Here is a 56114-nt window from a genome sequence, read left to right as displayed (position 1 = left end):
CGAACTCCGGCCGCGCCAGGCCGAAAATCTCCACGGCGATGCCGAATTCGAAGGTACAGAGGCCGTCGTAGGCCACAATTGCGACCAATCCAGGGGTAGGCTGCATTTGGCGGAAAATTCCCGGTGAGTGTCTTGTGCGCCACTGTAGCGGCAAGTGGCAGGCGGATAAAGTCTGGTCACACCCACTCACACCCTGGAGCACTGCCCATGACCAGCCTGGTCCGCGAAATTCCCGCCGCCCCCTCGGCCATCGCCCTGATGCACTTCAGCAACCGTCTGACTTTCGAAACCGACTGTTCCGATGTCTACGGCAGCCAACAGGCCGGCGACATCGATTTTGTCCTGGTGGACGTGCGTGGCCCGTTGGCGTTCGAGCGCGGCCATGTGCCGGGTGCGATCAATATTCCGGGGCGACTGCTGACGGCCGAAGGTCTTGCGGCTTACCCGAAAAACAGCTTGTTCGTGGTTTATTGCGCTGGTCCGCACTGTAATGGCGCGAACAAGGCCGCCGTGAAACTGGCGGCGCTGGGGTACCCGGTCAAGGAGATGATTGGCGGTGTGACGGGGTGGCTGGATGAAGGGTTTGAGTTGAGTGTGGCCGTGCCGCGGCCGGTCAATACGGCGATCGGTTGCGAATGCTGATTTTCAGCCGCCTATGATCAACTGTGGTGAGGGGATAAATCCCCTCACCACAAAGCTGAGTGCCGAAAGCTCAGCGAACCACTGATGCCGCCCACCACTCATCCAGCGTCACCTGCAGCCACTCAAGAACGGCGGCATGGGCGGCGCTGTCCTGCGGGCCCCGAGGCAACGGCGACTCGTCACCAAAATGTTGATTGAGCACCGCCACGGATTCGGCATTCCACTCTGGATGAAACTGCAATCCCACCCGCGTCGGCCCGACGCGGTACATCTGCTGCTCACATTGCTCGCTACTGGCCAACAATTGCGCCTGCGGCGGCAGGTCGATGGCGTCTTCGTGCCACTCCAGCACCTGCAATCGCTGGCCATCGCTGAAGTCCACGCAGGTCCAGCCAGTTTCACTTCGCGCCATGCGCCGTACCTTGCCGCCAAGGCTCAGGGCCAGCAATTGCGCCCCCAGGCAAATGGCGAACACGGGAGCGTCTTGTTCCAGGCTGGCGGCCAGCCATTGGCGTTCTGCTTCCAGCCATGCCGGTCCGGCGTTGGACTCGTAGGGGCCACCGAGCACAATCGCGGGCGCGGCACTGACGGGTGGCAACTGGCCAAGGTCGGCACGAAAGACGTTCAGCGTCACGCCACGGGAGGCTGCCCAGTCTGCAATGGCCCCCGGCCCTTCGGCAGGGTGATGCTGGATGAGGTTGAGTTCGGACATCACGCTACTCTTGTGTCTGCAGGTTGACGCTCAATGTGCCGCAAAATCGGACGCGTCACCAGCAAGGCTCTTTGAACCGAACGCTGCCGCAATCTTGTGCCACCGCACAAGCCGCTCTAGACTGCCGGCCTCTTCGGTTGTACCCGCCACAAGCAAACGACCGAAGGCCGCCAATCAAAGCTGCCAATAAAAGCCTCCGCACACAGGAGTTATAAATGAAGAAGCTAGTGATGTTCGGTGCCCTGGCACTGTCGATGTTGTCCCTGACCGCCGTGGCCGAAGACGCCAAGCCGATCCGCATCGGTATCGAAGCCGGTTACCCACCCTTCTCGATGAAAACCCCAGACGGCAAACTCACCGGTTTCGACGTCGATATCGGCGACGCGCTGTGCGAGCAGATGAAAGCGAAGTGCACCTGGGTCGAGCAAGAATTCGACGGCCTGATCCCGGCGCTGAAGGTCAAGAAAATCGACGCCATCCTGTCGTCTATGACCATCACTGACGATCGCAAGAAGAACGTCGATTTCACCATCAAGTACTACCACACCCCGGCGCGCTTCGTGATGAAGGAAGGCACCGACATCAAGGACCCGCTGACCGAACTCAAGGGCAAGAAAGTCGGTGTGCTGCGCGCCAGTACCCACGACCGCTTCGCCACCGAAGTGCTGGTGCCGGCCGGCATCGAGCTGGTGCGTTACGGCTCCCAACAGGAAGCCAACCTGGACATGGTCTCCGGTCGTGTCGATGCGCTGCTGGCCGACTCGGTCAACCTCGACGACGGTTTCCTGAAGACCGACGCGGGTAAAGGTTTCGCGTTCGTAGGCCCTGAGTACAACGATCCGAAATACTTCGGTGGCGGTGCCGGTATTGCCGTGCGCAAGGGCGATACCGCCCTGGCCGAGCAATTCAACAAGGCCATCACCGAAATTCGCGCCAACGGCAAGTACAAGCAAGTGCAGGACAAGTACTTCAAGTTTGACGTTTACGGCGAGCAGTAATCGAGCCGGTCAAAAGAGTGGCCCCGTTGACGCGGTGGCCACTTTTTTTATGCTTTGTTTCTATTGAATCGAGAAACCTGTGGGAGCGAGCCTGCTCGCGATAGCGATCGATCAGTCAGTGCATCAGTGCCTGACCAACCGTTATCGCGAGCAGGCTCGCTCCCACAGGTGATCTCGCCGTTTTCCAGTATTTCAGGAGTTCCCGCTATGCAACGCATCGACCATCCACTGCCCTGGAGCCACCTCGGGACCGAACGCACGCTCAGCGTGTTCCGCTATGGCGCCGGCACGCGCAAGGTCTACATCCAGGCCAGCCTGCACGCCGATGAACTGCCGGGCATGCGCACCGCCTGGGAACTGAAGAAACGCCTGGCCGAGCTGGAAAGCCAGGGGCAGTTGCAAGGCGTCATCGAACTGGTGCCGGTGGCCAACCCCATCGGGCTTGATCAGCATCTGCAAGGCAGCCACATGGGCCGTTTTGAGCTCGGCAGCGGTAAGAACTTCAACCGCGCGTTCGTCGAACTCAGCGCCCCGGTGGCGCAGTTGATCGGTGATCGCCTGGGCACCGATGCCGAGGCCAATATCGCGCTGATCCGCCAGACCATGGGCCAGGTACTCGATGGGCTGCCGGCTGCAACCTCACAACTGGAGGCGATGCATCGCTTGCTGCTGCGCCATGCCTGCGACGCGGATATCACCCTCGATCTGCATTGCGATTTTGACGCCGCCATTCACATTTACGCCTTGCCGCAACACTGGCCGCAGTGGCAATCCCTGGCTGCGCGTTTAAAGGCTGGCGTGGCGTTGCTGTGTGAAGACTCCGGTGGCAGCTCGTTCGACGAGTCTTGTTCCTCGCCGTGGTTGCGTCTGGCCCGGGCATTCCCGAACGCCGCGATCCCACCGGCTAACCTGGCGACCACCCTTGAACTGGGCAGCATGGGCGACACCCGGGTTGATCAGGCACAAGCCAATTGCGAGGCCATTCTGGGCTTTCTCGCCGAGCAGGGCTTCATCAAGGGCACCTGGCCGGCTGCGCCGGACGAATGCTGTGAGGGCATGCCGTTTGAAGGGACTCAATACCTGTTCGCCCCGCATCACGGCGTCGTCAGTTTCCTGCGCGAAGCCGGTGAATGGGTGGAGAAGGGCGATGCCCTGTTTGAAGTGGTCGACCCGCTGAACGACAAGGTCACCACCGTGAGTGCCGGAACCAGTGGCGTATTGTTCGCCATCGATCGCGGGCGTTACACGCAGCCGGGGACGTGGCAGGCGAAGGTGGCGGGGCGTGAGCCGATTCGGGCGGGCAAGCTGATCAACGACTGATCGGGAATCGTCGGTGGCTCACTGGGCCTCATCGCCAGCAAGCTGTGCTCCTACGGGATTGGTGTTGTCCTGTAGGAGCACAGCTTGCTGGCGATGACGGCAGTCGACACACCGAAAATACCTCGGCGTGCTTCTCAGTGTTAGGCTCAACCCCGAAACCTGCGCACTGTGAAGGAAGGCTTATGTTGAAGATTCTCGCTCTGCTCACGCTACTGGCATCCGCCGCTGTCCACGCTCAAACCCCACTGCAAACCGATCTGCCGCTCAAGTACCTGGAGCAGGCCAATGCCGACTCCCGCGACGAGCCCCTGGTGATTTTCCTCCACGGTTATGGCAGTAACGAGGGGGACCTGTTCGGCATCAAGGAGTTTCTGCCTGCGCAGTACAACTACCTGTCAGTGCGGGCGCCGATGGTGATGGAAGAGGGCAGCTACCAGTGGTTTCGCAAGAAGGGTGAAGGTGCCTACAACGGTGAGACCGATGACCTGAACGCCAGTGGCCAGTTGCTGCTCGATTTCATTGCACAGGCGGCGCAGAAATATCACACCGAACCTGCCAAGGTATTTCTGGTGGGGTTCAGCCAGGGCGCGATCATGTCCTACGAAGTCGCCCTGCGACATCCCGAAGCGGTGGGTGGCTTTGCAGCATTGAGCGGGCGAGTTTTGCCGGTGCTCAGGTCTGAGTTGAAACCGGATGAAAAACGCCAGTCGCTGGCGATTTTCATCGGTCATGGCACGGCGGACACGCGCCTGCCATTCAGTGACGGCACCGAGGCCAACAGCCTGCTGAAAAGCGTCTCACTCGAGCCTGAGTTTCACGCTTACCAGGGTGTCGGTCACAGCATCAGTACCGAAGAGATCCAGGACTTGAGCGCCTGGTTGCAGCGCCTCAATCCCTGAGGTTCATTTGCCGCTGACGATCTGCTTGATCAGTGTCTCGTGGGCCGCCATGTCGCCGGGGCGGGAAATGACCTGAATCACGCTCATGTGACTGCCGGAGGCCGCCATCAGCGTGGTGTTGAGGGTCATGCCGCCGCCCTGGGTGGCGGTGCTGTCGACCTGACGCACACCCAGCCCGGTACTTTTCAGGGTCAGGCTTTTTTCGCTGAGCTTGTTGTAATCCGGTAGCGCCTTGCGCTGTGCGGCGTCGAAGTCGGCCACGGTGCCATCAAGAAATGCGCCATCATTGTCCTTGACCGTGGTGCCTTCCGGCAGGCTGTTTTCAGCGGCGATCACCACGGTTTTGGTGGTTTCGTTAGCGTACATGGTGCCGCTCGCGCCGGTGGGGCTGGCCGGTAGCGGGTTGGCGACGAAGCCCTTGGGCAGGGTGAACGTGAATTTGCCGCCGAGCATCGAGACTTTCTGAACCGATGCCGTTTCCTTCGCCGTGGCCTTGGCGGCCTGTGCATTCAGCGCCCCCAACGTGGCAGCCGCCGCCAGCAGCAGGACAACGGCTTTTTTACTCAACAGTGACATGGGTGAATCTCCAGGGAAGGTCGCGCAGTGGGGGCGCGATCATCCCATGGAGGTTGGGGCGTGTTCCAGTGTGGGCTAACGGACGGTTGTTGATGCTTGGGGTCGAGGATATTCCTGCCTGGCATGCAAAACGGCGAGAATTTCAACTTGCTCTATCACTTGGTAGACCACCACATAGTTCGGGTGGACAACCATTTCCCTGGTATCGGGCAATCGGCCGGACTTGAAGCTGTAGGGCATAAAGGATAAACCTTCAGTTGCAGTCACAATCGTGCGGTGCAGCGAGGTAGCTGCAGCGGGGCTGTATTGCTCGATGTAATCGATGATTTCTGTCAGGGCGTCAAGAGCTTGAAGCTTCCACTTAACGAGCCGCACGACGAGCTTTACGCTTGTCTTCTAACATTTGCTCAACCATGGCCATGGCTTCGTCATGTGGAATACTCGGACGTGGATCATCCAGCGATGCCTGTACCCTGGCGCGGAACCAGCGATCATAGCTGGCGGCCTGCTCTTCGGTTTCAAACTCTGAAACGATGGGGGAAAGTTCGGCGCTCATGTGACCTCCAGGATCAATGCAAAGCAGTCTATTAGGAATGTGGGTCGTTGTCGTTGCTGTGTCGATGAAGTACCCCCTGTCGTAGGACGGCATTGGCTACTTCAGCCGAAGCAAATCTAAGCGCTACGCTTCTGACCGCCAACCTTAAAAAAGCGTCGGATATTTCCTCGATCCTTTTACGAAATGTCCGTTGTAGGACGCCTATTCAAAGACAAACGATGCGCTTTGCTGATACCCGAATAGCCGAAACCTGCGGCAAGGGAATTCCTCGCCACAGGGGCCGGCACAGTCAAACTTCCCGCCGCACCGGATAACGCTTGATCACCTCAGCAGGAACAAGCTGGCTGTTTACGCCTGATTTTGCGGGAACAGGTTGCGACGGGTTTCCTCGTCGAACTCAGCCTTCAGCACCAGTTTTTCCTTCAGGCCGAGTGCACGTTGGGCAGCCGGACGAGCGCTGATTTCGTCGAACAGGCGCTTGACGTTCGGGTACGCCGCCAGGCCGTTTTCACCGAGGATATACGGCGCGTAGTTGGCCCAGCCCCAGAGCGCCATGTCGGCGATGCTGTAGACGTCGCCAGCCAGGTATTGGTGTTCGGCCAGGCGCTGATCAAGCACACGGTAGTGGCGTTCGACTTCCTTGAGATAACGGTTCTTCGCATAAGGCAGGTCCTCGGGAGCGTGGTGCAGGAAGTGCACGGCCTGGCCGGAGAACGGTGACAGGCCCGTGGCGATGAACATCAGCCACGACAACAATTGGCCATGGCCGGCAGTGTTGGTGGGCAGGAAGCGCTGATGTTTTTGTGCCAAGTGCAGCAGGATGGCCTGGGAGTCGAAGACCGTGGCGTCGCCATCGATCAGCGCAGGCACCTTGGCGTTCGGGTTGATCGCCAGGAAGGCGGGTAGGTGTTGCTCACCCTTGAAGGTGTCGACACCGATCAACTCGTAGGGCGTTTGCAACTCTTCGAGCAGCAGGGCGACTTTCATTGGGTTGGGCGAAGGGTGGAAAAAGAATTTCATGGTGAAGGCCTCAGTCGGTAGTGGTGGTGAACTGAGGCTGATGTTGGGCCAAACCCATTCGATTGACGTACGGTGTTGTTGGGCTACTCGTGCGAATGAATCGAACGTGTTGCGCTGCTTGTGGCGGTGCTTCTGAGCAGGCGCTTGGTTACGCCCAGCATGGCCACCGACACGGCCACACCCAAGGCAAATGCGCTCATCCCCATGCTTGGCAGTGTTAACGCCAACACCAGACAAAACGCCGAGAACGAATACATGCCAGTGGCAGTCGCCCGCAGCAGGGCAGCGGTAAACGCCGGCCCACGGGTCTGCTGGGAAAAAACGGCCATCACGCTGCCCAGCACCGGGAACACCGCGAGCAGTCCGCTCCAGCGGTCGCCGACGGTGCTGGCGAGCAAGGTGACGGCGAGGGTCAGCAGGGCGCCGGCCACCATTCGCAGCAGCAATTTATCGGACTTGGGCGCCGGGCCGGAAACGATCGGTTGCACCGACGGAAACAGGTAGGGCGCGGCCAAAAGGGCTGTCGCGGCGGCGATCACTGAAACCGGCAGAGACGGCGGGATCAACGACAGCAGCACCGCAACCACGGCCCACACCGACAGTGAAATCGCCAGCGCCAGCGGCCATCCCGTGCGCTGGGCGACCTGCGCGTAGGTCACGCAGAAGGCGATCATCGCGAACATCGCCGACAGTGCCGCCAAGGCCGATTGCGCTGCGAACTGTTCACCCTGTTCGATGGCGAGAAAGAACAGAATCGGCCCGACCACCACCGGCAACCCCGACAACCAACCCGCCACACTCGGTCCCCAGCGTTTACCCGCCAGGGAAATCAGCAGCAGAAAGCCTGGAATCACCAGTAGTTTGAGCATCAGCACGGTTACGTCTCCAGCGTGTGTCAGTTTGCAACATTAACAGGAACATTCTGCATGTACACAAGTTATGTATACAAAATGATCCCCCTAGGAGCTGCCGCAGGCTGCGATCTTTTGACCTTGATTTTTAAAAACAAAACCAGAAGATCGCAGCCTTCGGCAGCTCCTACACGGGGTGTTACACATGCACTGAAACGTCTAAGCTGCGCCTTCCCACCTGCTGACGGACCATCACGTGAAATTCAGTTTGCCCAAAGTCGGCACCGCGCCGTTTTGCCCGCCGGAAGTGGCGGGCACTGTTGCCGTTGACCCCAGTGCATCATTTTTCAAACGTGTCTTGCGCTTTGCCGGTCCCGGCTTGTTGGTGTCCATTGGCTACATGGACCCGGGCAACTGGGCGACCGCCATCGAGGCCGGGTCGCGGTTTGGCTACAGCCTGTTGTTCGTAGTGCTGCTGGCGAGCCTGGCGGGGATGGTGGTGCAGTGCCTGTGCTCACGTCTGGGTATCGCCACCGGGCGTGACCTGGCGCAGTTGTGCCGAGAACGCTACAGCACACGGACGGCCCGTACCCAGTGGGTGCTGGCGGAAATCTCGATCATCGCCACCGACCTCGCCGAAGTGCTTGGCTGTGCCCTGGCGTTTCATTTGTTGCTGGGGTGTTCGCTGACCTTTGGTATCGCCCTGACCGCGTTCGACACCTTGCTGGTATTGGCCCTGCAAAACCGTGGCTTCCGGCGTCTGGAAGCGATCATGTTGGTGCTGGTTGGGACTATCGGTGCGTGTTTCTTCGTCGAGCTGCTGCTGATCAAACCCTACTGGCCGGACGTGGCCCAGGGCTTCAGCCCGTCATTGTCCGCCATCGCCGATGCAGCGCCTCTGTACCTGGCGATAGGTATTCTGGGCGCCACGGTAATGCCGCATAACCTGTACCTGCACACCTCGATCGTGCAAACGCGGCTTATCGGCAAGGACACGGCCAGCAAGCAGGACGCGGTCAAACTGGCACGCATCGACACCATCGGCTCCCTGGCCCTGGCGCTGCTGGTCAACGCGGCGATCCTGATCCTTGCCGCGGCGGCGTTTCACCAGAGCGGGCATACCGATGTGGTCGACATCCAGGACGCCTATCACTTGCTTGATCCACTGGTGGGTGGCGCGTTGGCCAGCGTGCTGTTTGGCGTCGCGCTGCTGGCCTCGGGGCAGAGTTCGACTTTCACCGGCACCATCGCCGGCCAGGTGATCATGGAGGGATTTCTGAATCTGCGGCTGCCGTGCTGGCAACGACGTCTGATCACCCGTGGATTAGCGCTGATTCCCGCGTTCATTGGGGTGTGGCTGATGGGCGACGATGCGGTGGGCAAGTTGTTGGTGCTGAGTCAGGTTGTGCTGAGTCTGCAGCTGCCGTTTGCGCTGTATCCGCTGATTCGCATGACCAATGATCAGACACTGATGGGGCCGTTTGTGAATCGGCTGCCGACGCGGGTGTTGGCGTGGGGACTTTTTGTAGTGATCAGCGGGGCTAACAGCTGGTTGATCCTGCAACTTTTCGGGTGAATGGGCCGGCCTCTTCGCGAGCAGGCTCGCTCCCACAGGTCGAAGTGCATGGCCCTGTGGGAGCGAGCCTGCTCGCGAAGAACGATAACGCGGTCCACCTGATAAAAACGCAGGCAAAAAAGAACCCGGTGCGACGCAAATCGCACCGGGTGTTTTTCCAGGCTGCGCGGCTCTTCGTGGGTCCCCGCGCAGTCTGTTGAACGCTTTAAGCTCGCTCGATCGCCAATGCCACGCCCTGACCACCACCGATGCACAGAGTGGCGAGGCCTTTCTTGGCATCGCGCTTGATCATTTCATGCAGCAGGGTCACCAGTACGCGGCAGCCCGAGGCACCGATGGGGTGGCCCAAGGCGATAGCGCCGCCGTTGACGTTGACCTTGTTCAAATCCCATTCCAGGTCCTTGGCCACGGCCAGCGATTGCGCGGCGAAGGCTTCGTTGGCCTCAACCAGCTCAAGCTGATCGATGGACCAGCCGGCCTTGTCCAGGCAGCGGCGGGTAGCCGACACCGGGCCGATGCCCATGATCGCCGGGTCCACGCCCGCATTGGCGTAAGCGGCGATTTTTGCCAGGACCGGCAGGCCCAGGGCCTTGGCTTTTTCCGCGCTCATCAGAATTACGGCGGCGGCACCGTCGTTCAGCGACGAAGCGTTGCCGGCAGTCACCGAACCGTCCTTTTTAAAGGCCGGCTTGAGCTTGCCCAGGGATTCGGCGGTGGTGCCGGCCCGTGGCTGTTCGTCGGTGGCGAAGGACAACGGATCGCCCTTGCGCTGCGGGATCAGGATTGGTGTGATTTCATCGACAAAACGCCCGGCTTCGATGGCCGCCGTGGCTTTCTGCTGCGAGGCGGCGGCGAAGGCGTCCTGCGCCTCGCGGCTGATGCCGTATTTATCCACCAGGTTCTCGGCGGTGATGCCCATGTGGTAATCGTTGAACGCATCCCACAGGCCATCGCTGATCATGGTGTCGACGATTTGCGCGTGGCCCATACGCAGGCCGGTGCGGGCACCGGGCATGACGTAGTTGGCCAGGCTCATGCTTTCCTGACCGCCGGCGATGATCACATCGGCATCGCCGCAGCGGATCGCCTGGGTAGCCAGGTGCAGGGCCTTGAGGCCCGAGCCGCAGACCTTGTTCAGGGTCATGGCCGGTACGGCGACGGGCAGGCCGGCTTTGATCGACGCCTGGCGTGCAGGGTTTTGCCCGGCACCGGCGGTCAACACCTGGCCCATGATCACTTCATCGACTTGCGCAGGGTCCAGGCCGGTTTGCGCCAGCAACTGACGGATCACCGCCGCGCCCAGATCCACTGCAGACACATTGGCCAGGGTACCCTGGAAGCTGCCGATCGCGGTGCGCGTGGCAGCAACAATGACGACTTCTTGCATGGAATGATTCCTCACTGGTCAGCGAACTGCATCTCCGGAACGTGCTCCGGGACGATCAGTTTACCGGCGGTCTTGGCGACGATCTCTTCGACGCTGACACCCGGTGCACGCTCTTTGAGAATGAACGCGCCGTTATCGATTTCAAGGTAAGCCAGGTCGGTCAGCACACGCTTGATGCAACCGGCGCCGGTCAGCGGCAGGCTGCACTGGGACAGGAGCTTGGACTCACCGTCCTTGGACGCGTGGGTCATGAGAACGATGATGTTGTCGGCGCCAGCCACCAGGTCCATGGCGCCGCCCATGCCCTTGACCAGCTTGCCAGGGATCATCCAGGAGGCGATGTTGCCTTGCACGTCAACTTCAAACGCGCCCAGCACAGTCAGGTCGACATGACCGCCGCGAATCATCGCGAAGGACTCGGCGGAGGAAAAGATCGAAGCGCCGATGCGCGCGGTCACGGTTTGCTTGCCGGCGTTGATCATGTCGGCATCGATGGTTTCTTCGGTCGGAAACGGACCCATGCCCAGCAGGCCGTTTTCCGATTGCAGCATGACGTCCATGCCTTCAGGGACATAGTTGGCGACCAGGGTCGGAATGCCGATACCCAGGTTCACGTAGTAGCCGTCGTGCAGTTCGCGGGCGACGCGTTGAGCCATTTGTTCGCGGGAAAGTGCCATTGTTGTTATTCCTTCATTCGGTCCGGGGGCAGGGGATCACTTGCGTACGGTGCGTTGTTCGATGCGCTTCTCGAACGTGCCGCAGATGATCCGGTCGACGTAGATGCCTGGGGTGTGGATCTGCGCCGGGTCCAGCTCGCCGGGTTCGACGATTTCTTCGACTTCGACCACGGTGATCTTGCCGGCGGTGGCGGCCAGCGGGTTGAAGTTCTGGGCGGTGTGACGGTAGATGACGTTACCGAAATGGTCGGCTTTCCAGCCTTTGACGATGGCGAAGTCGCCGGTGATGGATTCTTCCATCAGGTACTTGCGGCCATGGAACTCGCGCACTTCCTTGCCTTCGGCAACCGGGGTGCCGACGCCGGTGGCGGTGAAGAAGGCCGGGATACCGGCGCCGCCGGCGCGCATTTTCTCGGCGAGGGTGCCTTGAGGGGTCAGGATGACTTCGATCTCGCCCTTGAGAAGTTGCTCTTCGAACAGCTTGTTCTCGCCGACGTAGGAGGCCACAACCTTGCTGATCTGACGGTCTGTCAGCAATACGCCCAGGCCGAAACCGTCGACGCCACAGTTGTTGGAGACCACAGTGAGGTCGCGAGTGCCCTTGCGCTTGATCTCATTGATCAGGTTCTCCGGAATCCCGCACAGCCCGAAGCCGCCAGCGATCACGGTCATGCCGTCTTCAAGACCTGCCAGCGCTTCCTCGTAGGAACTCACGCGCTTGTCGAAACCTGCCATATGCACCTCTTTTATTCTTTGTGGGCGGCTGGCTAGCCGTATGGGGGTTGAGTGTCTCGCCGTGAAATATATTTGTTAAGTTGATTTTTAAGGTTGATTAATTGGTAATACTCAATAATGCAATGACCAATGTCGAAACCACGCCCGTAGGAGCTGCCGAAGGCTGCGATCTTTTGATCTTGTTTTTCAACGGTGTCCAAATCGCAGAAGATCAAAAGATCGCAGCCTTCGGCAGCTCCTACAGTGGGCCTTTGTGATGTCGAATCAATGTAGTTGTCTTGGGGATGTCGTGTATGACCGTCAAGCAGATCCGCGCTTTCCTCGCCGTGGCCCAAAGCCTGAGTTTCGCTGTCGCCTGCGAACGCCTGCACCTGTCGCAATCGGCCTTGAGCCTGACCATCAAGGCGCTGGAAGACGGCCTGGGCGGGCGATTGTTCACCCGTAACACGCGTAATGTGGCGCTGACCGCCGAAGGCGAAGCGCTGGTACCGCTGGCGCGCCGATTGATCGCCGACTGGGACAATGCCGAGGATGAATTGCGTCAGCGTTTCACCCTGCAACGCGGCCGCGTGACCCTGGCGGCCATGCCATCCTTTGCCGGTAACCTGCTGCCACCGATCCTCAAGACCTTCCGTGCCCGGTATCCGAACGTCAACGTCACGGTCAACGACGTGATCAACGAGCAGGTGCTGGAAATGGTCCGTGACCGTCAGGTAGAACTGGGGGTGGCGTTCGAACCCACTCAGAATTCTTCATTGCAATTCACCCCGCTGTACATCGACCGTTTCGTGGCGGTGGTGCCTCAGGATTCGCCGCTGGTCGAGCGGGATGAAATCGATTGGCAGGCGTTGCTCAAGGAACCGTTCATCACTTTGCAACGCCCGTCGACCTTGCGGGTGATGCTCGAAGAACACCTGCAGGCTCGGGGGATGAAATTGCCGGTGGAGTTTGAAAGCCATCAACTGGCGACGGTCGGGCGCATGGTCGCCAGCGGATTGGGCGTCAGTGCGGTTCCTGCATTGTGCGCCGGCCAGATGCGCGAGTTGGGCGCGCACTGCATTACCTTGCGCGACCCGGTGGTGGAACGGGCCATAGGCGTGCTGACCTTGCCGGGAGGCGAACTGTCGGCGGCGGCGCAGGCGTTGTTTGATGTACTCAAGGAAGAAAATCTCGGGAAGCGCTTGCTCCGGTGACACATCGCTGACCTGTAGGAGCTGCCGAAGGCTGCGATCTTTTGCCTTTGAAGATCAAAAGATCGCAGCCTTCGGCAGCTCCTACACGGGGGCAGGTTTCGTCAGGTGTTCAGGCGGTGGGCCAACAGCGGTAAAAGCTGCTCACACGACCCCTCGACCTTCACATCCAGCATGTCATCCGCCCGGGTCTTGCCCAGGTTGATCGCCAGCAACGGCTTGCCTTGATCCACCACCGCCCGGCACAGGCGGAACGCCGAATAGGCCATCAACGATGAGCCAATCACCAGTAAGCCCGCGGCCCTTTCCACCGCGACCATCGCTTTGGCGGCTGTCTCCTGGGCGACGTTCTCGCCAAAAAACACCACGTCCGGCTTCATCCGAATGCCTGAACAATGGGGGCAATACGGGACTTGGAAACGCGCTTCGAAAGCCGGGTCCAGCAAGGTATCACCGTCTGGCGCCTGCACCGCGTCCACGCCGGCCAAGTACGGATTTTGCGTTTCCATCAACTGCTGGATCGAATCGCGCTCGCTGCGTTTTCCACAGTCCAGGCACAGTACCCGGTGCAGGCTGCCGTGGAGTTCGATCACGTCATGGCTGCCAGCCTGGTCGTGCAAGGTGTCGACGTTCTGGGTGATCAGCCCGCTGATTAGCCGATTGCTTTGCAGGTGGGCGAGGGTGTCGTGGGCCACGTTCGGTCGCGCCTGGCGCACGCGCGGCCAGCCAAGCATCGCCCGGGCCCAGTAGCGCCGCCGGGATTCGGGCGCCGAGAGAAATTCCTGATACATCATCGGCTGCCGGCCACGCCGTACGCCCTGGTTGTCGCGATAATCCGGAATGCCCGATGGCGTACTGATACCCGCACCGGTCAGGACCACGAACGGCTCGTCGGCCATGAGCTGCTGGAGGTGGTCGAGCTGTTTATGGATCAGGCTGTCGAGCATCAAATGAACCCCGCAATACCTGTAGGAGCTGCCGAAGGCTGCGATCTTTTAAAGATCAAAAGATCGCAGCCTTCGGCAGCTCCTACAGTAAGTGGTTTGCAGGCAGTGGTCATCGTGTTTATTTACGGGCCTCCAGAATCAAGTTGAACGGCGTTTCCGTCGCCCGACGGAAGCTTGTGAAACCCGCCTCGGTGAACACTTTGCGCAACCGCGCCTCACCCGCTTGGGCGCCAAGACCCAGACCGACTTCCTGGGACAGCGAGTTGGGCGTGCAGATAAAGGTCGAGGCCGCATAGAACAACCGGCCCACCGGGTTGATGTTGTCGTCCAGGGTGTCGTTGGCGAAGGGTTCCACCAGCAACACGGTTCCATCGGGCTTCAAAGACTCGTACGCATGTTTGGCCGCGCCCACCGGGTCGCCCATGTCGTGCAGGCAATCGAAGTAGCAGATCAAGTCGTAGTCGTTGCCTGGGTAGCTTTTCGCCGTGCCCTGGAAGAACCGTGCCCGGCCGGAAACACCACCTTCTTCAGCACGTTGGGTGGCGACGGTCACGGAAGGTGCGTGGTAGTCAAAACCGACGAACCGCGACTCGGGATAGGCCTGGGCCATGATCACCGTCGAGGCACCATGGCCGCAGCCGATGTCCGCGACCTTGGCCCCGGCCTCAAGCTTGGCCACCACGCCATCGAGGGCCGGCAGCCATTCGGCGATCAGGTGCGCCTTGTAGCCGGGGCGGAAGAACCGTTCCGTGCCGCTGAACATGCACGGATGGTGATCGCCCCAGGGCAGGCCGCCATCGCCGCGCATGGCTTTGACCAGTTTGTCCTTGTCATGGAAAAGTGCCGCGACCACCCCGACACCCGCCGCGATATAGACGGGCGAGTCTTCGATGGCCAGGGCCAGGGCCTGTTCTTCCGGGAGGCGGAACTGGCCGCCGTTGTGTTCCATGTACCCCGAGGCGGCATGGGCGCTGAGCCATTCGCGCACCAGGCGGGGGTTGCAGCCGGTTTTGTCGGCGAGGGTTTCAGGGCTGATCGGCTGACTGTCGGCCATGGCCCGGTACAGGCCGAGTTCTTCGCCGAGAATCACATTGGCGAGCATCGCCGCGCCACCCATGTCATTGACCAGTTTGCCCATGAAATCGTTGAGTCTGGCCTCGTCCATCACGTGTGCTCCTTCAAGAGGATCACGGTCCAGAGGTGGTTGCCTGGGCATTCGCCGCTGGGCGGTGGTCGTGGGAATGGGCAGGACGATCTGTGCGTCCTGGGTGCATTAAGTTTAGCTTCAGACGCAAGCACTGTTGCCCGGGACGACGAAATCTACCGCCGAACCCCGTAGGAGCGAGGCTTGCCCGCGAAGGCGCAGTCTCAGAAAAATCCTTATGACTGACACACCGTCTTCGCGGGCAAGCCTCGCTCCTACAGATCGTGCGTCGGCCATACCTTGGTCTGTATTCCACTGTATCCAACCGGCCTCCCGATACAGTTCGCCAGCACTCGACGCCACCACCGAACACAGACCAGATACAAACCTGCGATGAACTGTTCAGGCCGTTCTGGCGCCGTGAACCGTGGCGGCCGGAACCCTTCTCTGGCCGTCTGTGTCTGCGGCCGTTTGCTTGCCTTCGAGGGGACCACAATGACAACGCTCGTACCTGAACCCAATCTCAACGCCACGCCAGTCAATCGCCTGCGGGTCGATCGCTACACCAGCGGCATCATCGGCCCGAGCCAGCCGATGCTCGGCCCATTGGCCGACGGTGGCACCCTGATCACCGGGACACCGCCGGGCTGCTGGGGGCCGATGATTACGCCGGCCTTCGAGGGCGGACACGAAGTGACCCAGCCGGTGGCCATCGTAGGCGCGCAAATCGGTGACGCAGTGGCGATCAAGATCAAAAGCATGCGCGTCACCTCACTGGCCACGTCGTCCGGGGTCATGAGCTTCGTCGAGGGGCGCTACAACGGCGATCCGTTTGTCGCCAAATTCTGTTCCAAGTGCGGCACCGAACACCCGGCCAGCCATGTCGAAGGCATCGGTGAGGACGCGATCCGCTGTAACCACTGCGGCGCCGAAGTCAGCGCGTTCCGCTTCAGTCACGGCTATGTGATCGTGTTCGATGCGCAGAACCAGGTCAGCCTGACGGTCAACCAGGACATCGCCAATCAACTGGCCGGTAACGCATCAGAGATGTCGGCGCTACCGGAATTCGCCGCCCAACATTCGATCCTGTCCCTGGCCCGCGCCGACATCCCCGGCGTCGCCGCGCACATGCGGCCGTTCCTCGGCAACATCGGCACGATGCCCTCGCGCGACTTGCCTGACTCGCACAACTGCGCCGATTTCGGCCAATACCTGATCAACGCCCCGCACCGTTTCGGCATGACCCGCGAAGCACTGCACGCGGCCAAGACCGATGGCCACATGGACACCAACTCGATCCGCGAAGGCTGCGTATTGATCTGCCCAGTGAAGGTGCCGGGCGCTGGGGTGTACATGGGCGACATGCATGCTCAGCAGGGCAACGGCGAGATCGCCGGTCACGCCACCGATTGCTCCGGGGAAACCGAAGTGGTGGTGCAGGTGGTGAAAAACCTGACCCTGGAAGGCCCGATCCTGCTGCAAAACCTCGACGACCTGCCGCCGATGGCACGGCCCATGAACGCCGAGCAGCGGGCCAGTGTCCGTGCATTGGGCGAGCGCTGGGGTCAGCACGAGATCGAGAAGAGCGGCCCGATCACCTTCATCGGCAGTGGTGAAAACCTCAACCTGGCGGTGGAGAATGGTTTGCAGCGCGCTGCCGACGTCACCGGCCTGCCGTATGACGAAGTGCTCAACCGCGCCACCATCACCGGTTCCATCGACATCAGCCGCCTGCCGGGCACTGTGCGCGTGACCTTCCTGTGCCCGATGAACGTACTGGACCGCATGGGCATCGGCCATCTTGTACGCGAGAAGTACGACCTCGCGTAAGCCTGTTCCACGGGTCTGTACCAGAGTGTGTACAGACCCGTTGGCGATACAAATCCTGCTGTTTTCCGTCAGCGATTAACACAGCTTCGATACATCACCGCGATTAACTGTGTGCGTGTACTGACCACTTGAGATCAACACCATGCAGACCCCCACCTCAACAGCGAAGGCCAGCGCCGGGCTCGGCTTGCGTCGCGGTTTAATGAAGGACCTCCTGGCTGCCCCGGCCGGCCATTTTGATTTTCTCGAAGTCGCGCCAGAAAACTGGATCGGCATCGGCGGCGCCCACGGTGTGGCGCTGCGTACATTGGCCGAGCGCTATCCATTGTCCTGCCACGGCTTGTCCCTGTCCCTTGGCGGACCGTCGCCGCTGGACGTCGGTTTTTTGCAAGAAGTGCGGCAGTTCCTCGATCACTACAACGTGCCGCTGTACAGCGAACACCTGAGCTATTGCAGCGATGACGGTCATCTCTACGACCTGTTGCCGTTGCCCTTTACCGAAGAGGCGGTGCATCACGTTGCCGCGCGTATCCGTCAGGCTCAAGACATTCTCGGCCGTCGCCTGGCGGTAGAAAACGTCTCCTACTACGCCGCACCACAACAGGACATGGACGAGGTGACCTTCACCAACGCCGTGCTGCGTGAAGCCGATTGCGACCTGTTGCTGGACGTCAACAACGTTTATGTCAACTCGATCAACCACGGCTTCGATCCGCGTACCTTTCTGGCCGGTATCGATGCGGATCGCGTGGTGGCGATGCACATCGCCGGGCATTTTGATGAGTCCGACACCTTGAAAATCGACACCCATGGCGCATCGGTCAAGCCGGCGGTGTGGTCGTTGCTGGCCCAGGCCTATGCCCGCTTCGGCGCGCAACCGACCTTGCTGGAGCGGGATTTCAACTTCCCGGTATTTTCCGAATTGGTCGCTGAATTGCGGACCATCCGCCGCTTGCAGACTCAGGAGGTGAACCGTGGCTACGCGCTCGCTGTTTGATCAGCAAAGCAATATGGGCCGGTACCTGCGCGATCCCGAGCATTGCGCGCCACCGCCGGAAATGGACCCGAAGCGGGCCCAGGTGTATCGCGAGCTGGTGTTTGCCAACCTGTCGACCCTGATCAGCGGGACGTTTCCGGTGCTGGTGCAGATTCTTGGCGACAAACGCTGGCGCGCACTGGTGCGCAGCTTCCTGCGTGACTACCGCGCCCACACCCCGAAATTCGGTGAAATCGCCGAGGAATTCGTCGAGTTTCTCGCCTCCGGGCCCGAGGCGCTGGCGGATGGATCGTGGCCGCCGTTCATGGTGGAACTGGCGCACTACGAATGGGTGGAGATGGCATTGCAACAATCCGAAGCCGAGCCCTTGGCCGCCGGTGATGCGGACCTGTTGCCGGATCATCCGTTGCAGGTTTCGCCTTTGGCCTGGCCGCTGGCGTATGCCTGGCCGGTGCATTTGGTGGGGCCGGATTACCAGCCGGACGAAGCGCCGGAGCAACCGACGTTGCTGCTGGTGCGTCGGGCTGAAGACTGGAGTGTGAAGTTTTCTGCGTTGAGCCCGTTGGCGTGGCGGTTGTTGCAGCGCATCGACGAGTCTCCCGAGTTGAGCGGGTGTGATCAGTTGCAAGCGTTAGCGAAGGAGGTGGGGGCAACCGGGTCGCCCGCGTTCCTTGATAACGGTCTGGCATTGTTGCAACAGATGCTTGAGGAAGGAGTTGTGGGTTTGGCGTGAGAACGCTCGTTCAAAAGATCGTCCGAACGCGGCCCGAGCCTTCGGCAGCTCCTACAGAGCAAACGCATTCCAAATGTAGGAGCTGTCGAGTGTAACGAGGCTGCGATCTTTTGACTGTTAAAAGCAAGATCAAAAGATCGCAGCCTTCGGCAGCTCCTACAGAGGAAACGTATTCCAAATGTAGGAGCTGTCGAGTGTAACGAGGCTGCGATTTTTTGACTGTTAAAAGCAAGATCAAAAGATCGCAGCCTTCGGCAGCTCCTACAGAGGAAACGCATTCCAAATGTAGGAGCTGTCGAGTGCAACGAGGCTGCGATCTTTTGACTGTTAAAAGCAAGATCAAAAGATCGCAGCCTTCGGCAGCTCCTACAGAGGAAACGTATTCCAAATGTAGGAGCTGTCGAGTGTAACGAGGCTGCGATCTTTTGACTGTTAAAAGCAAGATCGAAAGATCGCAGCCTTCGGCAGCTCCTACAGGGGGCGTTGCGGGGGTTGGCGCAATTTGAGCTCGGCGCACAACCCGCCGCCTTCACGATTGCTTAACGTCAGCGATCCGCCGAGCGCCAATGCCAGTTGTTGCGCAATCGCCAGGCCCAGGCCGGTGCCCCCGGTGCTGCGGTTGCGCGAGTTCTCCACGCGGTAGAACGGCTCCATGACCTGGGCCAGTTCCGCTTCGGCAATACCTGGGCCTCGGTCCATGACCTTCACCGACACGCTGCCATCGGCGGTCTTTTCCACCTGCAACTCGGCGGCGCCGGCAAATTTGAGGGCGTTGTCCGTCAGGTTCACCAGCACCCGGCGCAGGGCATGGGGGCGAGTGTCGATGACGCTGGCGCTTTTGCCGCTCAGTTGAACGTCCTTGCCCATGTCTTGATAGTCGAACACCAGGCTGTCGAGGAACGAGTCCAGGTCGGTGCGGCGACTTTCTTCGGTGGCGCCATGGACGCTGCGGGCATAGGCAACCCCTTCGCGCACCAGATGCTCCATCTCGCCCAGGTCGTTCCACAGCTTGTCCTTCTCCACGGAGTCGTCCATGAATTCGGCGCGCAGTTTCATCCGGGTGATCGGCGTTTGCAGATCATGGGAGATCGCCGCCAACAGTTGCATGCGCTCCTTGAGGTAGGCGGCGATGCGCGCCTGCATGGCGTTGAAGGCCTTGGCCGCATGGGCCACCTCGGTCGGGCCTTTCTCGTCCAGCAGTACCGGGTGGGCGTTGGGGTCGAGCGTATCGACGGCCTCGGCGAGACGGGTGAGGGGGCGGATGGCAATCCGAACGGCCAGCCAGGTGCAGGCGATCATCAGGGCCAGTTGCCCGAGCAATACGAAGGGCAACCAGGGTGACAGCGGCACCATCGACGGCCTTACGTCGATGGTCAAAGGACTACCGTCCGACAGTTTCAGATGCACCTGGAAGTGTTTGCTGGGGCCCGGAATGTCAGTGAAGGTCATCGGGTAATCCTTGCCGATGGCGTCCTTGATCGAAGCCATCGCGACGGGCGCATCCGGCGTGTCCATACCCATGGGGTTTCCTGGCGAGCCTTCGTCGAGCAAGTATCGGTAGTTGCGTCGGTCCAGTTGTTGCAGCCAACCGGCGCGCTCTTCGACCGGCAAGCGGTCAAGAATGGCAATGGAGGTCGAGACGTCGGTTTCCAGGTTGCCCAACATGGTGTTCTTTGCGCTTTCGTAACGCTCGTAATATTGCGCACCGAAGGACAGCGCCTGAGCGAGGATCAGGCCGATCAGGAAGATCAGCGACAGCCGTGAAGCCAGGGTGCGAGGCCAGCGCATCGAGAGGTTCATGCGGGCGCCCCCACGATTTCCACCGGCAGTGAAAACACATAGCCCTCGCTGCGCACGGTCTTAATGTAGGCCGGTTCGCGGGCGTCATCGAGTAGACGCTGACGCAGGCGACTCACCAGCAGGTCGATGGAACGGTCGAACAGGTCGGCGTCGCGGCCCTGGGTCAGGTTGAGCAATTGGTCGCGGTTGAGCACCCGTTGTGGGTGATCGAGGAGCACCCGCAACAAGCGGTATTCGGCGCCACTGAGCGCAACCATGGTGCCGTCGGCATCGAGCAGGTGTCGGGCCGAGGTGTCCAGCTTCCACCTTCCGAAGCCCAGCAGGCGACTGCTTTCGGTGACCACCAGGTTGGGTGGCAGCATCCGCGTGCGACGCAGAACGGCATTGATGCGCGCCAGCAGTTCGCGGGCGGCGAAGGGCTTGACCAAGTAATCGTCGGCACCCATTTCCAGGCCGATGATGCGGTCGGTTTCATCGTTGCGGGCGGTGAGCATCAGCACCGGAATGGCCTTGTGTTTGCCGGCGCGCAGCTCGCGGCAGAGCATCAGGCCATCGTCCCCCGGCATCATGATGTCCAGCACGATCAAATCCACAGGAGTGGATTCGAGGAAGGTGCGCATCTGCCTACCATCCGCCACGACCGTGGTGCGCAAGCCGTTCTTCTTCAGATAGTTGCCCACCAGTTCCCGGATCTCGCGGTCATCGTCAACGATAAGAATGTGATCGACGTGTTCCATGGGGGCTTGCCTCTGAAAGTGGGGGATGTCGCACAGTCTATCGAGCCTTGGACTACATGCCCGCAGGCGTTTGTATTGCAGTGTATCTGGCTTGCCTGAGGATACACACGGACAAAAAAACGCGAATTTTTCAGCGGTTTGTATCGCTCTGTATCCCGTTCCGGTTCAGATACGTACCGAATTACACGGGGCTTTTCCCGACACATACGCGATACCTCCCAAGCTTTTAATAGGCTCCATCGAGGCACACCCAAACCGCCTCGGCCCAACTTGCAATGACCTATTGAAACCCTGAGGAGATCGCCATGAACACCAAAGCCGTTGTCGCCGCTTGCCTGTTTGCCGCGCTGAACATCTGCACCCTGTCGGCCCGTGCCGAAGCCGATGTCAGCGAAAAAACCTACTCCTACGGCACGCAACTGGACATCAAGAAAGTGCTCTCGCTCAAGCAAGACCCTTCGGCTACCTGCGGAGTGATCGATGCACAGCTGACCTACCTGGATTCCCAGAGCAAAACCCAGGTCCTGGACTACCGCAAGATTGCCGACAACTGCGCCTCGGACAACTGAGTCTGCGATCACATCATCCCTTTAGAAGCGAGGAACACACCATGAACAACGTCAGCCGATTCCTGACCGCTATTGCCTTCTCCATCGCCGGTGCGGCGGCCCATGCCAACGCCGCTGTAGAACAAAACGCGTGCGGCAGCAGCACTTGCTTCCAGCTTGCACCGATGGCGAAGCAGAACGCCGATGCGTTGCTCGCTGAAAACGGCTCCAGCCATACGCCCCAGGGCAAGTGGCAGGATGAACAAACTGCTTGAACCCCGTCTCCCCTGTAGGAGCGAGCATGCTCGCGATGGTCGTACATTCGAAATCTTCGTCGACTGACACACCATCGCGAGCATGCTCGCTCCTACAGGGGGGGGTGTGAATTGCCACCCTCTTTAATCAAGGTGATCCCATGTTCCTCATCGCTTTCCTGGGCGGCATATTGACCGTTCTCAGCCCGTGCATCCTGCCGGTGGTGCCGTTCCTGTTCGCCGGTGCCGACCGCAAGCGTTCATCGATCCTGCTGACCCTGGGCGGCATGGCCCTGACCTTTGCCCTGGTCTCCAGCCTGGCCGTGGTCAGCAGCGAGTGGGTGATCCAGGCCAGCAACGCCGGTCGCCATGTGGCTCTGGTCGTGATGGTGTTGTTTGCCCTGTCGCTGATCTCTGCGCGGGTCGGTGACTGGCTGGCGCGACCGTTCGTGTTGCTGGGCAATCGCCTCGACCCCAACAGCCGCAAGGTTTCAGGTCCGCTGGGCTCGCTGATGATCGGCATCGCCACCGGCCTGCTCTGGGCACCCTGCGCCGGGCCGATCCTTGGGGTGATCCTCTCCGGTGCCATGTTGCAAGGCGCGAACGCCGGCACCAGCCTGTTGCTGGTGGCCTATGGTCTGGGCAGTGCTTTGTCCCTGGGGGTCTTGATCTTCGCCGGTCGCGGCCTGGTCAATCGCCTGAAACCGTCGATTCCGGTGACAGGCTGGTTGCGTCGGGGCGCGGGAGTCGCGGTGTTGGTCGGTGCGGCAGTCATCTCCACCGGCGCTGACAATGTACTGCTGGCCAACACCTCCTCGGAAACGGTCGGCAAGGTCGAAAAAGGCGTGCTGGAAACCGTGCCGAAAGTCGTCGACTACTTTGTCGGCAAGGCCAGGGCCGAGTCCGCGAACGCGATGCCGTCACTGGCCGGCGCCGTGGAATGGATCAACTCGCCGGCACTGACCAACGAATCGCTCAAGGGCAAAGTGGTGCTGGTGGATTTCTGGACTTTCGACTGCATCAACTGCCAGCACACCCTGCCGTACGTGAAGGACTGGGCGAAGAAATACGAGAAGGACGGATTGGTGGTGATTGGCGTGCACACCCCTGAGTACGGCTTCGAACGCATCATCGACAACGTCAAGGACAAGGTGAAGGAATACGGCATCACCTACCCGGTGGCGATCGACAACAACTACGCGATCTGGCGCAACTTCGACAACCAATACTGGCCGGCGCACTACCTGATAGACGCCAAGGGCCAGGTGCGTTTCACCCACTTCGGTGAAGGCGGTTACGGTGATCAGGAGAAAATGATCCAGCAGTTGCTGGAAGAAGCCAAGACCGCACCCGCGGCCTAAACCGCTCTGTGTAGGCGCTGCGCAGGCTGCGATCTTTTGACCTTCAAAAACAAGATCAAAAGATCGCAGCCTGCGCCAGCGCCCACACGAGGTGAGCCTCAGTGCATCGAGGCCGCCTGTATACGCCGCCACGCTGCTGGTGGTGCGCCATATTCGCGTCGAAACGCCCGGCTGAATGCCGTGTCGGTCTGATAGCCCACTTCTTCGGCAATGCGGATCAGGGAGCTGTTACTGCTGCGTAACAGGTTGGCCGCCAGCAACATGCGCCACTGGGTCAGGTACTGCATCGGCGAAACCCCCACCAACTGCTGAAAGCGTTCGGCCAATACCGATCGTGACGTGCCGGCGGTGCGCGCCAGTTCATCCAGGGTCCAGGTGTGGCAGGGTTTTTTGTGCAAGGCGTTGAGGGCGGCACCGACGATCCGGTCGCTGACGCCCGCCAGCCAACCAGTGCGGCCCTTGCCCTGTTCGTGCATGTACAGGCGCAGCACTTCGATGAACAACACCTCGGCCAATTTCGCCAACACGCCTTCGCCACCGGGTCTTGGCGAGCGGGCTTCGGCCAGGGCGTAGCGCACCGAGGATTCCAGCCAGACACCGGCAGGCGAGCCGCGCACATTGACTCGTACCACCGACGGCAAACCGGTCAGTAACATGCCGGCCAGGCGCGCATCACAAGCCAGATAACCACACACCAGCCGCGTGACCGCGCCGCCTCCGCCATAGCTCAACTGCCGTGGTCGCCGCGCCAGAACCTTGTCCAGTCGCCCACCAGTGGCCGGGGGCAATCCCGGTTGGGAACTCATGCGATGGGCATCGCCGTGGGGGAATACCACGACATCGCCAGCCGTCAGCAGCAGTGGCGGACCCTCTCCCAGTTCGATGTAACACTCGCCCTCGGTGATCAAATGAAAGATCACCACCCGCTCGGCGTTCGGTTCCAGGAATGGCGCGGCGGTGTCGGCGCTCGGCGACTGGTAGCACCAGGGCGCGGTGAACCTGGCATTGATGAAAATGGCGCCCACCAGGCGCACGACGCGAAGGGTCTGTGACAAGGCATCCATAGTGTTTTCCCGTGCGGGGAACCGTGGGTGAAGAACTGATTGTGAGCCTGTCGCCGCCAGCCATGGAATCTCCGGACGATCGGACAGGCTTGGCCGACGATCGGGCAGGACGCCGTCACGCGCCAGAGAGATAGTTTGCCCACAGGGTCACTGCCGGCCCTGTCTCCATAAAAAGAATGAGAGGTTGCCATGCCGAAGTTCGTTATTGAACGCGAGATACCAGGTGCTGGAACACTGTCAGAAAGGGATTTGAAGGCGGCGTCGCAAAAGTCCTGCAGGACCTTGCGCGAATTGCCCGAGGTGCAGTGGCTGCAGAGTTATGTCACCGGTGACAAGCTCTACTGCGTGTACATTGCCCCCAGCGAAGAGCAGATCAAGGAGCACGCCCGGCAGAGCGGTTTTCCGGCCAATCGCATCTCCCAGGTCACGTCCATCATCGATCCGACCACGGCAGAATAAGCCGGGCGGCGTTCCAAACTCCTACGGAGCGCAATTCATGAGTACACCCATTGATCTGACTGCCTTGAAAAACCGTCAAATGGCCGCCTGGGCCAGTGGCGACTACGCCGTGATCGGCACCACGTTGCAGATTGTCGGCGAGCGGCTGGCCGAAGCCTGCGACCTGCTGTGCGATGAGCAAGTGCTCGATGTCGCCGCCGGCAACGGCAATGCCACGCTGGCCGCTGCGCGCCGGGGTTGCCTGGTCACCTCCACCGATTATGTGGCCGCACTGCTTGAACGCGGAGAAGATCGGGCCAGGGCCGAACACCTCAACGTGACGTTCAAGGTCGCCGATGCCGAAGCGCTGCCCTTTGACGATGCCAGTTTCGATGCCGTGCTTTCGACCTTCGGCGTGATGTTCACGCCGGACCAGCCCAAGGCGGCCGCGGAGTTGGCGCGAGTCTGTCGGCCAGGAGGGCGGATCGGCCTGGCCAACTGGACGCCGGAAGGCTTCGTCGGCCAGATGTTCAAGACCCTGGGCAAGCACATGCCGCCACCCCCCGGCGCGCAACCGCCCTCGCAGTGGGGCACCGAAGCCTGGTTGCACACGCACTTCGACGAGCGCAACTTCCTGGTCCAGGTGGCGCGCAAGACCTTCAACTTCCGCTATCGCAACGCCGCGCATTTCATCGACACCTTCCGTCACTGGTACGGCCCGGTGCACAAGGCGTTCGCGGCATTGCCAGAGGACAGCGCCAAGGCCCTGGAAAACGACATGACCGAACTGCTCAACCGCTCGAACCGGGCAGGGGAGAAGTCGCTGGTGGTGCCGAGCGAGTACCTGGAGGTGGTCATCACAAGGCGTTAAAGCAACGATCTCCCCGTAGGAGCGAGGCTTGCCCGCGAACGCGCCGTATCAGTCGACATCAATATTGACTGACACGGCGCGTTCGCGGGCAAGCCTCGCTCCTACGAAGGGTTACGTTGGTTTATGGCCAGCTACTCATCTAATCGCTCCGTGTACACCACCCACACACTGCAAGGCATTTTGTACAGCAGGTGCTCCACTGTGCTGCCAATCAGCCGTCCCATGCCACGATGACCGAGGCGGCCCATGACGATCACGTCGACGTCATAGGCCTGGGCATAGCGGGTCAGGACTTTGGTGGGGCTGCCCATGATCATGTGTCGCTGCGGCTGTGCGATGCCGTTGCGTTCGGCCAGTTCGTTGAAGGCTTGCAGCTGTGCGTCATACAGCGTCTTGTTCTTGGTCGAGGAAAAGAACGCCGAGCCGTTATCGAAACCGAATTCGTCGGAACTGATGGATGAAAGATCGTAGGCGTAGACCGCGTCGAGTTCGGCATTGCAGGCACTGGCCAGTTTCGAGGCTTCATGCAGGATGCGGTCGTTGAAGCTTTTGTACTGGTCATCGCGGTGGAAGGGGTCCACGGCCGCAACCACTTTGCGCGGCAGGGCATTCACGGCGTGGCTGACAAAGTGCAAGGGCACCGGGCACTCACGCAACAGGTGCACATCCAGCGGGGTGAACATCAATCGCGACAGCCGCGATGGGTGATCCAGCGCCTTGATCAGCACGTCCATCGGCTGTTCCTTGAGGTGAATCAGGATTTCTTCCAGCGGGTCGTGCACCCACGCCACTTCGGTGGTGACGTGCACGCCGATCTTGCGCAGGGGCCGGGCCTGGTCTTCAAGCCATTGGCGGTGGCGATCGACGTAGCCCAGGCGCATCTGTTCCAGGGCCTGTTCATTGACCATGCCGGCCGTCGCCAGGCCTTCCAGATAATCGAACGCCACGATGTGCAACGCCGCCTCTTCAGCCTTGGCCAGCGCGGCGGCGCGATCAAAGGCCGGGCTGTGTTCCATCAGCGGCGAAGTCACCAGCATGAAGCGTGATTGCTCGGACATGACAAACCTCCCGGGGGCGTTCGGCTTGTTAAGTATTGACCAGGATTGACGGCTGTTGGGGCCGGTTATCGGAGGTGTGTGCACACAAGGCCCTGTGGGAGCGGGCTTGCTCGCGATAGCGCAGTGTCAGTCGACATGAATATTGGCAGATACGCCGTCATCGCGGGCAAGCCCGCTCCCACAGGGATTTTTGGTGTGACTTAAATGATCTTCGCGCCTCGCGCCTGCAGCAACTCACGCAATACCGACCGATGACAGTGCGCTTCTTCCTCGCAATAACAACCGATGGCCAGGGACGTCCGGTGGGAAAGGGCGGCCAGCAGGTCCAGCATCTGGCTGGCCGCCGGGTGCTTCATTTCAGCCTTGAACTTGCGCACGAACACGGCCCAGGCCTTGGCGTCGTGAGCCGCCAGTGCTTCGGCCACCAGCTCTGCGCTGGGCGACAGCAATGGCTGCCACACATCATAGAAATCCCGGGTGGCGAACTCGGCCTTGGGTACACCTCGTGGTGGGCGGCGCACGGTGCCCAGGCGCAAGCCTTCATCGGGTTGGCGCGGTGAGCCCAGGCGCACGATATGAATCGGCATGGCGTTACTTGAGCCGCGATTCGTCGAACCATTCCAGGGCCGTGCGCCAGAAGCAGATCCCCAGGAAGTACGCCGACATCAGCAGCCACAGCCCCATCACCAGCGGATTGATCACCGGGTGGTTAATCACCAGCGACAGGCTGCACAGCAGCCAGATCGCCGTCACCGCAATGTTGATCGGCATGAAGCGGCGCACGCGAAACGGGTGCAGGAATTTCATCCGGGTCAGCGTCAGCAGCGCCAGGCCGATTACCGTCAGGAAAGTGATCCATGGCGACGGCGCGATGATGTACAGGCACAGGGCAACCACGTTCCACGCGGCGGGGAAACCCTGGAAGTAGTTGTCCTTGCTTTTCATGTTGACGTTGCAGAAGCAGAACAGTGAGGACACCAGGATCAGCGATACGGTCAGCAGCAGCGTGTACTCCGGTAGCGGGATGTAGCGATAGATGAACAGCGCCGGAATGAACACATACGTCAGGTAATCGATGACCAGATCGAGGATCGAACCGTCGAAACTCGGCAGCACCGACTGCACATTGACCTTGCGCGCCAACGCGCCGTCCAGCCCGTCGACGATCAAGGCCACGCCCAGCCACAACAGGCAGGTGGTCGGCTGGTTGTCGAGCAGGGCGAGGGTGGCCAGGAACGCGGTGACCACGCCGGTGGCGGTGAAACCATGGGCGCCCCATGCTTTGAGTCTGGCGATGTGTAGGGTCGTAATCACGGGGGCGTTCTCCAGAAAGTGAAGCAAGCCAGTCATCGCCCTCGGTGTCGAAGGCGGCGGCAAACCGGGTCGGGTTGCAGGTATCGACCGGGTATCCGGGAATAAGGTTCACCACCTATGAATCTTAGCTTGACCGTAAAAAAAGGCCGTGGAATCTCCCGGACGGGCACCGGGGCGCTTCGGCCAAACGGTGGTAGCGCATTTTCCGGCGAGGACTATCGTTGTTTGACTGGATCCACCCCATCGATGAGGACCTCGTCATGAACACCAGCGATCTGCTCGAACAATTACTGCGCGGCGGCCAGGGCTCCCTGTCGCAACAGGGCGGCGGGATGTCGGCTCAAGGCGGGCTCGGCGATCTGGGCGGGTTGCTCGGTGGCCTGCTCGGTGGTGGCGGTGGTGGCGGGGCCAGCGCCGGCGCCGGGGGGATGGGCGGTCTGGGCGGGTTACTCGGCGGTTTGCTGGGTGGTGGCTCGCCGATGGGCGGTTCAGCGCCCTCGCGCTCTGGTGGCGGGGCCAACTATGCCGCGCTCGCGTCCCTGGGGATGATGGCATTTCAGGCGTATCAGTCCTGGCAACGCAACCAAGCCACGCAACAACAGGCGCCTCAACAGGCGATGCGCACGGTAGACATGCTCGCCGGCCCCGAAGTCGAAGAACATAGTCACGCGATCCTTCGCGCCTTGATTGCCGCGGCCAAGGCTGACGGCCGGTTCGATGATGCTGAAAAGCAGATGATCAATGCCGAAATCGCCCGCCACACCGATGACCCGCAGTTGCAGCAATGGCTCGATGAAGAAGTCGCCAAGCCGCTAGATGCCACCGACGTGGCGCAATCGGCCACCGACCCCGGCATGGCCGCCGAAATGTACCTGGCCAGCGTGATGCTGGTGGACGATCAGCAAGATGCCGAACGCAGCTATCTGGATGAACTGGCGGCGGCGCTGAACATCGATCCGGATTTGCAGGTGCATCTGGAGCAGCAGGCCAGGGGTGGTGCTGCCTGACCGATCTGCAGAAATTTGCCCTGTAGGAGCTGCCGCAGGCTGCGATCTTTTGATTTTTAGAAGCAAGATCAAAAGATCGCAGCCTGCGGCAGCTCCTACAGTGGACGCAGTACATCCGTGAAATCAGATCGCCTGCGCTGCGTCGGCCCGACAAGCCAGCACCCACAGGTATTCACCCGCCTGAAAACCTGTAGGAGCTGCCGAAGGCTGCGATCTCGCCGGTTCCGTGCCGATTTTTCGTGAGAGGTGGGGGCGCTCAACGGAGCCAATCAGTGGAATGTGCGCAACGTGCACGAACGCCTGGCCGACGTGAAGGACGGGCCTTGGGCGGGTATGAAGAACACTCGGCAGATGATTACTTCCGAGATGCGCAGACGGGGGGATGAAAACTAGGGCCGCATCCTTCTGTAGGAGCACGGCTTGCCGGCGATGGCGTTTTTACGAGCGCCATCGCTGGCAAGCCGTGCTCCTACGAAGAGCAAACTTATTACTTCATGAATGCCTGGAAGTCGGTCCCCAGCTTGTCGATTGCCGCCTTGAAATCCTGGGCGGTGACTTTCTGGCTGGAGTTCGACAGTTGCTTGCCAAACACCTTGCGCACCACTCTGGCTACGGTCTGGTTGCTTTTCGCGTCGATGAACTCGGCTTCGATAAACAGCTCGGTGTCCTGATCCCGGTGACCGGTGGCGGCCTGAGTCGCGCCAACGACGGCGGCAATGGGCACCACTTCATACCACTTCATGCCTTCGTTCGAGGCGCTGACCCCGGTGATGGCTGCGCGCATGACCAGGGTCTTGGCCCCAGCCGGTGCTGCGCTCGGGCTGGAAACCACCCGGTACTTCTGCCCCAGCGTAGTCTTGGCCTTGTTGGTCATGTAGTTCTGAATGTCGTTGAGCGTTTGCTTGTTGACCTGTTCATTGGGCTTGGGCGCCGGGTAGAGCTCCAGTCGGGTGAAGGCCACCGTGTCATAGGCATTGGGGTTCCACGTTGGGCTTACCCAGCGCATGGCCGTTCCGCCGCTGGGCGTGGTGACTTCCTGCAGGTTGTTGTAGTTGGACAGATAACCGGAATACTGCTCCTTCTCGATGACTTTCGAGGTACAACCACCGAGCATGAGCCCGGTCAGGGCGGCGCCGACGAGCAATTTTCGGGACAAGTTCATAGTGCTGTGTACTCCTTGGGTGAAATCGTTTTTCGTTATAGGACCATCAGAAGCGCCAAGTCATGTTGGCGGCCAGGGCTTGAATCCAGGAATTGTCGAATTGACCGGAAATTCGATTGCCCGACACGGATTTGGTCTGGTCCACCGGCATGTCGCCCATCCAGATCATGGCCCAACTGACATTGACGTCTGTTTCCTTGTTCAGAGCATAGGTGGCTCCTGTCGCAATGCGCCAGGATTCGGCCATGGGAACGATCACCGAACGCTTGCTGTCGGACACGGCACTGCTGTCGTACGCCACGCCGACGTTCCACAGCAGCTGTGGGGTGGCCTGGTATTGCGTGCCGAGTGACAGGTGCCAGGTGTCCTTGAAGCCGGCATCGATGTTGCTCGAACGGGCGTCGTTTGCCGTGGTGTCGACCTGTATGCCGATATCGCCGAATTCCGACCAGTCCTGCCAGTTGACCGAGGCGAGCAAGGCCCATTGCCGGTCCAGTTGCTGGAACAGGCTCAGGGTAACAGTTTGCGGCACGGTGATGTCGAGTTCGGTATCGGCGCCATCCAGGCGTCGAAGTACCGGGCCGTCACCCTTGATGTCCAGGCCGTCCTCGAATTTCAGATCGACTTTGCTGGTGTACGTCAGGCCAAGGCGGGTGCCGGGTTGCGGGGCATAGATCACCCCCACATTGGCGCCGAAACCCCAATCCTTGTCCTTGTATTTGAATTGGCCGTCGCTGCGGTCGGTGAGGCCCAAAGGCGAGCGGTCGATGGCGGTCTGGGCTTGCAGCATGCCGTACATGGCCCTGACGCCGATGCCCACCGACCATTGCTCGTTGAAGCGGTAAGCAACGCTTGGCACCATCGACAGACCGAGCAGGCTGGAGTTCTGCGCGAAGTAGCGTCCCGACCAGTCATTGTCGTAATTGACCGCCAGGCCGAAGTCACCGTACTGGCCGAAGCCGACGCTCCAGTGGTCGTCCAGCTCATGGCTGACGAAAAAGCTGCCGCCCGGCAACGGTTCGAGTGCGTTGCCACTGCCACTGCCCGACACGTTGGTGTCGTTATCGCGATCGAACGTGATGTCGCCGTAAAGCACCTGCAAGCCAGCGGTGATCTGTGTCCCCGGCAGATAGCTCATGCCCGCCGGATTGCTGGCAATGGTGGATGGACCCTGGGCCCGGGCGGCGGCACCGGCGTTGGCCAGGCCGACGTTGTCGGTGCCGACTTCGTAGAGCATGATGCCGCCGGCATGAGCCTGCTGGCTGCATAGGGCCAGCAATGTGACGACGGGCAGAGCAGATACTTTTGGCTGCATGGCGTCAGTACTCGAAAGCAATTCCCGACAACGCTGAATTATGTTGTCCTCGCGAAAAGAGCGTAGGTTCTTATCGCCAAAAAGCCAGTAAACACTGCGCATCCTAATGAAAAAGCCATTTGCAGGAACGATCTTGTCTGCGGGTGGCGTTCCAACGAAAAGCGTGCGGACAACGGGTGCATTCAGACCGTACTCGTTATCGTTGACCTCTATCGCGGGCAAGCCTCGCTCCTACAGGGTGTTACGTACACCGCCCTGAAGTCTTCAGGCGTCGGGTATTGCACCGATCAGCCGCTTTCTCGCTGAAACCACAATACATCCCGCTGAAAAACCGGATAATGGCGGCCACGTTTAGCTCGTTATTCTGGTAATCCCGCATGGAAATCAAGGTCAATTTTCTCGACAACCTTCGACTTGAAGCCAAGTTCGACGACTTCACGGTCATCGCCGACCAGCCAATCCGCTACAAAGGCGATGGCTCGGCGCCGGGTCCGTTCGACTACTTTCTGGCTTCGTCGGCCTTGTGTGCGGCTTACTTTGTGAAGTTGTACTGCGAAACACGCAACATCCCCACCGATAACATTCGCCTGTCGCAGAACAACATCGTCGACCCGGAAAATCGCTACAACCAGATCTTCAAGATCCAGGTCGAGTTGCCAGCGGACATTTCCGACAAGGACCGCCAGGGCATTTTGCGTTCCATCGACCGCTGCACGGTGAAGAAGGTGGTGCAAGCGGGACCTGAGTTTGTCATCGAGGAAGTGGAAAACCTCGACGCCGATGCCCAGGCATTGTTGATGCCTGCTTCTAATTCAGAGAGTGCGTCGGGCGCGAGCACCTATATCCTAGGCAAGGACCTGCCGCTGGAGCAGACCATCGCCAACATGTCGGGGATTTTGTCCGACCTGGGCATGAAGATTGAGATCGCTTCGTGGCGCAATATCGTCCCCAATGTCTGGTCGCTGCACATCCGCGATGCGCACTCGCCAATGTGTTTCACCAATGGCAAGGGGTCGACCAAGGAAAGCGCGCTGGCATCGGCCCTGGGCGAATTCATCGAGCGGCTCAACTGCAACTTCTTCTACAACGATCAGTTCTGGGGTGAAGACATCGCCAACGCGCCGTTCGTGCATTACCCGGACGAGCGCTGGTTCCAGCCGGGCCGCAAGGATGAGCTGCCGCCGGAAATCCTCGATGCGTACTGCCTGAAAATCTACAACCGCGATGGCGAACTGCGTGGCTCGCATTTGTTCGATACCAACTCCGGCAATGAAGCGCGTGGCATTTGTTCACTGCCGTACGTGCGCCAGTCCGACGGCGAAGTGGTGTATTTCCCCTCCAACCTGATCGAAAACCTGTACCTGAGCAACGGAATGAGCGCCGGCAACACCTTGGCCGAAGCCCAAGTGCAGTGCCTGTCCGAGATCTTTGAGCGCGCGGTCAAACGCGAAATCATCGAAGGCGAATTCGCACTGCCGGACGTGCCGCAGGAGGTGCTGGCGAAGTATCCGGGGATTCTGGCCGGTATCGAGGCGCTGGAAGCACAGGGCTTCCCGGTGCTGGTGAAGGATGCGTCGCTGGGCGGCGAGTTCCCGGTGATGTGCGTCACCTTGATGAACCCGCGCACCGGTGGCGTGTTCGCCTCGTTCGGCGCTCACCCAAGCTTTGAAGTGGCGCTGGAACGCAGCCTCACCGAGTTGCTCCAGGGCCGCAGCTTCGAAGGCCTGAACGATTTGCCACAGCCGACCTTTGAAGGCCACGCGGTCACCGAACCGAACAACTTCGTCGAGCACTTCATCGACTCCAGCGGTGTGGTGTCGTGGCGCTTCTTCAGTTCCAAGTCCGATTATGAATTCGTGGAGTGGGACTTCTCCGGCCAGGGCGAAAACTCCAATGCGGATGAAGCGGCGACCCTGTTCGGCATCCTCGAAGGCATGGGCAAGGAAGTCTACATGGCGGTGTATGAGCACATTGGCGCAACCGCCTGCCGCATCCTGGTGCCGGACTACTCGGAAATCTACCCGGTGGACGACCTGATCTGGGACAATACCAACAAGGCCCTGTTCTTCCGCGAAGATATCCTCAACCTGCATCGCCTGGACAACACCGAGCTCAACGCGCTGGCTGAGCGTCTGGTGGAAAGCGAGCTGGATGACTACACCGACATCACCACCCTGATCGGCATCGAATTCGACGACAACACCGCCTGGGGCCAGTTGACGATCCTGGAGTTGAAGCTGCTGATCTGGCTCGCCTTGCAGCAATACGAAGAGGCGAAAGAGGCGGTGGAAATGTTCCTGCAGTACAACGACAACACGGTCGAGCGCGGCTTGTTTTACCAGGCGGTGAACGCGGTGCTGGAGATGGAACTGGACGAGGATCTGGAGCTGGCGGACTACGAAGCCAACTTCCGCCGGATGTTCGGCAACGAACGAATGGACGCGGCGATCGGCTCGGTCAACGGCAGCGTGCGCTTCTACGGCTTGACCCCGACCAGCATGAAACTGGAAGGCCTGGACAGGCACCTGCGCCTGATCGACAGCTACAAAAAACTGCACGCAGCGCGGGCCAAAGTGGCGAATCTATCCCGGTAATGGCACACAACCCGTAGGAGCGAGCATGCTCGCGATGGACGTCAACGATAACGCGCCATGTCTGGATAAGCGCGTTGCCCCTACGTTTCTCGCGAGCCTCAGGCACCGAGGAGTGCCTGTCATACCGCGTCATCGTTCTTCGTTTTGTAGGAGCCAGGCTCGCCGGCGAACCATGCGCTGCGGTGTATCTGTCATACCGCGTTATCGTTCTTCGCTTTGTAGGAGCCAGGCTTGCCGGCGAACCATGCGCTACGGTGTATCTGTCTAACCGCGTCATCGTTCTTCGCTTTGTAGGAGCCAGGCTTGCCGGCGAACCAGGCGCTGCGGTGTTCTGTCATACCGCGTTATCGTTCTTCGCGGGCAAGCCTCGCTCCTACGGGCGAACCAGGCACCGCGGTGTATCTGTCATACCGCGTTATCGTTCTTCGCTTTGTAGGAGCCAGGCTTGCCGGCGAACCAGGCGCCGCGGTGTATCTGTCTAACCGCGTCATCGTTCTTCGCTTTGTAGGAGCCAGGCTTGCCGGCGAACCAGGCGCTGCGGTGTATCTGTCATACCGCATTAGGGGACGGGCATTGTGCACGCTAACCGCTGGAGCAGGTGGTGGCTGGCAGTCCGAGGTATCGAGCTATAGTGGACGGCGAGTTCGCCCACCGATATTGAGGTGCACATATGGCCAAGGCCGCAGATGTCGTCGTGCAATGCCTGGAAAATGAAGGTGTCGAGTATGTATTCGGCATTCCCGGTGAAGAAAACCTGGACCTGCTGGAGTCGCTGCGAAAGTCCCAGATCAAACTGGTCCTGACGCGCCACGAACAGTCCGCCGGCTTCATGGCCGCCACCTACGGACGCCTCACCGGCAAGACCGGCGTCAGCCTGTCGACCTTGGGCCCGGGCGCGACCAACCTGGTCACCGCCGGTGCCTACGCCTACTTGGGCGGCATGCCGATGCTGATGATCACCGGCCAGAAACCCATCAAGAAGTCCAAGCAGGGCCGCTTCCAGATCCTCGACGTGGTCGGCATGATGCAACCGCTGACCAAGTACACCCACCAACTCGCCTCCGCCGACAACATTCCGTCCCGTGTGCGTGAAGCCTTTCGTCTGTCGCTGGAAGAAAAGCCCGGTGCCGTGCACCTGGAGCTGCCGGAGGACATCGCCGCCGAACAAACCGACAGCATGCCCATCTCGCCGAGCCTGGTCCGGCGTCCCCTGGCCGAGCACAAGTCCATCGATGGCGCCGTCGAAAAGCTCAAGGCCGCCCGCAGCCCGATCCTGGTGATCGGCGCCGGGGCCAATCGCAAGATGACCTGCAAGGTCCTCAAGCAACTGATCGACAACACTGGCATCCCCTTTGTCACCACACAAATGGGCAAGGGCGTGGTCGACGAACGTCACCCGCGCTTCCTTGGCAACGCGGCGCTCTCTGCTGGCGACTTCGTCCATCGCGCTGTTGAAGCGGCCGACCTGATCGTCAACATCGGCCACGATGTCATCGAGAAGCCGCCGTTCTTCATGGTCCGTGGCGGCACCGAGGTGATCCACATCAACTTCCGCTCCGCCGAAGTCGACCCGGTGTATTTCCCGCAGATCGAAGTGGTGGGCGACATCGCCAACGCCGTGTGGCAGATCGGTGAAGCGCTGCCGGTCCAGCCCCATTGGGACTTCAGCCGCCTGCTGGCGATCCGCGAAGCCAATGAAGCCCAGGTGATCGAGGGCGCGGACGACAACCGTTTCCCGATCTACCCGCAGCGTTTCGTTGCCGACGTGCGTCGTGCCTTGCCATCCGAAGGCATCGTGGCCCTGGACAACGGTATCTACAATATCTGGTTCGCCCGCAACTACAAGGCCCACAAGCCCAACACCGTGCTGCTGGACAACGCCCTGGCGACCATGGGTGCCGGCCTGCCATCGGCGATGGCCTCGCACCTGGTGTACCCGGATCGTCCGGTGGTCGCGGTGTGTGGCGACGGTGGCTTCATGATGAACAGCCAGGAGTTGGAAACCGCCGTGCGCCTGAAGATGAACCTGACGGTCATCATCCTGCGCGACGACGGCTACGGCATGATCCGCTGGAAGCAGTCGAACATGGGCTTCACCGATTTCGGCCTGGACTACGGCAACCCGGATTTCGTCATGTACGCGCAGAGCTACGGCGCCAAGGGCCATCGGGTGGAAAGCGCCGAAGCCTTCCTGCCGCTGTTGCAGCGCTGCATCAGCGAGCCGGGGGTGCATGTGATCGATTGCCCGGTGGATTATTCGGAAAACGACTTCATTCTCAACAGCGAACTCAAGCGCAGAAGTGCGCTGGTCTGAGCCATCGAACGTCCTTTGGCCTAAGCGGCGGTACGGCATCGTACCGTCCGCCAGAATCTGACCCCCGTCGCATAAATTTGAAATGCGCGGCATTGCTCGACACAATCACGCCCCGATCCGGCCAGCGGTGGCGGACGTTCGTGGTGAGAAGGGGTGGCAGTTGAACGAGCAGACTTTGTCCATGCGTCTGGAACGCGTGGCGGCACATGTGCCGGCAGGCGCGCGCCTGGCCGATATCGGTTCGGATCACGGCTATCTGCCGGTGGCGTTGATGCGCCGTGGCGTCATTGCGGCAGCGGTGGCGGGGGAGGTGGCGTTGACGCCGTTTCGTTCGGCCGAGCGCACCGTGCGCGAGAACGACCTGGACCCCTGGATCACCGTGCGCCTGGCCGATGGCTTGGCAGCCATCGAACCGGTAGACGAGATCACCGCGATCAGCTTTTGCGGCATGGGCGGCGAGACGATTCGCGACATCCTCGAGCGCGATAAGGCGCGCCTGAGCGGCCAGGAACGGCTGATCCTGCAACCCAACGGCGGTGAACCGCCACTGCGCCAGTGGTTGATGGAAAACGGCTACCGGATCCTCTGCGAGGAAGTGCTGCGGGAAAACCGCTTCGACTACGAAATCATCGTCGCCGAGCGTACGGGACCTGTGACGTACACCGCCGAAGAACTCTACTTCGGCCCGCTGCAGATGCAGGTTCGCAGCCCGGCGTTCCTGGTCAAGTGGCAGCGCAAGTTGCGCCAGAAGCACAAGACCCTCAACCAGTTCGCCCGGGCGCGGCAGGGTATGCCCGAGGAGAAAGTGCAGGACGTCGCCCGGCAGGCTCAGTGGATCACCGCGTTATTGGCTCAAGCCTGATCCGGCGACGGTAACGCTCCCGGTGCACCGCCACTGACGCGATACGCCCGGTTATCGGTCCAGCAACGGCGCCAGCAGCGCGCACATGCCGCGCCAGTGCGAACCCTCCCAGTAAATCCGTTCACAGCCATCGCAGCGCAGAAAATGCGAATAGAGAACGCCCACGCGCGGTGGTACGTGCAGTCGGGCCAGTTCCGGGCTGATTTCGTGCAGCGGCAGGTTGCAATGCAGGCACAGGCTGAAGGGCCGCGCACTGCGGGCCAGGTCGAGGCGTTCGTATATTTCACGCAGTTGCAGCGACGGCTTGAGGGCATGTACGTAACAGCCGTGGCTGATGATTCGCCGCTTGAGCAGTTCGCGGTCGCGGGTCAGCACGATGCGTCCTTGGGTCGCGGCGATCTCGGCAATTTCGCCATCCTCGAAGCCATTGTCGAAGAGGGTGTCGAAGCCACTCATGCGCAACAGGCTGGCCAGACCACCCAAGTGCGCATCCGCGACGAAGCGCAGCACCCGCAAGGGTTGCGCACGTACCTTGAGCAGTGGGCTGATGTCCAGGGTTTCGAACTTGGGGTACACCGCCAGCCGATCACCGTCGAAGATCACCCGCCCGAAACCCACCGACTCGCCATTGAGCAGCACCAGCTCGACCTCCGTGTGCGGTACTCCGAGCGCCTCGATCATGTGCTTGACCGTCGCCCCTTGCGCGCACTCGCAGGTAAAAGACTGCCGCCGTCGTTCGGCCGACAGGAAATCGTTGAGCTCCTCGTAGAAGCGAAACGTTGCACGGGTCATGTTCAACAGTATGGCAGGGCGGCAGGAGGAAGGCGTCCCGAGCGGCAATCTTCTGCGGCAGGCCCCAAACGAAAGACTGTCCCTGCTGACCGACTTACCCCTTTATTGCCAGCACATTGCAGGGCACTTTGTGCAGCACGTGCTCTGTCGTACTGCCCATTAGCTTGTGCAGACCTTTTCGATGGGTATCTCCCATGATGATTACATCGGCTCGGCTATGGGCCGCGAAGTCGGACATCACGTGGGTGGGCGTCCCTTCAATGAAGTGCTGCCGTTCAGTGGGGACGCGGTAGCTGTCAGCCAACGCAATGAAGGACTTGTGCAGGGCGCGGCGTACGTCGCTGCTAAACCCCGGCATCGTCACGGCGCCTGCGCCGGCGTCCGAGAGGTGGGTCTGCGAGGGATCGAAGGCGTGCAGCAGGTGCAGCTCTGCATTGCACTGCGTGGTCATGCGTTGCGCGGCCTGGATGATGCGATCGTTGATTTCAGTGATCGGGTGATCGGGATGCGACAGATCCACGGCGGCCACGATCACCCGTGGAAGCGGACACCTGACTTCGCTGACCAAATGAACGGCCACCGGGCAGTCGCGCACCAGATGCCAATCCAGAGGCGTGGAAAACACGCGTTTGAGTGTCGATTCGTGGTGGACGTCCTTGATCACCAGGTCCGGTTGCAGGTCCTTTACGTGCTGAAGGATTTCTTGCAGTACGTCCCGCGCCAATACCACTTCGGTGGTCACCGCAACGCCGTTGCCGCGGATCAGCTGGGCTTCATCTTGCAGCCACATCTGGTTCTCTTGCTGGCAGATCTCGCGAAAGTGCTCATCCCCGCTCATCAATCCCAGGATGTCGACGTCTTCGATGAACACTGTGATATGCAGCACTGCGTCAGTGGCTTTGGCCAGTGCGACGGCCCGCTCCATTGCAGGCGTGTGACGCATGGTTGGACCGACAATCAGAAAGAGGCGTTGATATTGGCTCATGTCGCACCTCCAGCATTACAGGTTGTCCGTGGGTGTGTGCCGGCACCCTGCGGCACAGGGTGGCGTGCTTCTAGCGCCTCGACTTCCCGGGCCGACCGTACCAATATACGCCAGCATCCGGGAGCCAGGCTTGCGAACGCTCCATACCGCCACGCTATGTAATGAGTGAACGACCCATGATCCGCCAGGCCGTTGCAAACGATGAAGCCGCCGTACGCGCTTGCGCCGAGCAAGCGTATCTGCCGTATGTCCCGCTCATCGGCCGCCAGCCTGCGCCGATCCTGGCGGATTACGAGGCACAGATTGCAGCCGGTCATGTGTACCTTTGCACGGGCGAGCAAGACCAATTGCGAGGATTCATCGTCTTCTATCCGCTGGATCGGCACATGTTTCTTGAAAACGTGGCCGTATCAACAGCCGGACGCGGGCAAGGTATCGGCAAATCGCTCATTCAATTCTGCGAGGCCGAGGCGGTGCGCCTCGGGCTTGGCAGCGTTCATCTCTATACGAACGAGAAGATGGCCGACAATCTGTCGATTTATCCTCGGCTCGGTTATGTCGAAGTCGGGCGGCGTTCGCAGGACGGCTTCAATCGCGTCTACTTCGAAAAACGCCTGGCTTGAGCCTTCACTGCTTGTAGCCAATCTGCCGCAACAGGTTCTTGCGCCACTGGATGTCTTCCTCGCCCTCAATGTCATGGGCACAGAATCCGTCCACGACACCCAGGATGGCGCGCCCTTGTTCCGTCTTCGCCAAAACCACTTCGGTTGGGTTGGCGGTGGCACAAAAAATACGGCAGACCTCCGGCACCATCTTGAGGGTGTTCAATACGTTCAGCGGATAGAAACCCTCGCCCAGGAACACCATGAAGCTATGGCCGGCGGCGATGGTTTTCGCATTCTGGCGTGCCAGTTCGATCATGGCCGGATCGGTGCCAGACCATCGCACCAGGCATTTGCCGGAGGCCTCACAAAAGGCCACGCCAAACCGGATACCTGGCACGGTATTGACCAATGCTTCATGGATGTCCTCGATGGACTTGATGAAGTGCGTCTGGCCCAGAATGAAGTTCGTATCGTCCGGCTTATCGATTTTCAATGTGATGAGTTGCATCTCGAACACCTCCTTTCACGAGGGTGCACAAAGCGCCTGACAGTAGATCAAGCATAGCTACTCATTGATTTGCGTTTGACCGACCCCGTTTAAAAGCCCGATTTTCAATTCGCTTCAGGCCGGACTCGATCTGATGTGTCATGAAATGAAAAGAAAATGTCGTCGAATGAAGGGGTACCCCTGAAAACATCACGTAGAAGAGGTCGCTGGCGACATCAGGAACGAGACGATCTGCTGCCCACTGCTCAACATCTAATAAGAAGAATCAAAATATGCTCAGGAACATTAGTATCGCTTGGCGTGCGTCTATTGGTTTCAGCCTGGTTGCAGCGTTGACCGCTGGGTTGGGTTTTTTTGCGCTGTCCAAGCTGGACGACATGCGTGAAAGTACCCGGCAAATCAGTGACGATTGGTTACCCGGCGTGATGGCCCTGAGTCACGGTGCGCAAAACGTTCAACGTCTGCGCGCCCTGACCCTGCGCGTCATGATCAACCGCGACCCGCAGAGCCTTGAGCAGAACTACAACAAAATAGACGTGCTCAAGACCGAAACCCGAAAAGAAATGGAGCAGTACGAAAAAACCATTCTCGTCGATGAAGACAGGGCGTTGTTCGAGCACTTCAGGACCGCCGCAGTGGCCTACATGTCACTTCAGGCCAAAGTGATCGATTTGTCCCGAAAGGATCAACTCGAAGCCGCCCGAAACATCATTAACGGTGAGATGAACCCAAGCGCGGATGCGTTAAGCAAGACGCTCACCGACCTGGTTGACTTCAATAACCGTGGCGCCAAGGGCGCTGCCGCCAACAGCGTCGAGGTCTACAACAGTGCGCGCAGTGGCGTGATCGGCGTGCTGTTGGTGGTCGCGCTGGCGTCATGCGTGGTGGCCGTCGGCTTGATTCGCAGCATTGTCCTGCCGTTGCGCCAATCGGTTCGGTTGGCCGAAACGGTGGCAACCGGCAACCTCACCACACGCACGGTGGTAGTCGGCAACGATGAGCCGGCGCGACTGATGGCTGCCTTGGCAACCATGCAGAGCAATTTGCGCGACACCCTCACAGCCATTGCCGAATCCTCCAACCAACTGGCCTCGGCTTCCGAAGAACTGAGCGCGGTGACCGAAGATGCCAGCCGTGGGTTGCATCAGCAAAATGGCGAGATCGAGCAGGCGGCCACGGCGATCAATGAAATGACCAGTGCTGCAGAGGATGTTGCCCGCAACGCGGTCTCCACGGCCGATGCCACGCGGGCGTCGGACCTGACCGCCCAGCAAGGCCGGCAGCAGGTGCTGCGCACCGTCGACGCGATTGGCGAACTGGCCAGCGGCGTTACGGCAACGGCCGTGGAGGTGGAAAACCTGGCAGGCCGGGTGCGCGACATCAACCAGTTCGTCGATGTCATTCGCACGGTTGCCGAGCAAACCAATTTGCTGGCACTCAATGCTGCCATCGAAGCGGCCAGGGCAGGGGAGGCCGGTCGCGGTTTTGCCGTGGTCGCCGATGAAGTGCGCAGCCTTGCGCATCGTACCCAGCGTTCGACCCAGGAAATCGAGCAACTGGTCACGTCCATCGAGCAGGGGACCGTGCAGGCGGTCAGTGCGATGCAAGCAAGCAACAGCCGCGCCCACGATACGCTGGAGGTGGCCCAGGCGGCAGGACAAGCCCTCGATCAAATAACCTCCTCGTTCACGCAGATCAATGAACGCAACCTGGTGATCGCCAGCGCGGCCGAGCAGCAAGCGCAGGTCGCCCGGGAAGTGGATGGCAACCTCGTCAACATTCGCGAGCTGGCATCACAGACCGCCGCCGGCGCGACACAAACCAGCGCCGCCAGCCAGGAACTGTCGCGCCTGGCCGTTTCACTCAACGCTCTGGTGTCCAGGTTTGTGATTTAACCCCAGGCGCGTTTGCCTCGGTCGGGGATCGGATAGTGGCGAGTACCAGTACGGTGTTCGCGGCGCCCATGAATCATTGACACTCCCCTGTGGTGAGTAATGCCATTCACTTAAGGATATTTTGAGACGAGCTTTACATTGTGGCGAGGGGATTTATCCCCGTTGGACTGCGTAGCAGTCCTTCTTTTGGGGCCGCTGCGCAGCCCAGCGGGGATAAATCCCCTCGCCACAGGTGTGTATGAGGATCATAAAACACGGCTTGTGTATCGCTGTGTATCCGAACCCCCTGTACGGAGACTGGCTTACAAATGCCCCGCGATCCGGATACATCCGGGATACACGTGTGCAGTCAAATAGCCTGGCCTTAGCGAGAAAGCAAACGCCCTCGCACCACGGCTTATCGCCCTTGTGGCATGACCCAAAGCGGCCTGACCGCACACTGTATCCGGAGTAATAACCATGTCCCGTATGTCGAATAAATCCCGCATTGGCTTGATCGCAGTTGCACTGGCCGGCAGCATGAACCTCGCGTCGTCCGCCTTCGCCGCTGACGCACTGCCTCAAGGCTACCAATTGGCCGCGGCCGAAAAAACCAGTGAAGGCAAGTGTGGTGAAGGCAAGTGTGGCGCCAGCGAAGCCGGTGCCAAAGTGACCAAGGCTGGTGAAGGCAAGTGCGGTGAAGGCAAATGCGGCGACGCGTCTTTCGCCCGCACCGATGCCGACCACGACGGCCGAGTGTCCCTGAAGGAACTGCTGGCCGTGGCCCCGCAAGGCGGTGAAGAATTCAAGGCGATGGACACCAACGGCGACGGTTTCCTCTCCGAAGGTGAGGTCTACAAATTCCGCACCAACCAGTACATCACCAACGGCAAGAAAGTCCCGACCGAGCTGTTCACCAAAATGAGCAAGGCTCAGAGCTGATCGTTCTGTGTCACGCCAACCTCCCCGGATTTACATCCGGGGAGGTTTTTTATGGCGTGAGGGAATGGAGTGGATCGATCACCGAGGAGGCCGGGTGCAATCAAACAACGAAGATCGCGCGACTCCACCTCAGTCCCTTGTGGGAGCGAGCCTGCTCGCGAAGGCGGTATTCCAATCAATGAAGATGCGGCGGGTCCAATAGTCTATTCGCGAGCAGGCTCGCTCCCACATTGGGGTTTGCTCGTTCCAGAAACCGGGTACATCCCAAATGCCTCATTCAAGCCACTGCCGGCCGCGCAATCTGCTGCTGCGCCAAGCCAATGAACGCACTCATGGCCGAAGTGATCATTGAGTCGTTGCGGCGGATGAACACCGTGGACACGTTGGCGAACTCCGGTGGCAACGTGTGCCAGCGAATGCCGTGACGCACGCTGCAATTCTGCGCGATGGCCCTGGGCAGCAACGTCACGCCCATGCCCGCCGCGACGCACGAGAGGATGCCGTCGAGCGTGCCCAGTTCCATGACCTGGTTGGGCACCAGCCCCACCTGGTAGAACCAGTTTTCCAGGGTCGAGCGATAGAAGCAGCCGGTGCGGAACACCAACACCGTTTGCTGGGGCATTTTCTCCATCAGTGCCGGCAGTGACTCGAACTGGTTGCTGCTGATCAGCACCAACTCTTCGCTGAACACTTCCTGCTGGGCCAATGCCGAGTTCTGGTGAAACCCGCCCACGAAGGCGCCGTCGAGCCGATGGGATTCAACCGCCTTGATCAGCTCCACCGTCGTGCCGGTCAGCAACGACAACTGCACTTCAGGGTATCGCTCACGGTATTGGGTCAACACTTGGGGTAAACGGATGGCGGCGGTGGTTTCCATCGAGCCTAGCCGCAGCAGGCCGGTCGGGCTGCCGGTGTCCATCAAGGCGCTGCGGCTCTCGTCGGTCAGTTGCAGGATGCGTCGCGCATACCCGAGGAAGATCTCGCCCGCCGATGTCAGCACCACCCCGGACTTCTTGCGGATGAACAGCTCGCGGTTGAGTTCGGCTTCCAGCTCTTTCACACGCATGGTCACGTTGGACTGCACCGTGTTGACCTGCAACGCGGCGGCGGTGAAGCTGCCCAGCTCGGCCACGGCGCAGAAAATCTTCAGTTGGCGCATTTCCATGATCGTCTCAAGCCATCTTTAAAAGTGATTGCTGATTGGTTTAGCGATCACTTTAAAGATATTAAGCGCAATGGGTAAAGTGACCTTCGGCTGTTCCTCATTCGGCACGTTTCCCTGTAGGAGCCAGGCTTGCCGGCGAACCGGACGCTGCGGTGTATCTGTAGTAACGCGTCATCGTTCTTCGCCTGTAGGAGCCAGGCTTGCCGGCGAACCGTACGCAGCGGTGTATCTGTAGTAACGCGTCATCGTTCTTCGCCTGTAGGAGCCAGGCTTGCCGGCGAACCAGACGCTGCGGTATGTCTGTCATACCGCGTCATCGTTCTTCGCGGGCAAGCCTCGCTCCTACAGGGGGGGGCGATTTGATGTGCCAACTTATCCCGCGACGACGAAAATGATGATTGGCCCGCACACCGCGAGCAGCACGTTGGAAATTGCATAGCAAACGGTAAACCCGATTACCGGGGTGTTGCTGGCGGACTGCTCGATGATCTTGTTCATCGAGGCCGCTTCGGTTTGCGCCCCCGCCAGGCCGCCGAACAGAATCATGGGGTGCAGGCGCAGCACGTACCGGCCCACGTACAACGCCACCAGCGGCGGCAGGATGGTCACCACGGCGCCCGAGAACAGCAAGGCCAGCCCTTGTTCCTTCATGGCCGCGAACGCGGCGGGCCCCGCCAGCAGACCCACCACCGCGCCAAACGCGGTCAGGCCGAATTCGGAAAAAGCCCACTGGGCAGCGGCCGGCAGGGCGCCGATCTCCGGGTGACGGGAGTTGTACCAGCCGATCACCAGCGCGGCCACCAGCACACCGCCGCCGATCCCCAGTTCCACCGGGATCATGCCGATGTGAGTCGACAACAGACCGAGCAACGACCCCAGCACCATGCCCAATGCATGCACGGCGATGTCACTCTTGTAGTTGTGTTGGCGAATCCGCCCCAGGCGCTTGGCCAGCGCCTCGACACTGGCGGTGCGTCCCGTCACGCTGATCACGTCGCCACGGCGCAGCACGGTATTGGGCAGCAAGGGCAGGTCATAACCCTGACGGCTGATGGTGTTGAGAAAACAGCCCTGGTGCCCGGTGCTTTGCAGTCTTTCCCTGGCCTGGTGAATGGTCTTGCCGGCGAACTCCTTGGAGGTCAGCACGATGTCCGCCTGCCGGGTCGCAAAGGACAGGGCCTCGGGATGATCGATCTCCGGCCCGACCTGGTGACTGAGGGTGCCGACCGCTTCGCGCAAGGCATACACGCCGATGACGTCACCTTCCATGAGGGTCAAACCTTCATCGCGCTCAATCACCCGCCCGGCACGGACGACCCGCTCGATACTCAGGTATTCATGGGGCTTTTCCACATCGGCGATTCGCTGGCCGTTGGCCTGGCCGTTTGCCGCGACCTGATGGGCGCGCACGACAATGCGCGTGTAGGGCACGGTGATCGCATCCTCGTTTTTTGCGATCCCCAGCTCCAGTTCCAACTCCCGCGCTGATGCCTTGAGATCGATCCCGAGCAATTTCGGCGCAATGCTGCCGACGAAGACGATCAGGCCGATGGTGCCGAACAGATAGGTGATCGCGTAGGCAATCGCCATGTGGCTGTTGAGTTGAGCCTTGGCCGCGTCATCGATGGTCAATTGGTTGATGGCGCTGGTGGCCGTGCCCATGATCGCCGTATCCGTCAGGGCGCCGGCGCCGAGCCCTGCGGTGAAGCCGGCGTCGAAATGAAAGATCGCGTTCATCAGCAAAATCGAACCCAGGGCCGTCGCACACAGCACCACGGAAAGCACGACCAGTTTCAGGGTGCCGCGATTGAGGCTGCCGAAAAACTCCGGCCCGCTCTTGAAGCCGACGGCATAAATGAACAACACGAAAAACACCGACTTCAACCCCGCCGGCACCTCCAGGCCGATCTGCCCGATGAGCAGGCCCATCAACAGCGCGCCGGCCACGGAACCCAGATGAAAACTGCCAATGTTGATGCGGCCGATCAGGACACCCAGGGCAATGGCCAGGAACACGGCGATTTCCGGGTCGGAGCGCAGGGCGTGCAGGAAAAAATCGAGCATGTTGCAGTCTCCCGGCAATGGCCGTCACTTATCCATTTTTTGATAGGGGTGCGGTAAATCCGTCGTCCTTAAACATCCTTATTTCATTGTTGTGACTTCACGCAGAAAGGACAGTAAGTACAGATCGCAGCGTAGTTCAGCAGTGGATTGTTGTCAGAACGGTGCCCTTAAAGTTTGAAGTGATAACAGACTTCCCCGGTATCCAGTCTTTGCTGATCGACCTTCATGTTATCGATCAATAAAAAGAAACCACTCACCACGAGGGTTCGCTGCGCTGATCTCCCTGTGCCAGACGCCTCTGTTGCGTCGGCGATATTGGTTCAATGCAGTCACGCCAATAAACCGCTCACGTCGACTAACAGCCAAATTTGTTGCACTTGATTCTCGACAATTCTTTGCCAGCAACTACTTTTATTTTGGCTTGCATTCGCCGACGGCGGCATTGGCCTCTCGTCCACGGGGGAGTTATGCAGATGCCTTGGCAGGGATGAATTTTCGAGGAAAGCTGCATGCGACCTATTCGAGTCCGTTGTACTTCGTTGTTCTGTTTGCGCGCGTTGACCTGGTCGATGGCCCTCATGGCCGGTCACGCCACGGCGGGCGGTATTTTGATTTATGAGGTCGGTCAGGAGGGCAACGGGCTGGCCAACGCCGGCGCCGCTGCACTGGCCACCGATCCCAGTGTATTGATGAGCAACCCGGCCGGGATCACGCAACTGGCGGGGACGCAAATGAGCGTCAATGCCCAGGTGATTCTCGGCGACATCAATTTCTCTCGTGACAGCAACAACCAGTTCGATGGCAATGAAGGAGGCAACGCACTGCAATGGTTGCCCGGCTCGAGTTTTTTCATCAGCCACCAGCTAGATGATCGCTCGGCAGTCGGCTTCGGCATGTACGGCAACTTCGGGCTGGCGCTGGATTACGACGATGACTGGGCTGGACGCTACTTCACCCAAGAGGCTGCGGTTATTGGCGTGTCCTTCCAGCCGACCATTGCCCACCAATTCACCGACCAGCTGTCGGTCGGCATTGGCCCGCGCATCGTGTACGGCTACTACCGTACGGAAATGGCCATCAACAACAACCTGCTCGGTCTGACGGACCGTCCGGACGGCCAACTCGAATACAAGGACACCGACGTCGGCGCGGGGGTCAACCTCGGCCTGCTGTACAAATTTGACGAGCGCACCCAGGTGGGCCTTGCCTACACCAGCAAGGTCAAGCTGCAGTTCGAAGACAAACCTCATCTGAGCAAAATCAGCAACCCGGCCATCAATGCCGCCCTGAGCCGCCTCGATGTCGACTCCCTGGAGCTGGACATGAACGTGCCGCAGACGGTGCTGCTCAGTGTGGCTCATCAACTGGACCCGCAGTGGAAGCTGTTGGGCAGCCTTGGCTGGCAGGACTGGAGCGACTTCGGCGAAATCGGCGTGGAAGTTGACAGTAACGTTGGCGGCGTCGACCGCACCGTCAATCGACAATACAAGGACACCTGGCACGCCTCCGTCGGCGCGCAGTACCAGGCCACCCGGCAAGTGCGCTGGAGCATGGGCCTGGGTTACGACAGCTCTGCCGTGGATGACAAGGACCGTACCGTCGACAACCCCATGGGGGAGGCGTGGCGACTGGCGACGGGGGTCAATTATCAGTTGGAGGAAGGGCTGGACCTGCACATGGCCTACACCCTGGTCTGGATGGGGGATATGGATGTCGACCAGACCAAGGCACGCTCAGGCAACACGCTCTCCGGTACGTACCGCAACGCCGCATTGCACATCATTGGCGGTGGTGCCACCTGGCGCTTTTAGCGACCGCCAGGTGATCGCGCAGATGGCTGGGATGCCCGGCAAGGCTGGGCGAAGGACAGGGTCAAGTCCTTCCAGGTACTCAAGAATAAATAGCGTCATCACGTTTTTAGCTGTACTGCGAACGGCGCCGACCGGCACCGTTTTGACCTGTTGCTGTGCAACGGGTTGCGCCTTCAGTCCGTTGCGTTGCGCAGCGATCGCCTGACCTCGGCCTGGATGGCATACGCCGGCGCCTCCACCGTGTTGAAGTCTTGCGTATAGCGCTGGGCAAATCCTTCGACCCCCCATTCCTGATACTGCTGGACATGTTTGAGCTCGTGCGCCCAGAGCGCGACGTTCTGTTCTGCGCTTTGTGCGTCCCGGAAGAGGATGATGTCGATCAGGGTCACGGCGCCCACATCGGGGTTTTGCAGCATGGCCGTAGCGGCGTTGAATTGGCCGTTATCGTTGATGCAGTAGCGCGCGGCATCGAGGACTTCGGGACCGTACCAGCGCAACAATTGCTCGCGGATGTGCGGTGGAATGGGTTGGGTGTCTCCGGTGGCGGCTTCAGTGCGGGCCTGGGTCAGCCACAGCGCCAGGCCGGTTGTCGCGAACTGGTAGATGTCATCCAGTTGCTGCAGTGCCGGCAGGCAGACGCAGCCGTCCAGGCACACTTGTCTCTCGCCCGCCGGGCAGGCGTCGTTCTGGGCTTGCACTTCAAGCGTCAGGCACAGCACAGACAGCGCCAGCAGACGAGTGATGATGGACGGCATTGGGCGCTCCCTGGGCGAATGCAAGGCAATGAGGGGGTCGCCGTCGATCGACGACCCGCCTCACTTTATCCGTAAAAGCTACTGAGGATAATGATTCATCATTTGTGATCCATAAGATCATTAATCATCATTTTACATGATTAAACGGTCGGCCTACCTTGGCCCTGCCTGCCGCGATGGGCGCATCGGCCGTGAGTTCGCCATGTGCATTCAGGCGGGGGATTTAGCCTTTTTGCTCATCACCTTCAGGTGTCGTCATGTCCAACGCTTTGCTGTCCCTTTTGAACATCGAACTGCCGATCCTCCAATCACCGATGGTCGGCGTCTCTACGCCCAGGCTAGCGGCAGCGGTGTCCAATGCTGGCGGGCTCGGCTCCATCGGTATCGGGGCAAGCAACGTCGAACAGGCGCGGGCCATGCTGCGCGAGACAGCGGCACTGACGGACAAGCCTTTCAATGTGAACCTGTTCTGCCATGCGCCGGCGGTGCAGGACAGGGTGCGTGAAACTGAGTGGTTGAATGCGCTGGTACCGTTTTTCGCTGAGTTCGAGGCTGGCGTGCCGACATCGCTGCGTGAGATCTACACCTCGTTCGTCGAAGACGTCGGCATGCTGCAGATGTTGCTGGAAGAGCGACCGGCGGTGGTCAGTTTCCATTTCGGCTTGCCGCCACAACCGGCCATCGACGCACTCAAGGACGCCGGTATCGTCCTGCTGTGCTCCGTCACCTGCCTGGCCGAAGCACAGCAGGCGGAACGCGCCGGCGTGCATGCGCTGGTGGCGCAAGGTTACGAAGCCGGGGGACATCGCGGGGTGTTCGATCCGCAGCGGGACTGTGAGATGGGCACCTTGGCGCTAGTCCGTGTGCTAACCCAAGCGTGCCGGCTGCCGGTGATCGCGGCAGGCGGCATCATGGACGGCGCCGGGATCAAGGCCGTCCTGCAGCTAGGCGCCAGCGCCGCGCAGTTGGGCACGGCGTTTATCCTGTGTCCGGAATCCTCGGCGAACGCGGCTTATCGTGAAGCCCTGCAAGGCCCGCGCGCGCACCAGACCCGAGTCACCCGCGTCATCTCCGGCCGACCTGCGCGGGGCATGGTCAATCGCAACTTCACCGATCTTGAAGCCAATACCCTGGCTCTGCCGGATTACCCCATCGCCTATGACGCCAACAAAGCGCTGAACACGGCGGCAACGGCCAAGGCCAACAGCGACTTCGCCGTGCAATGGGCCGGGCAGGGCGCACCATTGGCCCGGTCCATGCCGGCGGCGGCTTTGGTGGCCCTGTTAGCCACCGAATTGAACGCCTGACACCATCCCCCGTAGGAGCAAAGCTTGCTCGCGAAGACGGCATTACATTCAGCACAGATGCCGGCTGAAGCACCGCTTTCGCGAGCAAGCTTCGCACCTACACGGTTTGCGTATTGTCTGAGACGGCGAATGCTTAAAAATCCACGGTTATCGTCAGTTTCAATGACGTATTCGCCGCGTTGCAGGCCTTCGATGCGGTTGGCATAGAACGACACAGGATTCGAGAGCGCAATAGCGACGATCTGGAGGTCATGCGGCCTGCCTGTGGAGGCAAAGGAAATATGAGAATTTCCCTACACACCGAACGACGGCGAAAAAGGTATCAGCGGAAAACAAAAATAGGTTCTGTCGGTGTATCGCAATGTATCTCGCTCGCCGGCAGCCACGTGCGCATACAAAAACGGCCGGAGGCGACACGTACGGGATACAGGGTGAGCGCGTAATGGAGCTGCCCGATCACGGCACCCGCGCTTTTTACCCCGCGCTCATTGGAGAATTGCGATGTCCCGAAATAAAAAGACTCAAGTCGCCCGCCTGCTCGGCGCCACCCTCGTCGCGGCGGCGCTGATCACTCTTGCCGGCTTGTCCCGCGCCGATGAGGCCAAGTCAGCCCCCGCCGGCCAGGCACCTGCCAAGAACTGGCAGACCGGCCTAAAACGTACCGACCTGATCAAGCGCGATCTGGATGTCGGAGGGCAGGAAGTCATTCAGGTGATCGTCGATTTCGATCCGGGTGTCGTTTCGCCAAGGCATGCCCATCCGGGCGTCGAAGTGGCTCACGTGCTCTCGGGGACTTTCGAGTACGAACTCGAAGGCCAGCCAAACGTCGTGCTCACGGCTGGCCAATCCCTGTACATCCCCGCCGGCACCCCCCATGTGGCGAAGAACATCGGCAAGGACAAGGCCTCGGAACTGGCGACCTACATCGTCAAGAAAGACACCCCACTGTTGATCCTGAAACCGTAAACACAGACCACTCCCTGTAGGAGCGAGCCTGCTCGCGATGGACGCAAGGACGCCACGGGGTATCAGATCTCCCGCGTTATCGTTGACGACCATCGCGAGCAGGCTCGCTCCTACAGAGGGTGATGGCGATCAGGCAGGCAATGCCAATCAGTCCCAATGCAACGGTAAAGGTCACGCGCATCCCTGTGCCGGCACCCAATTTCATCGTCGTCGAGACGAAGGCAAACACCGCCCCCATCGCCGAAGCCCCGGTCATCAACCCCAGGTTGCGCGACAGGTTCAGCAACCCGGACACCACGCCCTTTTGCGCCGGCAAAACGTCGGCCATCACCGCGGTGTTGTTGGCCGTTTGAAACACCGCATAACCCAGGGTGATCACAACCAGAGGGGCAAGGTAGCCGGCGATACCGAGGGTGCTCGGCAACACCGACAACAGCAGGCAGCCGAGCGCGAGGGCGATCAAGCCGGCGACGGTGGTGGTCCGGGCGCCGAAGCGGTCGACAATCCGCCCGGCTGGCACTCCACCCAGCGCAGCGACCAACGGCCCAACCGACAAAGCAAGCCCAACCTCGACCGCGTTTAACCCCAGTGCTTGCGACAGGTAAAACGGCCCGACCACCAGCGTCGTCATGATCACCGTGGTCACCAACAGGCTCATGATCAGACAGCCGCTGAGCTGCCGATCGCGCAACATCGTCAATCGAATCAATGGCGCGGCGACGCGCCGCTCTACCCACACAAACACTCCGGTACCGATACAGGCCACCAGCAGGAGGGCGAAGTTGAGCGGACCGAAATGCCCGTGCCCCAACGTCAAGGCCAGTGCGTAAGAGGCCAGCGTCAGGGCCAGCAACAGAGTGCCCAGGGGATCGAAAGCGCTCCGTAAGGGTGCTGGTTTGTGCTGATCGGCGGGTAAACAACGGTAGGAGAGCACCAAGGTCAACAAGCCCAACGGCACGGTGATCAAAAAAATCCCCCGCCAGCCAAACCCGGCAATCAGCGCGCCACCCAGCGCCGGCCCCATTGCCGTGCCGATGGCCGACATCGTGCCGAGCACTCCCATGGCGCTGCCGGTTTTCTCTTTCGCCACCGTCTCGCCCACGAACGCCAGAGTCAGCGCCATCATGATCGCCGCGCCAAGGCCTTGCAGCGCACGCGCGCCAATCAACAGATCAAGGGTCGGAGCCAGGCCGCACAAGCCCGACGCGAGGGTGAACATGGCGATCCCGGCCAGCAGCAGGCGCCGCCTCCCCATCAGGTCACCGAGGCGCCCGACGCTGACGATCAGCGTGGTGATGGCCAACAGGTAGGCGAGGACAATCCACTGCACCTGCGCAAAGGACGCATCGAACACCTGTGCCAGGGTCGGCAGAGCGACATTGGCAATGCTGGTGCCCAACGCTGACAGCAACATCGACAGCGACAGGCTGGCCAGCGCCCACCTGACCGACGGTGTCCGTTGCCCGGTTACTGTCACGACCGTGGTGGAATCCATGCTGCACCTCTTTTCTGACCACTCCCGATTGGAGCTACCGCCAATCTACGTCTGCGCCTAACATGGCGGAAGGCGCACGGGTTGCACTTAATACATGCAACAAACGCCATGTCAGCCAATTGCGAGGCGATGTATGTCCACACCCGATTTCAACTTGTTGATCACACTGGATGTCTTACTGAGCGAGGGCAGTGTGGCGCAGGCCGCCAAACGCTTGCGCCTGAGCCCGTCCGCCATGAGTCGGGCATTAGCGCGCCTGCGCGAAACCACCGGTGATCCGCTGTTGGTCAGGGCAGGGCGTGGCCTGGTGCCCACACCGCGGGCATTGGCGCTGCGTGAGCGGGTTAGCCATTTGGTACAGGAGGCTGAAGCGGTGCTGCGCCCGGCCGAACAACCGGATCTCCAGCATCTGGTGCGCACCTTCACCCTGCGCACCAGCGAAGGTTTTGTCGAAAACTTCGGTGCCGCGTTGATCGCCCGCATCGCCGATCAGGCACCGGGCGTACGTTTGCGCTTCGTGCACAAACCCGACAAGGACAGCGCTTCACTGCGCGATGGCTCGGTCGACTTGGAAACCGGCGTCGTTGGCAAGGTTGCGAGCCCGGAACTGCGCACCCAGGGTTTGTTTCGTGATCGTTTTATCGGCGTGGTACGGGTCGGCCATCCACTGGGGGACGGCGAAATCACACCTGCACGCTATGCGGCAGGCAATCACATCAGCGTGTCCCGGCGCGGGTTGGACAAGGGGCCGATTGACGAAACCCTGGAACCCCTCGGTTTGCAACGCCGGATCGTGACCATCGTCGCCGGCTTCTCCACGGCATTGGCCCTGGCCCGTTCCAGCGACCTGATCGCCAGCGTCCCGGAGCGTCATACCGCCAATTTGCGCACCGGCATGCACAGTTTCGCGCTGCCGCTGGTACTGCCAGAATTCACCGTCGCCATGCTCTGGCATCCGCGACTGGATGCCGACCCGGTGCACCGCTGGTTGCGAGGCTGTGTTCGAGAGATCTGTGGGTAAATCGAAAACCCTTCGATAACTTGCATATCTATCCAGTTTTGTATATTTGATATTGAATTAATGGCTGTTAAGTTGATGTAACTGTTGTAACTCTTTGATGGGTAAATTGGAATATAAAGCGGCTGTTTTGATATAAAAGCATTTTGAACTTTGCTCTCGATATGATGTATGCAATGTCCAAGGTCTGTAGTTCTTATAGGCTTGTGGTTATTTGGCGATGTTAAAAAGCGATGGATGGTACAAGTCAATTTGTCATCGTGTTGGCTTTTAGTTAGGTTGCTAAAATTTTATGTTATTGAAATAAAAGGTTTTTTAATCTTCTGTTTCGTCGTCTTGGATCGGGGCACTCTGTTGCGCGAGGGTGACGTGATTTCAGTCATCTGATTGTCCAAAAATAACTTCACCATTCGCCCCACCCTTTCCTGATGGGGTGCTAGTGTTTGTAGTCTTCTATTAATCGCACCTGTCTTTATATAAGAGGACGTGCGTCATGCCGATTTCAAATCCTCGGATCGCGATTCTCGGTAATAGAGTGCCAAGCCTGAATCTTCCCGAGATCGCACACTTTTCCGATCTTGGCAGCCTGTTGGCTGTCAGCGCTTTCGATGTCCTGCTGCTGGACATGCCCGGCACACATGCCGGTAAAGTCCTGCGAAAATTGCGCTCCATCCCTCCTTATCGTTACACCCTCATTTATTGCTGCCGTGATCAGGATGGCGAGTGCGAAGCGCTGGGGGATGGCGAGTGCCCGGCGGACTCCAACCAGATAAAAACCAACTGGCGTGGTTGGCTGGAGCGCTTCAGGTTGATCAATCAGGGGGCGGCGCCCGAACGCTTTGAAAGCCGGGTGCTGGCCTGGCTGTGGTTGCGCGATGACGCTCGCATCTTTGCCCTGCGAGACCCGCAAGTCCCTCAGCATTACCGCTACCCGTTGCTGGATGTCATGGCCGACAACGAGCAGGTCAATCCTTTCGTCTGGCTCAGTCTGATGGCGCAACAGGATTGGCTGGAGGAGGGGATTCTGGTCGATCGGGTCCGGCTCTGTTCCGAGTGTGGCTCCGGACGGCTCAATTACATCGACGTGTGCGCCGAATGCCAGGCCCTGGACATTGCGCGGCAACCTTCCTTGCACTGTTTCACCTGTGGGCACGTCGGCCCTCAGGAATCCTTCCTCAAGGACGGCGTGCTGCTGTGCCCCAACTGCCTGAACCGCCTGCGCCACATCGGCAGCGACTACGACCGCCCGATGGAGAACTATCGCTGCCGGTCATGCCAGGCGTTTTTTGTCGATGCCGAAGTGCAGGCACGGTGCCTGGACTGCGGGCTGGCGCACACACCGGACCAGTTGCGGGTCCGGGAGATCCGGGATTTCCGCCTGAGCGAGGCCGGTCGTTTCCGCTGCCGCCAGGAATTCAGCGACCGTTCGGCGCAGCACTTCGGGCGTCTGAATCTATTGGGCGGCAAGGACTTCTACGACCTGCTGAGCTGGCAGATCCAACTGGTGCGACGTTACCCCGAGCCGGCCTTCTCGTTGATCGGCCTGCGCTTCGTCAACCTGGCCGGAACCCTGTCGCGCCTGGGAGAGCAACGCGGCCACGCGTTCATCGACAGCGTGACGGATCGGCTGAAAGAAACCGTCAGGGACACCGATCGCTGCTCGCGAAGTACCGAAGAGTTCTTCTGGATCATGCTGCCCCATACCGATGCCAAGGGCCTGGACACCGTCAAGCAGCGCCTGGGCAAGGTCGCGGAGCTGTTTTCCGCGCCGGAAACCAGCGACATTTCCTTGCGCGTGATCAGCATCACCGCGCCCCATGATCTGCTCGACCAGGAAGATGGTGAACTGCTCCTGGCCCGCCTGGCCGGGGAGTTGGGGTGACGCCATGAGCCCATTGCTGGAGCAACTCTACAACCTGATCGTCTCGCTCATGGGGCCCGATGGGCTGAGTCGGCTGTTCTACATGCTCTTTCCGTTGTTCCTGATTTTTGAATTGCCGTTGATGGTCCTGGTGATACTCGGGGTGCTGCGCTGGTTCACGCGGCGGCGCAGCCGGGTACCGAAGATCAGCGTTTATCGCCCTCGGGTCTCTTGCATCATCACCTGCTACAGCGAAGGGATGGACGTGCAGACCACACTGTTAAGCCTGTGTGAGCAGACGTACCAAGGCCACATCGAGATGATTCCGGTGGTGGACGGCGCCACGATGAATCAGGCAACACTCAGCGCCGTGCGCAGTTTCAACGTTGACCCGCAGTTGTACCCCAGGCGCCATTTGCGGCCGATCGCCAAGTGGCAGCGGGGTGGACGGGTATCGTCGTTGAACGCCGGCCTGTC

General features: G+C 60.2%; 55 protein-coding genes (2 of these 55 running past the window's edge). 27 read left to right on the top strand and 28 right to left on the bottom strand.

Annotated features, from left to right (window positions below; translation table 11 throughout):
- Window positions 1-106: the 5' portion of a transcriptional regulator FtrA gene (ftrA, locus tag ABTV22_RS18565; RefSeq protein WP_433735955.1), read on the bottom strand. 869 nt of this gene lie to the left of the window's left edge; the window shows 106 of its 975 coding nt (coding positions 1-106); its start codon is at window positions 104-106; its stop codon lies off the left edge, out of view.
- Window positions 107-207: 101 nt separating this feature from the next.
- On the opposite strand from ftrA, the gene ABTV22_RS18560 reads away from it, so the two are divergent.
- Complete coding sequence (locus ABTV22_RS18560; protein WP_433735954.1) at window positions 208-642, top strand: rhodanese-like domain-containing protein; 435 nt, start codon at window positions 208-210, stop codon at window positions 640-642.
- A 70-nt stretch (window positions 643-712) separates the two neighbouring features.
- On the opposite strand, the gene ABTV22_RS18555 is transcribed toward ABTV22_RS18560, so the two are convergent.
- Window positions 713-1354, bottom strand: a complete 642-nt coding sequence (locus ABTV22_RS18555) for a type 1 glutamine amidotransferase (protein WP_433735953.1) — start codon at window positions 1352-1354, stop codon at window positions 713-715.
- A 215-nt stretch (window positions 1355-1569) separates the two neighbouring features.
- Between ABTV22_RS18555 and ABTV22_RS18550 the strand changes: the two genes are divergently transcribed.
- The 3 genes from ABTV22_RS18550 to ABTV22_RS18540 all read left to right on the top strand — a co-directional run bounded on the left by ABTV22_RS18550 (window position 1570) and on the right by ABTV22_RS18540 (window position 4571).
- The gene (locus tag ABTV22_RS18550; protein ID WP_433735952.1) at window positions 1570-2352 is read left to right on the top strand and encodes an ABC transporter substrate-binding protein; all 783 of its coding nucleotides are present in this window, start codon (window positions 1570-1572) and stop codon (window positions 2350-2352) included.
- Between the two features lie 207 nt (window positions 2353-2559).
- Window positions 2560-3672 (top strand): succinylglutamate desuccinylase/aspartoacylase family protein, encoded by a 1113-nt coding sequence (locus tag ABTV22_RS18545; protein WP_433735951.1) that lies wholly within the window; start codon window positions 2560-2562, stop codon window positions 3670-3672.
- A 182-nt stretch (window positions 3673-3854) separates the two neighbouring features.
- Complete coding sequence (locus ABTV22_RS18540) at window positions 3855-4571, top strand: alpha/beta hydrolase (RefSeq protein WP_433735950.1); 717 nt, start codon at window positions 3855-3857, stop codon at window positions 4569-4571.
- Between the two features lie 3 nt (window positions 4572-4574).
- Here the strand turns inward: ABTV22_RS18540 and ABTV22_RS18535 are convergent, their stop codons facing one another.
- From ABTV22_RS18535 to ABTV22_RS18515, 5 genes are all read right to left on the bottom strand, one after another.
- Window positions 4575-5147 (bottom strand): hypothetical protein, encoded by a 573-nt coding sequence (locus ABTV22_RS18535; RefSeq protein WP_433735949.1) that lies wholly within the window; start codon window positions 5145-5147, stop codon window positions 4575-4577.
- Between the two features lie 75 nt (window positions 5148-5222).
- Window positions 5223-5522 (bottom strand): type II toxin-antitoxin system RelE/ParE family toxin, encoded by a 300-nt coding sequence (locus tag ABTV22_RS18530; RefSeq protein WP_433735948.1) that lies wholly within the window; start codon window positions 5520-5522, stop codon window positions 5223-5225.
- Entirely contained in the window at window positions 5509-5703 is a 195-nt protein-coding gene (relB, locus tag ABTV22_RS18525; protein ID WP_433735947.1) for a type II toxin-antitoxin system RelB family antitoxin, read from the bottom strand. Before relB ends, ABTV22_RS18530 begins: the two co-directional genes overlap by 14 nt.
- 348 nt (window positions 5704-6051) lie before the next feature.
- Window positions 6052-6723, bottom strand: coding sequence for a glutathione S-transferase family protein (locus ABTV22_RS18520; RefSeq protein WP_433735946.1), 672 nt, complete (start codon window positions 6721-6723; stop codon window positions 6052-6054).
- 83 nt (window positions 6724-6806) lie between these two features.
- A complete protein-coding gene (locus ABTV22_RS18515) occupies window positions 6807-7598 on the bottom strand; it encodes a hypothetical protein (protein WP_433735945.1) in 792 nt (263 codons plus the stop codon).
- A gap of 232 nt (window positions 7599-7830) precedes the next feature.
- On the opposite strand from ABTV22_RS18515, the gene ABTV22_RS18510 reads away from it, so the two are divergent.
- A complete protein-coding gene (locus ABTV22_RS18510; protein WP_433735944.1) occupies window positions 7831-9150 on the top strand; it encodes an Nramp family divalent metal transporter in 1320 nt (439 codons plus the stop codon).
- A gap of 205 nt (window positions 9151-9355) precedes the next feature.
- Here ABTV22_RS18510 and ABTV22_RS18505 read toward each other — a convergent pair whose 3' ends face one another.
- The 3 genes from ABTV22_RS18505 to ABTV22_RS18495 are packed head-to-tail and all read right to left on the bottom strand — an operon-like array spanning window position 9356 to window position 11949.
- Complete coding sequence (locus tag ABTV22_RS18505) at window positions 9356-10537, bottom strand: acetyl-CoA C-acetyltransferase (protein WP_433735943.1); 1182 nt, start codon at window positions 10535-10537, stop codon at window positions 9356-9358.
- Between the two features lie 11 nt (window positions 10538-10548).
- Window positions 10549-11214 carry a CoA transferase subunit B gene (locus tag ABTV22_RS18500; protein WP_433735942.1) on the bottom strand — a complete coding sequence of 222 codons (666 nt, stop codon included), beginning with the start codon at window positions 11212-11214 and terminating at the stop codon, window positions 10549-10551.
- 36 nt (window positions 11215-11250) lie between these two features.
- Window positions 11251-11949 carry a CoA transferase subunit A gene (locus ABTV22_RS18495; RefSeq protein WP_046816298.1) on the bottom strand — a complete coding sequence of 233 codons (699 nt, stop codon included), beginning with the start codon at window positions 11947-11949 and terminating at the stop codon, window positions 11251-11253.
- Between the two features lie 293 nt (window positions 11950-12242).
- Here ABTV22_RS18495 and ABTV22_RS18490 point away from each other — a divergent pair, with 293 nt between their 5' ends.
- Window positions 12243-13142, top strand: coding sequence for a LysR substrate-binding domain-containing protein (locus tag ABTV22_RS18490; RefSeq protein WP_433735941.1), 900 nt, complete (start codon window positions 12243-12245; stop codon window positions 13140-13142).
- Window positions 13143-13243: 101 nt separating this feature from the next.
- Here the strand turns inward: ABTV22_RS18490 and ABTV22_RS18485 are convergent, their stop codons facing one another.
- Both ABTV22_RS18485 and ABTV22_RS18480 read right to left on the bottom strand, forming a co-directional pair.
- Window positions 13244-14086, bottom strand: a complete 843-nt coding sequence (locus ABTV22_RS18485) for an NAD-dependent protein deacetylase (protein ID WP_433735940.1) — start codon at window positions 14084-14086, stop codon at window positions 13244-13246.
- A gap of 118 nt (window positions 14087-14204) precedes the next feature.
- Window positions 14205-15251, bottom strand: a complete 1047-nt coding sequence (locus ABTV22_RS18480) for a class I SAM-dependent methyltransferase (protein ID WP_433735939.1) — start codon at window positions 15249-15251, stop codon at window positions 14205-14207.
- 474 nt (window positions 15252-15725) lie between these two features.
- On the opposite strand from ABTV22_RS18480, the gene ABTV22_RS18475 reads away from it, so the two are divergent.
- The 3 genes from ABTV22_RS18475 to ABTV22_RS18465 all read left to right on the top strand — a co-directional run bounded on the left by ABTV22_RS18475 (window position 15726) and on the right by ABTV22_RS18465 (window position 18790).
- A complete protein-coding gene (locus tag ABTV22_RS18475) occupies window positions 15726-17060 on the top strand; it encodes an acetamidase/formamidase family protein (RefSeq protein ID WP_433735938.1) in 1335 nt (444 codons plus the stop codon).
- A gap of 142 nt (window positions 17061-17202) precedes the next feature.
- Window positions 17203-18057, top strand: coding sequence for an HvfB family MNIO-type RiPP peptide maturase (locus ABTV22_RS18470; protein WP_433735937.1), 855 nt, complete (start codon window positions 17203-17205; stop codon window positions 18055-18057).
- 13 nt (window positions 18058-18070) lie between these two features.
- Entirely contained in the window at window positions 18071-18790 is a 720-nt protein-coding gene (locus ABTV22_RS18465) for an HvfC family RiPP maturation protein (RefSeq protein ID WP_433741444.1), read from the top strand.
- Between the two features lie 471 nt (window positions 18791-19261).
- On the opposite strand, the gene ABTV22_RS18460 is transcribed toward ABTV22_RS18465, so the two are convergent.
- Window positions 19262-20590, bottom strand: coding sequence for an ATP-binding protein (locus ABTV22_RS18460; protein WP_433735936.1), 1329 nt, complete (start codon window positions 20588-20590; stop codon window positions 19262-19264).
- Entirely contained in the window at window positions 20587-21327 is a 741-nt protein-coding gene (locus tag ABTV22_RS18455; RefSeq protein WP_433735935.1) for a response regulator, read from the bottom strand. The genes ABTV22_RS18460 and ABTV22_RS18455 overlap by 4 nt, the downstream gene beginning before the upstream one ends.
- Before the next feature lie 305 nt (window positions 21328-21632).
- Here ABTV22_RS18455 and ABTV22_RS18450 point away from each other — a divergent pair, with 305 nt between their 5' ends.
- The 3 genes from ABTV22_RS18450 (at window position 21633) to ABTV22_RS18440 (ending at window position 23490) form a co-directional block, all read left to right on the top strand.
- A complete protein-coding gene (locus ABTV22_RS18450) occupies window positions 21633-21896 on the top strand; it encodes a DUF2790 domain-containing protein (RefSeq protein WP_433735934.1) in 264 nt (87 codons plus the stop codon).
- 41 nt (window positions 21897-21937) lie between these two features.
- Entirely contained in the window at window positions 21938-22150 is a 213-nt protein-coding gene (locus tag ABTV22_RS18445; protein ID WP_433735933.1) for a hypothetical protein, read from the top strand.
- A 140-nt stretch (window positions 22151-22290) separates the two neighbouring features.
- Entirely contained in the window at window positions 22291-23490 is a 1200-nt protein-coding gene (locus ABTV22_RS18440; RefSeq protein ID WP_433735932.1) for a cytochrome c biogenesis protein DipZ, read from the top strand.
- A gap of 98 nt (window positions 23491-23588) precedes the next feature.
- On the opposite strand, the gene ABTV22_RS18435 is transcribed toward ABTV22_RS18440, so the two are convergent.
- Window positions 23589-24554 carry an AraC family transcriptional regulator gene (locus ABTV22_RS18435; protein ID WP_433735931.1) on the bottom strand — a complete coding sequence of 322 codons (966 nt, stop codon included), beginning with the start codon at window positions 24552-24554 and terminating at the stop codon, window positions 23589-23591.
- 189 nt (window positions 24555-24743) lie between these two features.
- Here ABTV22_RS18435 and ABTV22_RS18430 point away from each other — a divergent pair, with 189 nt between their 5' ends.
- Window positions 24744-25013 (top strand): DUF4242 domain-containing protein, encoded by a 270-nt coding sequence (locus ABTV22_RS18430; RefSeq protein ID WP_433735930.1) that lies wholly within the window; start codon window positions 24744-24746, stop codon window positions 25011-25013.
- A gap of 37 nt (window positions 25014-25050) precedes the next feature.
- Complete coding sequence (locus tag ABTV22_RS18425; protein ID WP_433735929.1) at window positions 25051-25863, top strand: class I SAM-dependent methyltransferase; 813 nt, start codon at window positions 25051-25053, stop codon at window positions 25861-25863.
- 131 nt (window positions 25864-25994) lie between these two features.
- On the opposite strand, the gene ABTV22_RS18420 is transcribed toward ABTV22_RS18425, so the two are convergent.
- The 3 genes from ABTV22_RS18420 to pcsA form a co-directional block, all read right to left on the bottom strand.
- Window positions 25995-26921, bottom strand: coding sequence for a universal stress protein (locus tag ABTV22_RS18420; RefSeq protein WP_433735928.1), 927 nt, complete (start codon window positions 26919-26921; stop codon window positions 25995-25997).
- 200 nt (window positions 26922-27121) lie between these two features.
- On the bottom strand, window positions 27122-27508 hold the full coding sequence (locus ABTV22_RS18415) for a DUF488 domain-containing protein (protein ID WP_433735927.1): 387 nt from the start codon (window positions 27506-27508) through the stop codon (window positions 27122-27124).
- Between the two features lie 4 nt (window positions 27509-27512).
- A complete protein-coding gene (gene pcsA / locus ABTV22_RS18410) occupies window positions 27513-28235 on the bottom strand; it encodes a phosphatidylcholine synthase (protein WP_433735926.1) in 723 nt (240 codons plus the stop codon).
- Window positions 28236-28495: 260 nt separating this feature from the next.
- Here pcsA and ABTV22_RS18405 point away from each other — a divergent pair, with 260 nt between their 5' ends.
- Complete coding sequence (locus ABTV22_RS18405) at window positions 28496-29242, top strand: tellurite resistance TerB family protein (RefSeq protein WP_433735925.1); 747 nt, start codon at window positions 28496-28498, stop codon at window positions 29240-29242.
- Between the two features lie 487 nt (window positions 29243-29729).
- Here the strand turns inward: ABTV22_RS18405 and ABTV22_RS18400 are convergent, their stop codons facing one another.
- Window positions 29730-30404: a DUF3313 domain-containing protein gene (locus tag ABTV22_RS18400; protein WP_433735924.1), complete on the bottom strand. Its 675-nt coding sequence runs from the start codon at window positions 30402-30404 to the stop codon at window positions 29730-29732.
- A 46-nt stretch (window positions 30405-30450) separates the two neighbouring features.
- Window positions 30451-31719 carry an OmpP1/FadL family transporter gene (locus ABTV22_RS18395; protein WP_433735923.1) on the bottom strand — a complete coding sequence of 423 codons (1269 nt, stop codon included), beginning with the start codon at window positions 31717-31719 and terminating at the stop codon, window positions 30451-30453.
- 377 nt (window positions 31720-32096) lie between these two features.
- On the opposite strand from ABTV22_RS18395, the gene ABTV22_RS18390 reads away from it, so the two are divergent.
- Window positions 32097-34313: an OsmC domain/YcaO domain-containing protein gene (locus ABTV22_RS18390; RefSeq protein ID WP_433735922.1), complete on the top strand. Its 2217-nt coding sequence runs from the start codon at window positions 32097-32099 to the stop codon at window positions 34311-34313.
- Between the two features lie 191 nt (window positions 34314-34504).
- On the opposite strand, the gene ABTV22_RS18385 is transcribed toward ABTV22_RS18390, so the two are convergent.
- Entirely contained in the window at window positions 34505-34651 is a 147-nt protein-coding gene (locus ABTV22_RS18385) for a hypothetical protein (protein WP_433735921.1), read from the bottom strand.
- Between the two features lie 332 nt (window positions 34652-34983).
- Here ABTV22_RS18385 and ABTV22_RS18380 point away from each other — a divergent pair, with 332 nt between their 5' ends.
- Entirely contained in the window at window positions 34984-36627 is a 1644-nt protein-coding gene (locus ABTV22_RS18380; protein ID WP_433735920.1) for an acetolactate synthase large subunit, read from the top strand.
- Window positions 36628-36787: 160 nt separating this feature from the next.
- Window positions 36788-37489, top strand: coding sequence for a tRNA (adenine(22)-N(1))-methyltransferase (locus tag ABTV22_RS18375; protein ID WP_433735919.1), 702 nt, complete (start codon window positions 36788-36790; stop codon window positions 37487-37489).
- A gap of 51 nt (window positions 37490-37540) precedes the next feature.
- Here the strand turns inward: ABTV22_RS18375 and ABTV22_RS18370 are convergent, their stop codons facing one another.
- Both ABTV22_RS18370 and ABTV22_RS18365 read right to left on the bottom strand, forming a co-directional pair.
- Complete coding sequence (locus ABTV22_RS18370) at window positions 37541-38281, bottom strand: Mut7-C RNAse domain-containing protein (RefSeq protein WP_433735918.1); 741 nt, start codon at window positions 38279-38281, stop codon at window positions 37541-37543.
- A gap of 94 nt (window positions 38282-38375) precedes the next feature.
- Window positions 38376-39266, bottom strand: coding sequence for a universal stress protein (locus ABTV22_RS18365; protein WP_433735917.1), 891 nt, complete (start codon window positions 39264-39266; stop codon window positions 38376-38378).
- 176 nt (window positions 39267-39442) lie between these two features.
- On the opposite strand from ABTV22_RS18365, the gene ABTV22_RS18360 reads away from it, so the two are divergent.
- Complete coding sequence (locus ABTV22_RS18360; protein ID WP_433735916.1) at window positions 39443-39889, top strand: GNAT family N-acetyltransferase; 447 nt, start codon at window positions 39443-39445, stop codon at window positions 39887-39889.
- Between the two features lie 4 nt (window positions 39890-39893).
- Here the strand turns inward: ABTV22_RS18360 and ABTV22_RS18355 are convergent, their stop codons facing one another.
- Window positions 39894-40379 carry an adenosine-specific kinase gene (locus ABTV22_RS18355; protein WP_433735915.1) on the bottom strand — a complete coding sequence of 162 codons (486 nt, stop codon included), beginning with the start codon at window positions 40377-40379 and terminating at the stop codon, window positions 39894-39896.
- 272 nt (window positions 40380-40651) lie between these two features.
- Between ABTV22_RS18355 and ABTV22_RS18350 the strand changes: the two genes are divergently transcribed.
- The gene (locus ABTV22_RS18350) at window positions 40652-42274 is read left to right on the top strand and encodes a methyl-accepting chemotaxis protein (RefSeq protein WP_433735914.1); all 1623 of its coding nucleotides are present in this window, start codon (window positions 40652-40654) and stop codon (window positions 42272-42274) included.
- A gap of 459 nt (window positions 42275-42733) precedes the next feature.
- Entirely contained in the window at window positions 42734-43195 is a 462-nt protein-coding gene (locus ABTV22_RS18345; protein ID WP_433735913.1) for an HvfA family oxazolone/thioamide-modified RiPP metallophore, read from the top strand.
- A gap of 277 nt (window positions 43196-43472) precedes the next feature.
- On the opposite strand, the gene ABTV22_RS18340 is transcribed toward ABTV22_RS18345, so the two are convergent.
- Both ABTV22_RS18340 and aspT read right to left on the bottom strand, forming a co-directional pair.
- The gene (locus tag ABTV22_RS18340; RefSeq protein ID WP_433735912.1) at window positions 43473-44360 is read right to left on the bottom strand and encodes a LysR substrate-binding domain-containing protein; all 888 of its coding nucleotides are present in this window, start codon (window positions 44358-44360) and stop codon (window positions 43473-43475) included.
- Between the two features lie 372 nt (window positions 44361-44732).
- On the bottom strand, window positions 44733-46424 hold the full coding sequence (gene aspT, locus ABTV22_RS18335; protein WP_433735911.1) for an aspartate-alanine antiporter: 1692 nt from the start codon (window positions 46422-46424) through the stop codon (window positions 44733-44735).
- A 569-nt stretch (window positions 46425-46993) separates the two neighbouring features.
- On the opposite strand from aspT, the gene ABTV22_RS18330 reads away from it, so the two are divergent.
- Window positions 46994-48235 (top strand): OmpP1/FadL family transporter, encoded by a 1242-nt coding sequence (locus tag ABTV22_RS18330; RefSeq protein WP_433741442.1) that lies wholly within the window; start codon window positions 46994-46996, stop codon window positions 48233-48235.
- Window positions 48236-48408: 173 nt separating this feature from the next.
- Here ABTV22_RS18330 and ABTV22_RS18325 read toward each other — a convergent pair whose 3' ends face one another.
- On the bottom strand, window positions 48409-48990 hold the full coding sequence (locus ABTV22_RS18325) for an eCIS core domain-containing protein (protein ID WP_433735910.1): 582 nt from the start codon (window positions 48988-48990) through the stop codon (window positions 48409-48411).
- 257 nt (window positions 48991-49247) lie between these two features.
- Here ABTV22_RS18325 and ABTV22_RS18320 point away from each other — a divergent pair, with 257 nt between their 5' ends.
- Complete coding sequence (locus ABTV22_RS18320; RefSeq protein WP_433735909.1) at window positions 49248-50297, top strand: NAD(P)H-dependent flavin oxidoreductase; 1050 nt, start codon at window positions 49248-49250, stop codon at window positions 50295-50297.
- 501 nt (window positions 50298-50798) lie between these two features.
- The gene (locus ABTV22_RS18315) at window positions 50799-51263 is read left to right on the top strand and encodes a cupin domain-containing protein (protein WP_433735908.1); all 465 of its coding nucleotides are present in this window, start codon (window positions 50799-50801) and stop codon (window positions 51261-51263) included.
- A gap of 76 nt (window positions 51264-51339) precedes the next feature.
- Here ABTV22_RS18315 and ABTV22_RS18310 read toward each other — a convergent pair whose 3' ends face one another.
- Window positions 51340-52758 carry an MFS transporter gene (locus ABTV22_RS18310; RefSeq protein ID WP_433735907.1) on the bottom strand — a complete coding sequence of 473 codons (1419 nt, stop codon included), beginning with the start codon at window positions 52756-52758 and terminating at the stop codon, window positions 51340-51342.
- Between the two features lie 133 nt (window positions 52759-52891).
- On the opposite strand from ABTV22_RS18310, the gene ABTV22_RS18305 reads away from it, so the two are divergent.
- The 3 genes from ABTV22_RS18305 to ABTV22_RS18295 form a co-directional block, all read left to right on the top strand.
- The gene (locus tag ABTV22_RS18305) at window positions 52892-53779 is read left to right on the top strand and encodes a LysR family transcriptional regulator (RefSeq protein WP_433735906.1); all 888 of its coding nucleotides are present in this window, start codon (window positions 52892-52894) and stop codon (window positions 53777-53779) included.
- Window positions 53780-54269: 490 nt separating this feature from the next.
- Entirely contained in the window at window positions 54270-55658 is a 1389-nt protein-coding gene (locus tag ABTV22_RS18300) for a diguanylate cyclase domain-containing protein (RefSeq protein WP_433735905.1), read from the top strand.
- A gap of 4 nt (window positions 55659-55662) precedes the next feature.
- Window positions 55663-56114 carry the 5' end (the start) of a glycosyltransferase family 2 protein gene (locus tag ABTV22_RS18295; protein WP_433735904.1) on the top strand. Its footprint extends 877 nt past the window's final position, so 452 of the gene's 1329 nt are visible here — the first part of the coding sequence; its start codon is at window positions 55663-55665; its stop codon lies beyond the right edge, outside the window.

The sequence above is a fragment of the Pseudomonas putida genome (genome assembly GCF_050990305.1).
GTDB classification, from domain to species: Bacteria; Pseudomonadota; Gammaproteobacteria; order Pseudomonadales; family Pseudomonadaceae; genus Aquipseudomonas; species Aquipseudomonas putida_AH.
Note: the sequence above shows the minus strand (reverse complement) of the source record. Positions and strands in the feature narration are given on the sequence as shown.

Coding starts and splice junctions, on each gene's coding strand:
- ABTV22_RS18560 (WP_433735954.1), top strand. CDS start 208: ATGACCAGCCTGGTCCGCGAAATTCCCGCCGCCCCCTCGGCCATCGCC.
- ABTV22_RS18555 (WP_433735953.1), bottom strand. CDS start 1,354: ATGTCCGAACTCAACCTCATCCAGCATCACCCTGCCGAAGGGCCGGGG.
- ABTV22_RS18550 (WP_433735952.1), top strand. CDS start 1,570: ATGAAGAAGCTAGTGATGTTCGGTGCCCTGGCACTGTCGATGTTGTCC.
- ABTV22_RS18545 (WP_433735951.1), top strand. CDS start 2,560: ATGCAACGCATCGACCATCCACTGCCCTGGAGCCACCTCGGGACCGAA.
- ABTV22_RS18540 (WP_433735950.1), top strand. CDS start 3,855: ATGTTGAAGATTCTCGCTCTGCTCACGCTACTGGCATCCGCCGCTGTC.
- ABTV22_RS18535 (WP_433735949.1), bottom strand. CDS start 5,147: ATGTCACTGTTGAGTAAAAAAGCCGTTGTCCTGCTGCTGGCGGCGGCT.
- relB (WP_433735947.1), bottom strand. CDS start 5,703: ATGAGCGCCGAACTTTCCCCCATCGTTTCAGAGTTTGAAACCGAAGAG.
- ABTV22_RS18520 (WP_433735946.1), bottom strand. CDS start 6,723: ATGAAATTCTTTTTCCACCCTTCGCCCAACCCAATGAAAGTCGCCCTG.
- ABTV22_RS18505 (WP_433735943.1), bottom strand. CDS start 10,537: ATGCAAGAAGTCGTCATTGTTGCTGCCACGCGCACCGCGATCGGCAGC.
- ABTV22_RS18500 (WP_433735942.1), bottom strand. CDS start 11,214: ATGGCACTTTCCCGCGAACAAATGGCTCAACGCGTCGCCCGCGAACTG.
- ABTV22_RS18495 (WP_046816298.1), bottom strand. CDS start 11,949: ATGGCAGGTTTCGACAAGCGCGTGAGTTCCTACGAGGAAGCGCTGGCA.
- ABTV22_RS18490 (WP_433735941.1), top strand. CDS start 12,243: ATGACCGTCAAGCAGATCCGCGCTTTCCTCGCCGTGGCCCAAAGCCTG.
- ABTV22_RS18485 (WP_433735940.1), bottom strand. CDS start 14,086: ATGCTCGACAGCCTGATCCATAAACAGCTCGACCACCTCCAGCAGCTC.
- ABTV22_RS18480 (WP_433735939.1), bottom strand. CDS start 15,251: ATGGACGAGGCCAGACTCAACGATTTCATGGGCAAACTGGTCAATGAC.
- ABTV22_RS18475 (WP_433735938.1), top strand. CDS start 15,726: ATGACAACGCTCGTACCTGAACCCAATCTCAACGCCACGCCAGTCAAT.
- ABTV22_RS18470 (WP_433735937.1), top strand. CDS start 17,203: ATGCAGACCCCCACCTCAACAGCGAAGGCCAGCGCCGGGCTCGGCTTG.
- ABTV22_RS18465 (WP_433741444.1), top strand. CDS start 18,071: ATGGGCCGGTACCTGCGCGATCCCGAGCATTGCGCGCCACCGCCGGAA.
- ABTV22_RS18460 (WP_433735936.1), bottom strand. CDS start 20,590: ATGAACCTCTCGATGCGCTGGCCTCGCACCCTGGCTTCACGGCTGTCG.
- ABTV22_RS18455 (WP_433735935.1), bottom strand. CDS start 21,327: ATGGAACACGTCGATCACATTCTTATCGTTGACGATGACCGCGAGATC.
- ABTV22_RS18450 (WP_433735934.1), top strand. CDS start 21,633: ATGAACACCAAAGCCGTTGTCGCCGCTTGCCTGTTTGCCGCGCTGAAC.
- ABTV22_RS18445 (WP_433735933.1), top strand. CDS start 21,938: ATGAACAACGTCAGCCGATTCCTGACCGCTATTGCCTTCTCCATCGCC.
- ABTV22_RS18440 (WP_433735932.1), top strand. CDS start 22,291: ATGTTCCTCATCGCTTTCCTGGGCGGCATATTGACCGTTCTCAGCCCG.
- ABTV22_RS18435 (WP_433735931.1), bottom strand. CDS start 24,554: ATGGATGCCTTGTCACAGACCCTTCGCGTCGTGCGCCTGGTGGGCGCC.
- ABTV22_RS18430 (WP_433735930.1), top strand. CDS start 24,744: ATGCCGAAGTTCGTTATTGAACGCGAGATACCAGGTGCTGGAACACTG.
- ABTV22_RS18425 (WP_433735929.1), top strand. CDS start 25,051: ATGAGTACACCCATTGATCTGACTGCCTTGAAAAACCGTCAAATGGCC.
- ABTV22_RS18420 (WP_433735928.1), bottom strand. CDS start 26,921: ATGTCCGAGCAATCACGCTTCATGCTGGTGACTTCGCCGCTGATGGAA.
- ABTV22_RS18415 (WP_433735927.1), bottom strand. CDS start 27,508: ATGCCGATTCATATCGTGCGCCTGGGCTCACCGCGCCAACCCGATGAA.
- ABTV22_RS18405 (WP_433735925.1), top strand. CDS start 28,496: ATGAACACCAGCGATCTGCTCGAACAATTACTGCGCGGCGGCCAGGGC.
- ABTV22_RS18400 (WP_433735924.1), bottom strand. CDS start 30,404: ATGAACTTGTCCCGAAAATTGCTCGTCGGCGCCGCCCTGACCGGGCTC.
- ABTV22_RS18395 (WP_433735923.1), bottom strand. CDS start 31,719: ATGCAGCCAAAAGTATCTGCTCTGCCCGTCGTCACATTGCTGGCCCTA.
- ABTV22_RS18390 (WP_433735922.1), top strand. CDS start 32,097: ATGGAAATCAAGGTCAATTTTCTCGACAACCTTCGACTTGAAGCCAAG.
- ABTV22_RS18385 (WP_433735921.1), bottom strand. CDS start 34,651: ATGACAGAACACCGCAGCGCCTGGTTCGCCGGCAAGCCTGGCTCCTAC.
- ABTV22_RS18380 (WP_433735920.1), top strand. CDS start 34,984: ATGGCCAAGGCCGCAGATGTCGTCGTGCAATGCCTGGAAAATGAAGGT.
- ABTV22_RS18370 (WP_433735918.1), bottom strand. CDS start 38,281: ATGACCCGTGCAACGTTTCGCTTCTACGAGGAGCTCAACGATTTCCTG.
- ABTV22_RS18365 (WP_433735917.1), bottom strand. CDS start 39,266: ATGAGCCAATATCAACGCCTCTTTCTGATTGTCGGTCCAACCATGCGT.
- ABTV22_RS18360 (WP_433735916.1), top strand. CDS start 39,443: ATGATCCGCCAGGCCGTTGCAAACGATGAAGCCGCCGTACGCGCTTGC.
- ABTV22_RS18355 (WP_433735915.1), bottom strand. CDS start 40,379: ATGCAACTCATCACATTGAAAATCGATAAGCCGGACGATACGAACTTC.
- ABTV22_RS18350 (WP_433735914.1), top strand. CDS start 40,652: ATGCTCAGGAACATTAGTATCGCTTGGCGTGCGTCTATTGGTTTCAGC.
- ABTV22_RS18345 (WP_433735913.1), top strand. CDS start 42,734: ATGTCCCGTATGTCGAATAAATCCCGCATTGGCTTGATCGCAGTTGCA.
- ABTV22_RS18340 (WP_433735912.1), bottom strand. CDS start 44,360: ATGGAAATGCGCCAACTGAAGATTTTCTGCGCCGTGGCCGAGCTGGGC.
- aspT (WP_433735911.1), bottom strand. CDS start 46,424: ATGCTCGATTTTTTCCTGCACGCCCTGCGCTCCGACCCGGAAATCGCC.
- ABTV22_RS18330 (WP_433741442.1), top strand. CDS start 46,994: ATGGCCCTCATGGCCGGTCACGCCACGGCGGGCGGTATTTTGATTTAT.
- ABTV22_RS18325 (WP_433735910.1), bottom strand. CDS start 48,990: ATGCCGTCCATCATCACTCGTCTGCTGGCGCTGTCTGTGCTGTGCCTG.
- ABTV22_RS18320 (WP_433735909.1), top strand. CDS start 49,248: ATGTCCAACGCTTTGCTGTCCCTTTTGAACATCGAACTGCCGATCCTC.
- ABTV22_RS18315 (WP_433735908.1), top strand. CDS start 50,799: ATGTCCCGAAATAAAAAGACTCAAGTCGCCCGCCTGCTCGGCGCCACC.
- ABTV22_RS18310 (WP_433735907.1), bottom strand. CDS start 52,758: ATGGATTCCACCACGGTCGTGACAGTAACCGGGCAACGGACACCGTCG.
- ABTV22_RS18305 (WP_433735906.1), top strand. CDS start 52,892: ATGTCCACACCCGATTTCAACTTGTTGATCACACTGGATGTCTTACTG.
- ABTV22_RS18300 (WP_433735905.1), top strand. CDS start 54,270: ATGCCGATTTCAAATCCTCGGATCGCGATTCTCGGTAATAGAGTGCCA.